The sequence below is a fragment of the Rhodococcus sp. 008 genome, from assembly GCF_001682295.1.
GTDB lineage: Bacteria > Actinomycetota > Actinomycetes > Mycobacteriales > Mycobacteriaceae > Rhodococcus_F > Rhodococcus_F qingshengii.
This window is the reverse complement of record NZ_CP012749.1, coordinates 57,672-115,342: the sequence shown is the minus strand read 5'-3', so window position 1 is coordinate 115,342 and position 57,671 is coordinate 57,672. Positions and strand designations below refer to the sequence as shown.

Annotated in this window: 45 protein-coding genes and 1 riboswitch (2 of these 46 cut by a window edge); of the genes, 26 read left to right on the top strand and 19 right to left on the bottom strand. The window is 61.1% G+C overall.

Annotated features, from left to right (window positions below; translation table 11 throughout):
- Nucleotides 1–736, bottom strand: partial view of a DEAD/DEAH box helicase gene (locus AOT96_RS00515; protein WP_065351176.1) — the 5' end (the start) only. Its footprint begins 2,447 nt before the window's first position; only the first 736 of its 3,183 coding nucleotides appear in the window; it begins with the start codon at nucleotides 734–736; the stop codon falls past the left edge of the window.
- A gap of 111 nt (nucleotides 737–847) precedes the next feature.
- On the opposite strand from AOT96_RS00515, the gene AOT96_RS00510 reads away from it, so the two are divergent.
- A complete protein-coding gene (locus tag AOT96_RS00510; protein WP_065351175.1) occupies nucleotides 848–1,966 on the top strand; it encodes an alpha/beta hydrolase in 1,119 nt (372 codons plus the stop codon).
- Nucleotides 1,967–2,018: 52 nt separating this feature from the next.
- Here the strand turns inward: AOT96_RS00510 and AOT96_RS00505 are convergent, their stop codons facing one another.
- Both AOT96_RS00505 and AOT96_RS00500 read right to left on the bottom strand, forming a co-directional pair.
- On the bottom strand, nucleotides 2,019–2,378 hold the full coding sequence (locus AOT96_RS00505) for an excalibur calcium-binding domain-containing protein (protein ID WP_003940648.1): 360 nt from the start codon (nucleotides 2,376–2,378) through the stop codon (nucleotides 2,019–2,021).
- A 172-nt stretch (nucleotides 2,379–2,550) separates the two neighbouring features.
- Complete coding sequence (locus AOT96_RS00500) at nucleotides 2,551–3,924, bottom strand: dicarboxylate/amino acid:cation symporter (RefSeq protein WP_003940669.1); 1,374 nt, start codon at nucleotides 3,922–3,924, stop codon at nucleotides 2,551–2,553.
- Nucleotides 3,925–4,263: 339 nt separating this feature from the next.
- On the opposite strand from AOT96_RS00500, the gene AOT96_RS00495 reads away from it, so the two are divergent.
- From AOT96_RS00495 to AOT96_RS00485, 3 genes are all read left to right on the top strand, one after another.
- On the top strand, nucleotides 4,264–5,169 hold the full coding sequence (locus tag AOT96_RS00495; protein ID WP_065351174.1) for a phosphodiesterase: 906 nt from the start codon (nucleotides 4,264–4,266) through the stop codon (nucleotides 5,167–5,169).
- A 78-nt stretch (nucleotides 5,170–5,247) separates the two neighbouring features.
- Nucleotides 5,248–5,361: riboswitch (SAM riboswitch) on the top strand.
- Nucleotides 5,344–6,690 (top strand): LLM class flavin-dependent oxidoreductase, encoded by a 1,347-nt coding sequence (locus AOT96_RS00490; RefSeq protein WP_156778923.1) that lies wholly within the window; start codon nucleotides 5,344–5,346, stop codon nucleotides 6,688–6,690. Its footprint overlaps the riboswitch before it by 18 nt.
- A gap of 20 nt (nucleotides 6,691–6,710) precedes the next feature.
- On the top strand, nucleotides 6,711–8,078 hold the full coding sequence (locus AOT96_RS00485; RefSeq protein WP_003940653.1) for an NtaA/DmoA family FMN-dependent monooxygenase: 1,368 nt from the start codon (nucleotides 6,711–6,713) through the stop codon (nucleotides 8,076–8,078).
- A 51-nt stretch (nucleotides 8,079–8,129) separates the two neighbouring features.
- Here the strand turns inward: AOT96_RS00485 and AOT96_RS00480 are convergent, their stop codons facing one another.
- A complete protein-coding gene (locus tag AOT96_RS00480; RefSeq protein ID WP_020970156.1) occupies nucleotides 8,130–9,623 on the bottom strand; it encodes a stealth family protein in 1,494 nt (497 codons plus the stop codon).
- 280 nt (nucleotides 9,624–9,903) lie between these two features.
- On the opposite strand from AOT96_RS00480, the gene AOT96_RS00475 reads away from it, so the two are divergent.
- A complete protein-coding gene (locus tag AOT96_RS00475) occupies nucleotides 9,904–10,137 on the top strand; it encodes a hypothetical protein (RefSeq protein ID WP_007729258.1) in 234 nt (77 codons plus the stop codon).
- Nucleotides 10,138–10,140: 3 nt separating this feature from the next.
- Here the strand turns inward: AOT96_RS00475 and AOT96_RS00470 are convergent, their stop codons facing one another.
- Entirely contained in the window at nucleotides 10,141–10,689 is a 549-nt protein-coding gene (locus tag AOT96_RS00470) for a nuclear transport factor 2 family protein (protein ID WP_231915211.1), read from the bottom strand.
- A gap of 111 nt (nucleotides 10,690–10,800) precedes the next feature.
- Between AOT96_RS00470 and AOT96_RS00465 the strand changes: the two genes are divergently transcribed.
- Complete coding sequence (locus AOT96_RS00465) at nucleotides 10,801–11,775, top strand: TauD/TfdA dioxygenase family protein (RefSeq protein WP_065352730.1); 975 nt, start codon at nucleotides 10,801–10,803, stop codon at nucleotides 11,773–11,775.
- An 873-nt stretch (nucleotides 11,776–12,648) separates the two neighbouring features.
- On the opposite strand, the gene AOT96_RS00460 is transcribed toward AOT96_RS00465, so the two are convergent.
- Entirely contained in the window at nucleotides 12,649–14,442 is a 1,794-nt protein-coding gene (locus AOT96_RS00460; protein ID WP_065351173.1) for an alanine racemase, read from the bottom strand.
- Nucleotides 14,443–14,602: 160 nt separating this feature from the next.
- Here AOT96_RS00460 and AOT96_RS00455 point away from each other — a divergent pair, with 160 nt between their 5' ends.
- Nucleotides 14,603–16,048 (top strand): amino acid permease, encoded by a 1,446-nt coding sequence (locus AOT96_RS00455; RefSeq protein ID WP_007729264.1) that lies wholly within the window; start codon nucleotides 14,603–14,605, stop codon nucleotides 16,046–16,048.
- Nucleotides 16,045–16,965, top strand: coding sequence for a universal stress protein (locus tag AOT96_RS00450; RefSeq protein ID WP_020908397.1), 921 nt, complete (start codon nucleotides 16,045–16,047; stop codon nucleotides 16,963–16,965). The genes AOT96_RS00455 and AOT96_RS00450 overlap by 4 nt, the downstream gene beginning before the upstream one ends.
- 42 nt (nucleotides 16,966–17,007) lie before the next feature.
- Here AOT96_RS00450 and AOT96_RS00445 read toward each other — a convergent pair whose 3' ends face one another.
- Entirely contained in the window at nucleotides 17,008–18,009 is a 1,002-nt protein-coding gene (locus tag AOT96_RS00445; protein WP_065351172.1) for an MBL fold metallo-hydrolase, read from the bottom strand.
- Nucleotides 18,010–18,306: 297 nt separating this feature from the next.
- Between AOT96_RS00445 and AOT96_RS00440 the strand changes: the two genes are divergently transcribed.
- From AOT96_RS00440 to AOT96_RS00415, 6 genes are all read left to right on the top strand, one after another.
- Complete coding sequence (locus tag AOT96_RS00440; RefSeq protein ID WP_058227726.1) at nucleotides 18,307–19,407, top strand: LLM class flavin-dependent oxidoreductase; 1,101 nt, start codon at nucleotides 18,307–18,309, stop codon at nucleotides 19,405–19,407.
- Nucleotides 19,408–19,516: 109 nt separating this feature from the next.
- A complete protein-coding gene (locus tag AOT96_RS00435) occupies nucleotides 19,517–21,640 on the top strand; it encodes a hypothetical protein (protein ID WP_231917371.1) in 2,124 nt (707 codons plus the stop codon).
- Entirely contained in the window at nucleotides 21,633–23,150 is a 1,518-nt protein-coding gene (locus AOT96_RS00430; protein WP_058037191.1) for an ATP-binding protein, read from the top strand. The genes AOT96_RS00435 and AOT96_RS00430 overlap by 8 nt, the downstream gene beginning before the upstream one ends.
- Nucleotides 23,147–26,071, top strand: coding sequence for a Z1 domain-containing protein (locus AOT96_RS00425; RefSeq protein ID WP_065351171.1), 2,925 nt, complete (start codon nucleotides 23,147–23,149; stop codon nucleotides 26,069–26,071). Before AOT96_RS00430 ends, AOT96_RS00425 begins: the two co-directional genes overlap by 4 nt.
- A 33-nt stretch (nucleotides 26,072–26,104) precedes the next feature.
- Nucleotides 26,105–26,959 (top strand): ParA family protein, encoded by an 855-nt coding sequence (locus AOT96_RS00420; RefSeq protein WP_058037193.1) that lies wholly within the window; start codon nucleotides 26,105–26,107, stop codon nucleotides 26,957–26,959.
- Nucleotides 26,956–27,447: a hypothetical protein gene (locus tag AOT96_RS00415; protein ID WP_058037194.1), complete on the top strand. Its 492-nt coding sequence runs from the start codon at nucleotides 26,956–26,958 to the stop codon at nucleotides 27,445–27,447. The genes AOT96_RS00420 and AOT96_RS00415 overlap by 4 nt, the downstream gene beginning before the upstream one ends.
- Nucleotides 27,448–27,515: 68 nt before the next feature.
- On the opposite strand, the gene brxL is transcribed toward AOT96_RS00415, so the two are convergent.
- From brxL to AOT96_RS00380, 7 genes are all read right to left on the bottom strand, one after another.
- A complete protein-coding gene (brxL, locus tag AOT96_RS00410) occupies nucleotides 27,516–29,573 on the bottom strand; it encodes a protease Lon-related BREX system protein BrxL (protein WP_065351170.1) in 2,058 nt (685 codons plus the stop codon).
- Nucleotides 29,570–31,909 carry a BREX-1 system phosphatase PglZ type B gene (gene pglZ, locus AOT96_RS00405; RefSeq protein WP_065351169.1) on the bottom strand — a complete coding sequence of 780 codons (2,340 nt, stop codon included), beginning with the start codon at nucleotides 31,907–31,909 and terminating at the stop codon, nucleotides 29,570–29,572. The genes brxL and pglZ overlap by 4 nt, the downstream gene beginning before the upstream one ends.
- On the bottom strand, nucleotides 31,906–35,112 hold the full coding sequence (locus AOT96_RS00400) for a hypothetical protein (protein WP_065351168.1): 3,207 nt from the start codon (nucleotides 35,110–35,112) through the stop codon (nucleotides 31,906–31,908). The genes pglZ and AOT96_RS00400 overlap by 4 nt, the downstream gene beginning before the upstream one ends.
- Nucleotides 35,112–38,561 (bottom strand): BREX system P-loop protein BrxC, encoded by a 3,450-nt coding sequence (gene brxC, locus AOT96_RS00395; protein WP_065351167.1) that lies wholly within the window; start codon nucleotides 38,559–38,561, stop codon nucleotides 35,112–35,114. The genes AOT96_RS00400 and brxC overlap by 1 nt, the downstream gene beginning before the upstream one ends.
- Entirely contained in the window at nucleotides 38,558–39,025 is a 468-nt protein-coding gene (locus tag AOT96_RS00390) for a BREX protein BrxB domain-containing protein (RefSeq protein ID WP_197523624.1), read from the bottom strand. Before AOT96_RS00390 ends, brxC begins: the two co-directional genes overlap by 4 nt.
- Before the next feature lie 89 nt (nucleotides 39,026–39,114).
- Nucleotides 39,115–39,870 carry a hypothetical protein gene (locus AOT96_RS00385; protein ID WP_065351165.1) on the bottom strand — a complete coding sequence of 252 codons (756 nt, stop codon included), beginning with the start codon at nucleotides 39,868–39,870 and terminating at the stop codon, nucleotides 39,115–39,117.
- Nucleotides 39,871–40,224: 354 nt separating this feature from the next.
- Entirely contained in the window at nucleotides 40,225–40,839 is a 615-nt protein-coding gene (locus AOT96_RS00380; RefSeq protein WP_065351164.1) for a T3SS (YopN, CesT) and YbjN peptide-binding chaperone 1, read from the bottom strand.
- A gap of 339 nt (nucleotides 40,840–41,178) precedes the next feature.
- On the opposite strand from AOT96_RS00380, the gene AOT96_RS00375 reads away from it, so the two are divergent.
- The 5 genes from AOT96_RS00375 (at nucleotide 41,179) to AOT96_RS00360 (ending at nucleotide 47,014) form a co-directional block, all read left to right on the top strand.
- Nucleotides 41,179–42,477 (top strand): plasmid pRiA4b ORF-3 family protein, encoded by a 1,299-nt coding sequence (locus tag AOT96_RS00375; protein WP_335739937.1) that lies wholly within the window; start codon nucleotides 41,179–41,181, stop codon nucleotides 42,475–42,477.
- A 388-nt stretch (nucleotides 42,478–42,865) separates the two neighbouring features.
- On the top strand, nucleotides 42,866–44,518 hold the full coding sequence (locus AOT96_RS00370) for a sodium:solute symporter family protein (protein ID WP_176741959.1): 1,653 nt from the start codon (nucleotides 42,866–42,868) through the stop codon (nucleotides 44,516–44,518).
- A 27-nt stretch (nucleotides 44,519–44,545) separates the two neighbouring features.
- A complete protein-coding gene (locus tag AOT96_RS35985) occupies nucleotides 44,546–44,677 on the top strand; it encodes a putative transporter small subunit (RefSeq protein WP_003941363.1) in 132 nt (43 codons plus the stop codon).
- 85 nt (nucleotides 44,678–44,762) lie between these two features.
- Complete coding sequence (locus AOT96_RS00365; RefSeq protein ID WP_003941330.1) at nucleotides 44,763–45,224, top strand: MarR family winged helix-turn-helix transcriptional regulator; 462 nt, start codon at nucleotides 44,763–44,765, stop codon at nucleotides 45,222–45,224.
- Nucleotides 45,221–47,014: an AMP-dependent synthetase/ligase gene (locus AOT96_RS00360; protein ID WP_065351161.1), complete on the top strand. Its 1,794-nt coding sequence runs from the start codon at nucleotides 45,221–45,223 to the stop codon at nucleotides 47,012–47,014. The genes AOT96_RS00365 and AOT96_RS00360 overlap by 4 nt, the downstream gene beginning before the upstream one ends.
- Here the strand turns inward: AOT96_RS00360 and AOT96_RS00355 are convergent.
- Nucleotides 47,011–47,391, bottom strand: coding sequence for a helix-turn-helix domain-containing protein (locus AOT96_RS00355; RefSeq protein WP_007726046.1), 381 nt, complete (start codon nucleotides 47,389–47,391; stop codon nucleotides 47,011–47,013). The two genes, AOT96_RS00360 and AOT96_RS00355, sit on opposite strands and share 4 nt — an antisense overlap.
- A gap of 204 nt (nucleotides 47,392–47,595) precedes the next feature.
- Here AOT96_RS00355 and AOT96_RS00350 point away from each other — a divergent pair, with 204 nt between their 5' ends.
- The 4 genes from AOT96_RS00350 to AOT96_RS00335 all read left to right on the top strand — a co-directional run bounded on the left by AOT96_RS00350 (nucleotide 47,596) and on the right by AOT96_RS00335 (nucleotide 51,373).
- On the top strand, nucleotides 47,596–48,900 hold the full coding sequence (locus tag AOT96_RS00350) for an IS256-like element ISRer3 family transposase (protein ID WP_042927240.1): 1,305 nt from the start codon (nucleotides 47,596–47,598) through the stop codon (nucleotides 48,898–48,900).
- 193 nt (nucleotides 48,901–49,093) lie between these two features.
- Nucleotides 49,094–49,339, top strand: a complete 246-nt coding sequence (locus AOT96_RS00345) for a hypothetical protein (protein ID WP_020908376.1) — start codon at nucleotides 49,094–49,096, stop codon at nucleotides 49,337–49,339.
- A 124-nt stretch (nucleotides 49,340–49,463) separates the two neighbouring features.
- Nucleotides 49,464–51,053: an FAD-dependent oxidoreductase gene (locus AOT96_RS00340; protein WP_065351160.1), complete on the top strand. Its 1,590-nt coding sequence runs from the start codon at nucleotides 49,464–49,466 to the stop codon at nucleotides 51,051–51,053.
- On the top strand, nucleotides 51,050–51,373 hold the full coding sequence (locus AOT96_RS00335; RefSeq protein WP_007726052.1) for a 4Fe-4S dicluster domain-containing protein: 324 nt from the start codon (nucleotides 51,050–51,052) through the stop codon (nucleotides 51,371–51,373). Before AOT96_RS00340 ends, AOT96_RS00335 begins: the two co-directional genes overlap by 4 nt.
- Here the strand turns inward: AOT96_RS00335 and AOT96_RS00330 are convergent.
- Nucleotides 51,363–52,418 carry a 2,3-butanediol dehydrogenase gene (locus tag AOT96_RS00330; RefSeq protein WP_003941279.1) on the bottom strand — a complete coding sequence of 352 codons (1,056 nt, stop codon included), beginning with the start codon at nucleotides 52,416–52,418 and terminating at the stop codon, nucleotides 51,363–51,365. The two genes, AOT96_RS00335 and AOT96_RS00330, sit on opposite strands and share 11 nt — an antisense overlap.
- A 164-nt stretch (nucleotides 52,419–52,582) precedes the next feature.
- Here AOT96_RS00330 and AOT96_RS00325 point away from each other — a divergent pair, with 164 nt between their 5' ends.
- Nucleotides 52,583–53,089: a DUF3558 family protein gene (locus AOT96_RS00325; protein ID WP_007726058.1), complete on the top strand. Its 507-nt coding sequence runs from the start codon at nucleotides 52,583–52,585 to the stop codon at nucleotides 53,087–53,089.
- Between the two features lie 41 nt (nucleotides 53,090–53,130).
- Complete coding sequence (locus AOT96_RS00320) at nucleotides 53,131–53,457, top strand: hypothetical protein (protein ID WP_007726060.1); 327 nt, start codon at nucleotides 53,131–53,133, stop codon at nucleotides 53,455–53,457.
- Nucleotide 53,458: 1 nt separating this feature from the next.
- Here the strand turns inward: AOT96_RS00320 and AOT96_RS00315 are convergent, their stop codons facing one another.
- The 3 genes from AOT96_RS00315 to AOT96_RS00305 form a co-directional block, all read right to left on the bottom strand.
- A complete protein-coding gene (locus AOT96_RS00315; RefSeq protein ID WP_003941317.1) occupies nucleotides 53,459–53,812 on the bottom strand; it encodes a UBP-type zinc finger domain-containing protein in 354 nt (117 codons plus the stop codon).
- Between the two features lie 69 nt (nucleotides 53,813–53,881).
- Nucleotides 53,882–55,318, bottom strand: coding sequence for an ATP-binding protein (locus AOT96_RS00310; RefSeq protein WP_003941311.1), 1,437 nt, complete (start codon nucleotides 55,316–55,318; stop codon nucleotides 53,882–53,884).
- A 9-nt stretch (nucleotides 55,319–55,327) separates the two neighbouring features.
- Nucleotides 55,328–57,004 (bottom strand): FAD-dependent oxidoreductase, encoded by a 1,677-nt coding sequence (locus tag AOT96_RS00305; protein ID WP_019749255.1) that lies wholly within the window; start codon nucleotides 57,002–57,004, stop codon nucleotides 55,328–55,330.
- Nucleotides 57,005–57,262: 258 nt separating this feature from the next.
- Between AOT96_RS00305 and AOT96_RS00300 the strand changes: the two genes are divergently transcribed.
- Nucleotides 57,263–57,671, top strand: the 5' portion of a protein-coding gene (locus tag AOT96_RS00300; RefSeq protein WP_065352728.1) for a DUF3558 domain-containing protein. 41 nt of this gene lie beyond the right edge of the window; only the first 409 of its 450 coding nucleotides appear in the window; the start codon lies at nucleotides 57,263–57,265; the stop codon falls past the right edge of the window.

Sequence of the window (57,671 nt, the reverse complement as noted above, 5' to 3'; positions counted from 1 at the left end):
AGATGCTGGCATCGTCGAGTAGGGAGATGTTGCCGAGGCCGGCCTTCGAGTGAACGAGTGAAACGCCGACGCTGATGGCCTCACGAAGAAGCGACCAGAGTTGCGGGCTCGCGAACCCGGCAAGATCGATTTCCGCTGCATTCTGATTTCGGTAGTAGTTGCCGGCGCTGTGGAGGAGATGTATGTCGCGTAGAACCCGGAGGTGATCTGCGGGGAACTGAAAAGTGCTTCCGAGTTTGTTCCAGGCGAGCCCGCCGGAGATCCACCCTCTCGCTCCTGGTTGTACGGGTTTGATCATGAGCCTTGTCGATGCGCCCTTGGTTCGGGTGGTGAATTGAATGCCAAGTCCACGTGTAGTGCGGCCGGCCGGGTCTGGTCGGAGCAACTCCTCGAGCGCGCTGTCCCATCCGAGGTGTTGTGGAGTCTTGTTCGCCTCGGCAACCGCTGCGAGCACCAACGCGACTACGTGCTTGCAGTTCATCCGCACGGGACACGTGCAGAGGCCACGCGTGAATGTGGCAGTACCGGCCACGCTGTGACTTATCGAGATTGTGCAGGCGTACGGCTCCCGCGCGGTCCCCGCCACGGCCCCGGTCAAGGTATCCGGGGTGCCGTTCCAACTGATGGACACGACCGCATTCTGCCGCAGGTAGGTAAGTCCGCGGTCGTAGGTTGTCGTGCCGACGACAGCGCGAACTCGGTCGAGGTCGAGGGCCTTGACTGAGTCCTGTTGCACGGGGCCAGCCTAGTGGCGGCGTCCGACAGATCTTGTCGTGGTCGTTTGTCCAAGAAAGTCCGAACTGCACGGTATGTTCACGGAAACATCTTTGACCGGTTTGGGAGTTTCATGAGGACTGAGCGGCGTGCGTGGATTCGATCTGCGCGCACAGGTGCGGTGTGTTTGGCCGTCTGTGCACTTTCTTTGCAATTGGGCGGACTGTCGACGGCAGCGCCGAGTTCCGGAAGCTCGGGAAGCTCGGGAAGTCTGGGCAGCGTCGAGGGAAGCGTGAGCTCGGGGTCGACGATCCCGGGACCACTTCAGGAGGATCCGGGCCCCAAACCGGACCTGCGCGACGACATCGTCGTCCCGGCCATCGTCGGCGAGAAGGTGACCGCACCACAGGCGGTCAGGCTGACGGTGGCGTCGCCTGCACTTCGACGCGAGGTCGGCGTCGAGATTTTGCTACCCGCTGACAATTCGGTTCCGCGCCCAGCGCTGTACATGCTCGAGGGTGTCGACGCCGGAGAGAAAAGCAGCGGATGGATGACGATCGGCGGCGCCCCGGCGTTCTTCGCCGACAAGAACGTCAACGTCGTGATGCTCAATGGCGGAATCGCGAGCCTGTACTCGGACTGGGAGAATCCGGATCCGCGGCTGGGACTGCACAAGTGGGAAACCTTCATCACCGAGGAGTTGCCACCGCTGATCGACGCGCGACTCGAGACCAACGGAATCAACGCGATTGCCGGCAATTCCATGGGCGCGATGGGTGCAATGATGCTCGCCCAACGCTTTCCGGACATGTATCGCGGCGTTGCCGTGTTCAGCGGCTGTTATTCCACGATGGATCCGCTCGGCCGAACTGCCGTCCAGGCCACGATATCGTCTCGAAGTGGAGATCCGGCCAACATCTGGGGTGTACCAGGGGGCCCGGAGTGGGAGGCACACGATTCGTTGATCAACGCAGAGAAGTTGCGTGGCAAGGAAATCTACGTGTCGACGGCAAACGGTCGTCCCGGGTCCGACGAGACGCTGCAGACTCCTGAACTGCTCGAGCGTCTGGTGATCGGCGGCGGCATCGAGGTTGCCGCCCACGCCTGCACCAAGATGTTCGACGCTCGGTTGCAGGAGCTGAAGATTCCGGCGCAGGTGGATTACGAGCCGAACGGCACGCACGCGTGGGCGTATTGGCGTGAACGACTGCCGAAGGCGTGGCCGACTCTGTCCCGGGCATTGGGCGTCTGACGGTTCGACAACAGTGCTCGGGTTGTGGATGCACCACAACCCGAGCGTTGGATCACTCGCAGGCGATGCCGTCGTTGTCCCGGTCGAGATGCGGGGCGTATCCGTTCTGGCCCCGGTACAACGGAGCTGCGCCGGCATTACGAACGGCTGTGCAGTTCTGGTAGTACCGCGCTGGTGCGGGAGTGTTCTGCGGCGCCGGCTGGTTCTGGGGCGCTTGCGGAGCGGGCGGCGCCGGCGGTGCGAAGACCGGGGGAAGGAACGGCTGGACTGCGTCGGCAGAGCCAGTCGGAATCATGCGTGCGATCTCGATCGGTAGGAAATCGAAAACCGTGGATGCCTGAGCGGCGGGTGCGGCAACCAGAGTGATTGCGGCGCAACCTGCGACGCTGAATGCCAGACGGCGGAGCTTCATGTGACCTCGTGTTCAACTGGGCAGCCCTTCCACTTCTGAGGGCTGTGCCGGCTGAGCATACTGGTCATAACGACCAAATGGTTTATTTCGGTAAGGGTGAAATCCGGGGTGAACAGCAGCGTCCCCGCACCGTATTGCTCAGGTGCGGGGACGCTGCTGTTGTCATCGAGGGTTACGCGTCGACAAGTTCCTCGGCGAAGGGATCACCGTTGCGGGGAGCGTCGAAGCGCTCCTTGTCGAGGATTCCCTCACGCTTTGCGACGATGACCGGAACCAGAGCCTGGCCGGTGACGTTGACTGCGGTGCGGCCCATGTCGACGATCGGTTCGACTGCGAGGAGCAGTCCGACGCCGGCAAGGGGAAGACCCAGGGTGGAGAGCGTGAGTGTGAGCATGACTGTCGCACCGGTGGTTCCCGCCGTTGCTGCCGAGCCGATGACCGAGACGACGACGATCAGCAGGTAGTCGGTGAAGGTCAGCGGAACGTCGTAGAAGCCGGCGACGAAGATTGCCGCGATCGCGGGATAGATTGCGGCGCAACCGTCCATCTTCGTGGTGGCACCGAGCGGAACGGCGAACGAGGCGTACTCACGCGGAACACCGAGGTTGCGTTCGGTGACGCGCTCGGTCAGCGGCAGGGTGCCGATCGACGAGCGCGAGACGAACCCGAGCTGAGTTGCGGGCCAGACACCGGAGAAGAAGCTTCGAACCGAGAGACCGTGTGCGGCAATCAGGATGGGGTAGACCACGAAGAAGACAATGGCCAGACCGATGTAGATGGCGGCGGTGAAGACGCCCAGCGAGCCGATTGCATCCCAGCCGTAGGTGGCGACAGCGTTGGCGATCAGCGCGGCGGTGCCGATCGGGGCGAGGCGGATGATCCACCACAGGACCTTCTGGACGATCGCGAGCAGCGAAGCGTTGAACTCGAGGAACGGCGCAGCCTTGGGACCGATCTTGAGTGCAGCAATGCCGATTGCGCCGGCGATGACGAGCAGCTGCAGGACGTTGAAGCTCAGCGATGTAGTCGCCACGCCTTCGGCGACGGAAGTCTTTGCACCCAACCCCAGGAAGTTGTTCGGAACCAGTCCGGTGATGAACGCCCACCACGAGCCGGAGCTCTTGGGTTCCTTCGCGGCTTCGGCGGCGACGTCGGTCCGTGAACCGGGATCGGTGATCAGGCCGACGATGATGCCGATGATCACAGCGATGAAAGCGGTGATCGCGAACCAGAGCAAGGTCTGCACGGCCAGGCGAGCTGCATTGGCGACCTGGCGCAGGTTGGCGATGGAGCTGACAATGGCGGTGAACACCAGCGGGATCACCGCAACGGTGAGCAGCTTGACGTAACTCGAACCGATGGTCTGCACGGTGCCGACCAACCAGTTGACGTTGCCGTCGGCTGCATCAGGCATTGCCCGGGCGACGAGACCGATGATGACGCCGAGTACGAGACCGGCGACGATCTGCGGTCCGAATGCCGTCGCCCAGGACGGAAAACGGGACGTGGACTTTTCCGGCACGCCGGTGGAGGTGGAGCTGGGCATGACTATGCCTTTCGAAAATCAAGGGAGCGAAACGCAGCGCGGCACCAGAGGCCGGGCAGATTCGAAGAAATGTTTCCTGGTACGCGTCAGGTCAGAGCGAGCGCGTACACATTGCGCTCGCCTGCAGGCGAAGGTCGACGTAACGCCGACTGGTCAGGAACAACACTGTCCACACACTACTCGCAGCTTCAACTACTCGATCCCGAGGGTCGCCGCGGGAGTTCGCTTCGTGTTCGTCGGGCGTGCCCCGATCAGTCACTGTTGGTCGGTTGACTAGTCTCGACGATCAGTAGGTGCCGCACCGGCGCCTAAGCGTCGGCAAGCGGAAGCGAGAGACCGATGAGCGTTCGGAATGCCGAGTACCCGCGTCCGAAGCATTTCCTGGTGCACCTCAGTGACACGCATCTGGTGGCTCAGGGGGAGTTGTACGACGCCGTGGATGCGTCGACGAGATTGCGGGAAGTGCTCAGCGGGATCGTGGCCTCGGGCGCACGCCCGGATGCACTGATATTCACCGGCGACCTGACCGACCAGGGACACCCCGACGCATACGCGGAATTGAAAGCCATCGTGGAACCCGTGGCGGACGAGATCGATGCGCAGGTCATCTGGGCGATGGGCAACCACGACGACCGCTCTACTTTCAGGTCTCTGCTGTTGGGCGAGGACGCCACCGATCATCCCGTCGACAACGTCTACGACCTTGACGGACTGCGGGTGATCACCCTGGATTCGTCGGTTCCCGGTCATCACTACGGTGAGATCTCGGATCGTCAATTGGATTGGCTACGCGCAGAATTGGCGGTGCCCGCGCCCGACGGAACAATTCTGGCGCTGCATCATCCGCCGGTTCCGTGCATTCAGGATCTCGCGGTTCTGGTGGAGTTGCGCGATCAGTCCCGGTTGGCAGACGTCTTGCGTGGCAGCGACGTCCGGGCGATTCTTGCTGGGCATCTGCACTATTCGACGACGGCGACGTTCGCCGGCATTCCGGTTTCCGTGGCGTCGTCGACGTGTTACACCCAGGACTTGAACGTGGAAGTCGGTGGTCAGCGTGGTCGTGACGGGGCTCAGGGGTGCAATCTGGTGCACGTGTACGACGAGACAATTGTTCATTCGGTCGTTCCACTCGGTGCGCACGTGACGGTCGGTGAGCCCGTCGACGCGGCCGAGGGTGCCCGGAGGCTCAGTGCTGCCGGCATTCGAATCCTCGAGAGCGAAAAGGCGGCACGCTCGATCATCTGAGGTCGCAGGCGGTTTCCGGCACCCACGCGCAGTTCCGGGTGATTGCCGGGCGGTCGCGTACTCACTACCGTCGAGGTAGGTGCAGAGCTCCAGCAACAAGGACCGGCTAGCTGGACGGCAACCCTTCATGCCGATGGGGTGCCCCGGAATCACACCTGGCGATACGCGCGGTGCGTGTCGCAAGCGGCAGTCGCCACGAGAACCGTCAGTCGGGTGCTGACGGTTTCTGCGGTCGGCACTGTGCGCTCCCGAGTAGTTCTCGAACAGGAGTATGCGCCGATGACCTCCACCCCTTCTTCTCATCTTGCTCCGTTGCATCTCGCCGTAGCGCTGGACGGTGCCGGTTGGCACCCAGCGGCCTGGCGAGAGCCGCACTCGCGCCCGATTGAGCTGTTCAGCGCGTCGTATTGGACTGACGTGGTGACGATCGCCGAGCGTGGTCTGCTCGATTTCGTCACCATCGAGGACAGTCTCTCGGTGCCGGCCAACCCACTCGAGCCTGTCGACGACGCGGTTGACCGGGTGCGCGCTCGGCTCGACGCACATCTCGTGGCCGCCCGACTGGCACCGATCACGAGCAACATCGGGTTGATCCCGACCATCACCACCATTCACACCGAACCGTTCCACGTGTCCAAAGCCGTTGCCACGCTGGACTACACCTCGCGCGGTCGCGCCGGGTGGCAGGTGAAGGTGTCGGCGTCGGAATCCGAGGCAGCACAGTTCGGGCGCCGCGACATCCCAGCGCTCACCGATGCCGACCGTCAGTCGATCGTTTCAGGCGTCCTCCCTGACTTCGTGCGCGCGCTGTTCGACGAAGCTGCGGAGGCAGCCGACGTCGTCCGGAGACTCTGGGACAGTTGGGAGGACGACGCCGAGATCCGTGATGTGGAGCAGCGCCGATTCATCGACCGGGACAAGCTGCACTACATCGACTTCGAGGGAAAGTACCTCTCGGTCCGTGGACCGTCGGTGACTCCGCGCCCGCCGCAGGGGCATCCCGTCGTCACCGCATTGGCACATCAGCGGGTCGCGTACGAGCTGGCGGCGCGGACGGCCGATCTGGTGTTCGTGACGCCGTTCGACGACGAGCAGGTCACGGCAATCCTGGGTGAAGTGCGAGCAGCCGAAGAACACGTGCAGCGCACCGGCGAACCGCTTCGGGTCTTCACCGACATCGTCGTATTCTTCGATGCTCCGGAAGAAACCGGAAAGGAACGGCTCGCTCGCCTCGACGCGCAGGCCGGCGCCGAATACCGTTCGGACGCGCTGACCTTCACCGGCACCGCGGCTGAGTTGGCAGATCTTCTGCTCCGGTGGCAGCAGTTGGGAATCGACGGCTTCCGGTTGCGGCCGGGCGTCGTCGTGGACGACCTCGACGCGATCGCAGGTGAGCTGGTGCCTGAATTGCAGCGACGCAACGTATTCCGCACCGAATATCCGCAGACGAATCTTCGCGGACTCCTTGGTCTACCCATCGACGTTCCCAACCGCTACGCCGCCGGCACTCCGGCCGCCTGACAGACGAGGAATAGATTCTCATGAGTTCTCAGAAGCGTAAGCAGGTCATCCTGGGTGCCTACCTCGGCGGCGTCAACCATCACACTGCATGGTGGGATCCGCAGGCGGGCAGCCAGATCGAGTTCGATTCTTTCGAGCACACCGCTCGAACCGCCGAGCGTGGGAAATTCGACTTCTTCTTCCTCGCCGAAGGCCTCGCCCTTCGTGAGCGTGCGGGACAGATTTTCGACCAAGACATCATCGGTAGGCCGGACACCTTCACGGTCCTTGCATCGTTGGCGGCAGTAACCGAACACCTCGGATTGGCCGGCACCATCAACGCCACGTTCAACGAGCCTTACGAGCTGGCAAGACAATTCGCGACGCTCGATCAGTTGTCCGGAGGACGTGCCGCCTGGAACGTCGTCACCTCGTTCGACGCATTCACCGGCCAGAACTTTCGTCGCGGCGGATACCTGGATCGTGCGCAACGATACGAGCGTGCGGAGGAGACCGTAGCGCTGGTGCGTCAACTCTGGGATTCGTGGCGAAGCGACGACATCGTGGCCGACAAGGCATCAGGGCGCTTTCTCGCGCGACCGGATGCCGGTGAATTCGCTTTTCATGGATCGCATTTCGATGTGAACGGCCGATTCACAGTGCCGCGTAGCCCGCAAGGGCGCCCGGTTATTCTGCAGGCCGGGGTGTCGCCGCAGGGGCGCGATTTTGCTGCCGGCAATGCCGACGCGATCTTCTCACCGTACGGTCAGTTGCCCGAGGCGGCCGATTTCTATCGCGATATCAAAGCACGTGCCGTTGCGGCCGGACGTGACCCGGGTGACATCAAGATCCTGCCGTCGGCGAGTTTTGTTCTCGGCACCTCGGAGGCAGATGCGATCGAGAAGTACCGAGAGATTCGCGACCAGCAGGTCACCGGCCAGACCGCTTTGGTTCTGCTCGAACAGATCTGGAATCTCGATCTGTCGAAGTACGACCCCGAAGGACCACTACCCGATATCGCTCCGGATCCCGAGGCTCCGCCGATCATCCAGGGCCGCGCCTTCATTCACCAGGATCGTTTCGCGACCGTCGCAAAACTGCGCGCGGTAGCGGAGAGCAAGAAGTTGAATCTGCGCGAAGTGGTGATCGATCAGTTCGAGCGTGGACCGATCGTCGGTACACCGCAGCAGGTTGCCGAGAAAATAGATTCGTTTGTCAGCAACGACGGTTCGGATGGGTTCATCCTCGGGTCGCACCTTGTGCCGACCGGCCTCGACGAGTTCGTCGACGACGTGGTGCCGCTGCTGCAGGATCGAGGTGTTCTCCGCAGTGACTACGAAGGAACGACGTTGCGTGACAATCTCGGTCTGCCCATTCCGGTGCAACGGGAGCATGTGACAGCACGCTGATCGACCGAAGTAGCAAGGGCCCAGCCGAAATCGGCTGGGCCCTTGTTTCGTCTAGGCTTCCCAGGGCGCCGGGATGGGGTAGTAGCTCTCCAGGAACTCCGTGATCTTGCGTGTCCGAAGTTCCAGATCGATCTCTGGAGCGCTGCCGTCGTTGAGGCAGAAGAAGTCCATGGAGCGCTTGGCGAGCAGTGAGTCCATGTCGCGCAAACCGGCCTTGACCGTCGTGTCGACGTATTTGACGGCGGCGGACTTCTGCACCACCGACCGTCCACTCATGAGCGTGTAGTAGTGGTACAGCGAATTGGTCACCGAGATATTGGAACTCGCGCGGAAGGTGCTTGCTGCAGTGGCCGCGAAGTCTTCGGCGAACTCGCGTTCCATCTCGGCCATCACGCTCTTGCGTAGTGGCGTCGCTGCGTGCTCCAGATGTCTGGTGGTCATCAGACCGAAGCGGTCCTGCAGCAGACGGCGGTTGACGCGGGCCGCATTCTCGAACCCGCTGCGGTCGTTGTCGTTGTGTCCCAATCCGATTCTGGTGTCGGCCTCGATGAACATGCTGATCCCACCGGGGGAGAAGAACATGTCAGGGCCGACGGGGCGACCGAAGAACATGTCGTCATTGGAGTAGAGGAAATGCTCTGCCAGACCCGGAATATGGTGCAGCTGGCACTCGACAGCTTGAGAATTGTGGGTGGGTAACACACTTGGATCGGCGAAGAACTTTTCGCTGGGCATGAACGTGACTCGCGGATCGTCGGCAAGCCAGTCCGGACGATCGGAATCGGTTGCGACGAAGATCCGCCGGATCCACGGCGCGTACATGTGGATAGATCTAAGTGCGTATTTGAGCTCGTCGATCTGACGGAAGCGCGCTTCTGATTCGTCGCCCTCGCCGACGATGTAGTTCTGCATGCGCTTGGCGCGCTGAGCCTGAAACTCTTTGGAAGAACCGTCGACCCAGGAAAAGACAAGATCGATATCGAAGCTGATATCGGAGGCATGATCGGCGAACATGTTCTCGATGGTCGGCCAGATCCGGCCGAATCGCTCGACGGTTCCTCGGACAGCTTCTTCGGGGAGGACGGTTCGTCGTGTCAGTGAGTTCTCGACGGGTAGGACGATTTCTTCGTCGGAAATCGACCACAATTCGATCTGAACGCCGATGTTCGCGCCGTAGTTCATACCGCTTGCGACGTGAACCCTCGGACGGAACAAGCGGAAGATCCGTGACTTGTTGGTTTTCGACAGGGCACCGTCCGCGACAAGGAGCGCTGGACTCTTCTTCGCGTCGACGGTTTTGGAATAGAAGGGTGCGTTTGCGCATCCCTCGACAAGTGCCTGCCGCAGGTTCTTGCGTTCCGTCCAGCTGACCGCGATGACCGGGCGCTCGTCGTTTCCGCGGACGAGTAGATACTCGATTCCTGCGGCGTCGAGAATGTCGCGGATGAAGAGGAGATCTTCGACCATCGCTTCGAGCGGCGTGGTGGTCGTGATCGCGAGGGCAAAACGATTCTTGAATCGGACGGTCTCGGGTAGCTCGCCCATCCGTGCGCGTGACGCGGCCGACGCCGGCTCCACAGGATTGGGGCTGTCCTGCTCCGGAGGTACGAAGTAGATGTCGTGCGGAGCGGGAGATTCTGTAATGGGATGCCTTCCGATTCTGATCCAGCTGTGTATCTGTCGCCCCCGACGCTGCGAGAGCGTGGTGGCGACGAGCTCAGTCTATGCCGTCGGCGCCGAAAGTCGGACATGAGTGACGGGGATGGGTAGCGCGGGGCGAGTCGGGTACCCCGAGGACCGAAGCGAGAGTGAAGGAGGAGAACCGATGCGTGTGAAAGCGATGGTCGGAACAGGCGCGATGGCGGTTGCGCTGGCCGCCGGCCCAGTTGCGACAGCGTCTGCGGAGCGAACCGAGGCAGCGGGGTCGGAGGGTTCACCGGAGATGCTGACCTGCGAGGTTGTCTTCGATGCACTCGAAGACATGAGCCCGGAATGGACGGAAGAGGGGATCGATCAGGTCGAAGACTGGTGTGAGGCGATCACCGGCGAAGAAGACTGACCGTCAGCCGCGCGAGATCACTCGTCGCGACAGTCGCCACCGCCCGTCTTCGAGTTCGAACTCGTCCGCGTAGCTCCCGACGCCGCTGAGTTCGGGCGACGTGGCTGTGTCGACGTAGAACGTCCACACCGCATCCGCGCGGGCTGTCGTTTCCGAGGTCACGTCCACGGCGATCGCCGTGGTGACGTGGCGTGTGAATGTGCCCGGGCCTTGTATGCCGGCGGCTCGACGCTCGACTACTCCAGCAGCAATCTCTTCGCGGCCACGTCGTACCTGTGCGGGGATACCGCGATCGGGGTTGGCCGGCATGTTCCATTCGGCCTCGCGGGTGAACTGCTCCACGTAATCCTCGACCGAGCCGGTATCGGCAAGATGCGCGATGCGAGCGAGCGTTGAACGAATCTGTTCGGCAGGGCCCTCGGGTTGCATGCTGTCCTCCGTAGACGTGGGTGCGGCAGATCGCACGCTACAGCTCATGACGACAACGACGACGGCCTCGTCCCAGTGAGCGGCAGTATTCTCCGGCGAGGGAGCGGTGAACTTTGAGATCACCTCGAGTTCAACCGTATTCGAGCCCGCAGCGTAAATGATTGAGTGTTCACAGTAGGCGGCGCCATGACGACTGCCGCGCCCGTAGGCTTGACCGACTCACAGGAGATCGCCATGTCCGTCACCGAACTCGAACGTGTCACCCAGACCCCGGAGCAGATCTACGCTGCCGGCGGAATCACCGTCCACAAAGTAGGCGAGCTGATCGGCGCCCGCATCGACGGCGTCCATCTCTCCGGGGACTTGTCCGAAGAGACCGCTTACGCGATCAACTATGCGCTGGCAGCGCACAAGGTTGTGTTCTTCCGTGGGCAGCATCATCTCGACGACACGTCGCAGTACGAATTCGCCGGAACCCTCGGCACCCAGACCACCCCGCATCCGACGGTGAAGTCCAGGGGCGACAAGCTGTTGGTGCTCGACCGAGCCGCCAACAGTTGGCACACGGACGTGACGTTTGTCGACCGCATCCCGAAAGCCTCGATTCTGCGAGCGACGACCATTCCCGAGTACGGCGGAGCGACCACGTGGGCGTCGACCACCGCCGCGTACGACCAACTGCCGTCTTCACTCAAGGTCTTGGTCGAGAATTTGCGGGCCGTTCACACCAATGCCTACGACTATGCCGAGGTTGTCGATCAGGCGAACCCGGTAGACGCGCAGCGCCAGGCCTACTACGCCGAATTCACCCGTGAGATCTACGAGACCGAACACCCGGTGGTGCGTATCCATCCGGCGACGGGGGAGAAGACCCTCCTGCTCGGTCACTTCTTCAAGGAGTTCGTCGGGCTCAAGCCGTCGGAGTCGGTCGCTCTTTACCAGATCCTGCAGGCACGAATCATCAAGTTGGAAAACACTGTTCGATGGGACTGGTCGGCCGGCGACCTGGCGATCTGGGACAACCAGGCGACTCAGCATTACGGTATCGCCGACTACGGGACTCAGGCGCGCAGTGTGCACCGAGTGACATTGGCCGGCGACGTCCCCGTCGACGTCCACGGCGAGCAGAGTCGAATCCTCCAGGGTGACGCCGCGGAGTATTCGATCATCGCGGACATCGATCGGCTTCCCGGCTTCGCCGCGAACTGATCAGTCGTGCTGCGGGTGATCCGGCGGGAACATCTGTCCCCATGAGTGACTGCACGCTCGGCACGTCCATTCCGGGTGTCCGGTCCCACGACGCAGCCAGTTACGGCGAGCCACGGTAGGTGATCGAACGGATGGACCGGCATCCCCGGTGCACACTGAGCGGTTCTGTGTGCACCGCAGAGTGGGCACGACGGATTCTTCGCCAGCATGTAGTCGATGAAGTTGGTGTGCCCGGACGTGGCCATCCTTCCGGTGCACTTGCGGCACAGGACGGCTGGGTAGTCGTCACCAGGTTCAGCCTGCCTGAAGATCCGTGATGCGGAATGAAAGTGAAGGCGATCGCTGCTGTTGAACTTTCGCAACGGCATCGGTGAGCTGCAACCTGTGCAGTTGCCCCGCTCGTTCATCAACGTTCGGGCGTGGGCAGCTGTGGACGTCGGATCCAGCGTGTCGATGTCGCCGAAGTAGTGCGCATAGTGTGACTGGCCGGCCGTGAGAATCCGGTCGGCCAGTGCGTCGTCGACCGGCCCAGGATCCGTGGGAAACGTGATGGACCATCGTTGTTCGAGTTCTGGAACGGTGGGCAAACCGTGGAGTTCGTACGGGCGTTCATCGACTTCCATCGGCGACGTGCCGTCGAAGGGCGCAGCCACGGTCTCGATGCAGAGCAGCGTGCGAGGAGTGGTGTCGAGAACCGTGACCAGCAGGTCACCGATGGCCATCTTTCCGTGCATGATCCAGGGATCGACACGGGCTCGGGGTTCGAGAAACGCGACCACGGCATCGATCCATGGCGTGCCGAGTGCGATGAATACGTGCTGACCGGAGCTCCGCGTGATCATCGGACGATTCTCGCAAGGGCTGCCGACAGCGTCAGGCTTTGACCACCTTGCGCCCGAGCAGCGATGCAACCAGTCCGTCGACGAAGGTCGCTTGCCGTCCGAGGGGATCGGAATCCGCTGCCGCGACGCTGCCGATCGAAATCGATCTCGTCAGGCCGGTCTCGCTGATGAATTCGGCGGCGAGGTGGGCCTCTCGGAACGTGAGGCCGCCCAGATGTGTCGTGTCGTCGACTCCGAGAACACGTCCGTCGATGATGTCCATGTCGAAATGGACGTGGACGCCGTTCACACCCTGGCCCGCCGCGGCGAGAACGCGAGGCATCAAGGCCGCCATGCCATGGCGATCGATCTCGTCGATCGTCACCAGCAATACCCCGTACTCGTCGAGTGCGCGCTTGTGATCGACCGTGGCGTTCTTGACGCCCACCAAGACGGTGTTCTCCAAACTGGGGCCGTGCAGATCCGCCGCCGACGACAGCAATTGTTCGATGTCACCGTGTGAAGCGAAAATGATTGCACCCAAATCGGTTCCAGGTTCGGTGGCGATCGGAATTCTGGTGTTCTGCCAGGCTTCGGCAGTGAGCCACAGCGGCAGCGTTGTGAGATCCGCAGCGGCATTCTCGGCTTGAATGCAGTCGAAACCGATTCCGGACATGTCCTCACGTAGACCGTGATCGAGGAGATGGCTTGCCAGGCCGGTAGTTTCGAGGTCGATCAATTCGACGGTCGCATTGGCATCGATCGGTTCGGTGCCCAGAACGTATCGCTTTTCGACGTAGGGCGATGTCATTGCCATCAAGAGCGCGCCGTAGTCGATCGTGAAGTCGACCGTGCCACCCAGTCGGTATTCGTCACCTGTTTCTCCGGCGTCGACGAGGAGGTGATCGCTGCTGGCGCTGATCACTTTCAGGCGCGGATCTATCGGGGTCAAGCCTTCCGGCGAGATGTCTTCGCGGCCGATGGACAAGATCAGGCGTCGGCTCGGCTTGTCCTCGTTGTCGAAGACAGGGCGTCGGCCGAATGCGTCTTCCCCTGAGACTCCATACGGCCGCGACGGCTTGATCTTGGCCTCGATGATGTCCGCGGTGAGAGTGAAGGCGTCGTTGTTCAGCAGTTCGTACAGTCCTGGGGGAGTCGGTGATTCGGCCAGAACGATGCTGGCACCCAAACGCAGATGGTTGATCCCCTCGGGCATCGTTCCGGTCTCGAGGAGTGGCAGAGAGAACGTATTGCCGCCGGAAACGATCGGCAGTTCGATCGAGAACCGCTTCGTGATTTCGTCGGCAATGTAGACCAGATTCGACAGGTTGTCGACGGTTGGCTGGATGCCGCCGACGCACGCGAGATTCGCGCCGATTCCGATCAGTCTGATGCCCTCGATGGGAAGGATTTCGGCGACTACATCCAACGCCTCCGCCGGCAGGATCCCTTCGCGGAGATCTCCGAGGTCGATCATCAGCACGATGTCGTGGATTACTCCTCGCGCCCGTGCTGCTCTGCCCAGAGCAACAATCGTCGTCAACTCCGAGTTGAGGCTGATGTCCGCGTAGCGGATCGTGTCGTCGATCTCGTTCAACGACGGTGCGCGGATCAGCATCAGGGGAACGGTGATGCCGTCGCGGCGGATGCGGGCCAGGTTGTCCAGGCGGGAGTCGGCGATCTGTGCGACGCCGCCGCGGACCATTGCTCGCGCCACTTTGGGGGAGCCACATGTAGATTTGCTGACGCCCGCCACCGCAATACCCTTGGCATTGGACGCTTCGACGAGGACGCGCGCATTCTGTTCGATACGACGCAGGTCGACGGTGATGGTCGGTCCGGTCATGATCTCCCCGTTTTCTCCGAAGGCGGTTCACGATCCGGGCATTCCAGACCGGACGGTTGGCGTGAGCTGGGCAACTTTGCTCCAACTGTTGTGTCGCAGGACACTTACGTGCAGTATGAGGATACAACAGTTTCCTACCAGGCACTCTAGAGGAGCGTCGATGGCTACTCTCGTCAAACACGTACTTCGGCGCAAGCCGGCTTTGCAGATAGACCAGGAGACCGGCGCAGATACCAACGGCGGTGAGCTGACCCGCAGTATCGGTTTGGCGCAGTTGTCCATGTTCGGCATCGGCGCCACGATCGGCACCGGTATTTTCTTCGTCCTCTCGCAGGCGGTCCCGGTTGCCGGTCCGGCAGTGATCATCTCCTTCGTTGTTGCCGGTGTCGTCGCGGGACTCACAGCGATTTGTTACGCGGAGTTGGCCGGAGCTGTCCCGGCGTCGGGCTCGTCGTATTCCTACGCTTACGCGACGCTCGGAGAGCTTCCGGCCATGGCCGTCGGCGCGTGTCTGCTTCTCGAGTACGGAGTCTCGGCCGCGGCGGTGTCCGTCGGATGGTCGCAATACTTGAACCAGTTACTGGGCAACCTCTTCGGGTTCCAGATTCCCGACGCGTTGTCACAAGCGCCGGAGCAGGGCGGCATCATCAATCTGCCCGCAGTGATCCTGGTGTGCCTGTGCGGTGTTCTGCTCATTCGCGGCGCCAGTGAATCGGCCAAGGCCAACGCCATCATGGTCTCGATCAAACTCGCAATTCTGCTGCTCTTCATCGTGGTCGGCATCGCCGGATGGAACAGCAATCACTTCGCCGACTTCGCACCGTTCGGATTCAGTGGCGTCATGTCCGCCGCCGGAATCATCTTCTTCTCGTACATCGGCCTCGACGCCGTGTCCACCGCCGGCGAAGAAGTGAAGAACCCACGTCGCAATCTCCCTCTTGCGATCCTCATTGCACTCGTGTCCGTCACCGCGATCTACATCGCCGTTGTCGCCGTCGCGATCGGTGCACAGGATTCCGCATCGTTCGAAGGTCAGGAAGCCGGACTGTCCGCGATTCTCGAACAGGTGACCGGATCTACCTGGCCGGGAACGCTTCTGGCCGCCGGTGCGGTGATCTCGATCTGCAGCGTCACGCTCGTGGTCATCTACGGTCAGACCCGTATTTTGTTCGCGATGTCACGCGACGGCATGATTCCGTCGATTTTCCACAAGGTGAACCCGCGGACTCTGACGCCGGTGCCCAACACCATCATCGTTTGCGTCGTCATCAGCATTCTGGCCGGTTTCATTCCCATCAACTTCCTCGCCGAAATGACCAGCATCGGAACCCTGGTGGCCTTCCTCGTGGTTTCGGTCGGGGTCATCATCCTGCGGCGCAGTGACCCGGACCTGCCGCGCAGCTTCAAAGTTCCCGGCTATCCGGTGACGCCGATCCTCTCGATCCTGGGCTGCCTGTGGATCATCAAGGACCTCCGAACCGTCACGATCTACGTGTTCCTCGTCTGGGTGACCGTCGCGATCATCTGGTACTTCGCCTACGGTATGAAGCACTCGCGCCTCGGTGCGAAGAACCGCGCCGAATTGGGATCGGAGTCCGAGTCATGACGCTGCTCGCGGGATACGCACCCGACGGTGACAGTTCCGGAACCGTCCATCTTGCAACGCTGTTGGCGCGCTCGTCCGGTGAACCGCTGGTGATCTGCGCGGTGATTCCCTCGCCGCCACCGCCCGGAATGGCGCGTGTCGACGCCGAATACCACCAGCAGTTGCGAGCCGAAGCCGAAGCGGCGCTGGCGAAAGCGCGGGCAGACATGCCCTCCGACGTCGACGTGACCTATGTCGTGCATGAGGCTCAGTCGACGTCGAGCGGCTTGCTCGATCTCGTTCACGAGCACGAAGCCAAGATGATCGTCCTGGATTCGTCCACAGCCGGGGTGTTCGGTCACGTCGCTCTCGGCAGTGTCACCTCACGCTTGCTGCACAGCTCCGACGTTCCGGTCGCGCTGGCGCCGAGGGGATTTCGAACCAAACCCGGTGAGGTGGTCCGCCGCGTCACTGCCGCATACTCGGGCACACCCGATCAAGACGATCTGGTGCTCGCCGCCGCGACCGTGGCTGCGCGTGTCGATGCCGGACTCAGATTGGCGGCGTTTGCAGTTCGTGCGAACGCGCAGTACACGACCACGCTCGGGACCGAGGGGGATTCGCCGGTCATCTCCGAGTGGGCCGAGGTGGTCGAGCGCGAGACCAACGCTGCCTTCGAGAGAGTGCGTGCACTGCCCGAAATTCCCGACGTCATGGAATCGGTTATCAGCCATGGTCGTAACTGGGCCGAGGCGCTCGAGGGCGTCGAGTGGGACCGAGGTGACGTTCTGACAGTCGGCTCGAGCAAGGCAGGTCCACTGGCCCGGGTCTTCCTCGGCAGTCGGGCGGCGAAGATCGTGCGGTACTCACCGGTTCCGGTGGTAGTGGTGCCGCGATCGGCGTCGACCCGAATAGTCGATCAGGCCGAAGCGGAATAGAGATCAGGGCCGACAAGCGGAGTGCTTGTCGACCCTGATCTTTCAGATCGAGCGGGAGAAGAGCGCGGGCTCGGAGCCGGGAACCTGAGAGACCTGCTCTCGGGCAACCAGATGGCGAAGGTGAGCTGCGCCCTCGGAGAGCGCCATCGTCTTTCCCATCGGGGAGATCTCGGCCCACGGCTTGTACCACTTCATCTTTGCCGCGACGTCCCACACGGTGAGCTTGTCGTCGGCGAACTCCTGGAGCAGGTGATCGAGTCGTTCCTGGTGGTGCTCGATCAGCTCGCCGGCGCGACCTCCGACGTCGTCGATCGGAATGCCGTGAGCGCCGAGACCGCGGGTGATGTTCATGTTCTGCACTCGTGCGAGCGAGTTGAGGAAATCGGCGAGGGCGTCACGTTCGTCGAGTGGGTACACGAAGTTGCCGACGTGTGGTGTCGTCTTCTGCAGGACGTGGTCGCCGGTGAACATGACGTCGGCGTCGTCGAGGTAGAAGCAGACGTGGCCAGGCGTGTGGCCGGGGGTGTAGACAACGCGGAGGCCGCGGCCGGTGAGTGCGATGATCTCGTCGTCAGCGAGAAGGCGGTCGGGAGCGGACTCGGGGCCCACGGGAGACTCGCCCGCGGCCGTCAATTTGAATGCATCACGGTCGGCTTTCGGCGCTCCAGCGCGTTCCATGTTCTCGAGCTGATATGCCATCCACTCGTCGTTACGCGCAGTCGACATCTGATCGAACAGGTAGTGGTCGTCCTCATGCATGGCGATCCAGGCGCCGGACGCCTCGCGGACCCGTCCGCACAGTCCGGTGTGGTCCGGATGGAAGTGCGTGACCACAACGCCCTCGATGTCGGTCACCGAATGTCCGATCTCGGCGAGCCCCGCGTTGAGGCCCTGCCAGCCGTTGTCGTCACCCCAACCAGCGTCGACCAAGATCAGTCCGCCGGGGGATTCCATGGCGTAGACGAGCGTGTGCCCGAGCGGGTTGTCCGTGATCGGGACAGGAATCTGGAATATGCCATCACCGATGGCTGCCGCACCATTCATAACAAGTACCTCTTAACGAGTAAGGGAACGCACTCTTAGTACTTCATGTTTACCGTGCGCTTGATTGGTCGGTGACACAGGTCCTGCCTGGCGGGAGTTCGGCATGTTTTCGGTCGACTTCGGATCGGTGAGAGTTTTATCGACTGAATGGTCTCATTGAGTCGAAAGATCCTGCTGAATAGCGTGTTTCGCGAATTCGTTGCGTTGGGCGCGTCCTCGGATCGCGGATCCGTCGAGCAGTCGCGCACTAGCCTCCGAGGGACAGGCGTGCTGTGTGGTTATCGAGAAAGACGGGTCATGCGTTTTCAGGTTCTGGACATCATTTTCAACCCACCCCATCCAGTGACCGGCGAGGAAGTTGCCCCGTCCGATCGGCTCAACCGCGTCGTCGAACTGGCGGTTCTCGCCGAAGAACTGGGTATCGATTCGTTCTCGGTGGGTGAGCGCCACGCCGGGCCGGTTCTTTCGTCGGCGCCAACCGTCGTTTTGGGGGCGATTGCGCAGGCCACGGACAGAATCCTGCTCTCGACGGGTGTCACGGTCCTGTCGCTACTCGATCCGATCCGAGTCGCCGAAGATTTCGGAACCATCGATCAGCTGAGCCGGGGACGCCTCGAGATCGTGATCGGCAAGGGCAACGAGGTTCTTCAATACCCGCTCCTCGGTCTGGACATCGCCAAGCAGTACGAGTACCTCACCGAGAACTACGAACTCCTCAAACTGCTGATCAGCGAGGAAAACGTCAAGTGGGTGGGAACGCACCGGCCTTCGCTCGAGGACGCGACGACGTTACCGCGTCCTTTCGACGGCCCGTTCCGTATCTGGCACGGATCGGCTACCTCGTTCGAGGCCGTCGAACTCGCGGCGAAGTGGGGCGACCCCATCGTCACCGCCAACGCCTTCCAGCCTCGTGAGAACTACAAAGTGTTGATCGACCACTACCGCGAGCAGTACCTGGCGTACGGGCACGACCCGTCCAAGGCGTACGTCGGATCGGGTTCGGGCGGATTGTTCCTCGCCGACACGACCGAACAGGCGATCGAAGAGTTCCGTCCGATCTACGAGGGCGCCGTTGCGCAGGCTGACAAGCGTAAGCACGACCCCAAAGCGGTCGGAAAGTCCACGAGTTTCCGGACCATCGAGGAGGCCGTCGACCGTGGGCCGGCGTTGGTCGGGTCCTCGGAGCGAGTCGCCGAGAAGATCCTTGATTACCACCAGAGCTATGGCCACGATTTCCAATCGGTGTCGGTCAATCACGTGCTCGACTTCGAGCAGCAGAAGGACACTTTGCGCCGCTTTGCGGAGGAGGTCATCCCGCTGGTGAAGGCCGAACTGTCGACGACGCTGTGGACCTCGGCCGACAAAGATCGGGCGAAGGGTTTCACCGCCGTCGACTGAGCGGAGAAGTCTGACTGTCGGGTAAGCAGGTCCGGCGCTGCGACCGCTCACAAGCTGCAGTAACTTGTTACCGACATCGTGGTCGGTTTTGACCGCAATGAAGGTATCCGTGAGTGGGAGTAGTGCGTTGACGTTGGGTGTGAACTCGCTTCCCGCGAACGAGCTGAGTCAGACGCTGTGGGTCGATCTGTTTCCTTGGCTGGACGACTACGTATCCGATCGCGCTGCGCTGCTCGAGCCGCTGGCACCGTCGCCTGATTGGTGGTTCAGCGAAGCGCCGTCGTTCACTGTTCTCGAGGTCGATCTCGAGAAGGTTCTCTCCGAGCTGGCGTCGCTCTACATCGCTCACCACGCGGCAGCGGTATTACGAGAGAGCTTTCCGCTCCTCAGCGAAAACCTTCCGCTGGAGGTGTTGAGTCTCGATACTCGCGCGGTGACGGCACTGTCTCGGCTCACCACCGACAAAGCAATCGGCGGACTGCTGATGCACACGACCGCCGAGATCTTCGGCGTGCGCGGAACTAGCGAACAGACGGTGCACGACATAGTGCTCAACCTGTTGGTCTGTGCGGTCATGACGACTCCGCTCGCCCGCGTCGAGACCGCTGAGGAAGCAGTCGCCCCACCCGCGATCACGGCGCTGCTCGACGATCTCGCTCAGCTCGCAATGTGGCGACGGGTCCGAGGCCAGGACAGCAGACCACTTGTCACCGTCGAGATCGACGACGAATCTCCAGCCTCGATTCAGGAAGTTGCTGCCCGGATTTCGGCTCTGACGCCGAACGACCTGCCCGACGCCGACCGTACCGACGCGATTGACGAAATCGACAATCTCTTCTCCCAGTTGGACGAGAGGGAGTCGTTGGTCTTGCGTGAGCGGATCGTGGCGCGAGTGCCGCAGCGTAGGGGAGCGATCGGAGCCAAGCTCGGAGTGGGCTCGGGGCGAGTCGGGCAGATCGAGGCCGACGTGAAAGCCAAACTCAACGCGGCGTGCGGATTCGGGACAGCCGTGGGGAACCTGCTTGCCAGCCTGCGCGTCGAGATTCAGCCGGTAGCTTCGCTCGATCGCCTCCTCGACGTGCATCCGAGCATCGCGGCGGAGGTGCCTGGTTACGGAGTTCCGCTGTGGTTGGTTCTGGACCGTCTCGACGACTACTTCGAGGTGACTGACGGTTGGGCAGCCGCTCCGGGCGTCGCGGCGGCCAAGAAACGCACTCAGACCTTGCTGGAAGACTTTGAGTCCCCCAACGGTGTAGTTGCACTCGACGACGTCGCCGAAGTTGTGTCGATGTCGCGCGGCGAACTGGAGAAGTGGCTTGCGTGGTGCGGGGTCGTCGTAGTGGCGGATTCTGCGCTGACGCGTGCGCGTCGGATCTCCGATCTGGCAGTCGGCGCGCTCGAAGCCGTCGGATCGCCGAAGTCCGTCGTCGAGCTAGTGGAGTTGCTGAAGTCCGATCGCAGTGACCGGTCGATCGAGCGCGCGCTCGAGGCCGACGATCGCGTGGCGCTCGACGGCGCAGTCTGGCGGCTGCACGCCTGGGGAAGCGCGGATTCCGTTGGGGAGGAATCGGTTTCTTCGGGAGAGGCTGAAGAAGCCAGTGAGTTCAACATTGGTGGTGACGGGATAGTCCGGCGCAAGCGGACACGCAACACTGCGAAGACGCCAGAGTTGACTCGCCGCCTGTACCGGTCAGGTAGTACGTGGCGGTATCGACTGACCGTGACCTCTGATCATCTGCGGGGCTCCGGGTTTGCTGTACCCGCCGGTGTCGCGGTCGCTGCCGGCTGTGCGCGCGGCGCGAACATCGAGTTGGAGAGTCACCTCGGCGTTCAAGCAGTTCGATGGACCGGAGCGCAGCCGACGTTCGGCACTATCCGCCGATTCCTGCGTGAACTCTCCGCGGTGGAGGGCGAAGACGTGTTGCTCGAGCTGTGGCAAGACGGAACCTTCCGCGTGGTCCGACCGGCGATCGTTCACTCTGACATCGACCCACTACGTCAGGCACTCGCAGAGGTTGGCAATCGCGAGCCATTGCGAACTGCCGAGAGACATGTGGTGCGGATTCTCGCCGAAGCCGTGTGTCTGGACGGCGAAGACCGTCCACGAAAGATACTGCGCGCGTACGAAGATCGTGGTGAAGACGTGGTTCTGGACTTCCTGGAGGCGGCATGGAGGCGCGGCGAAGCATCCGAAATCGACGAGGTAGAGGGTAAGGATGCATCCCATGACTGACGTCGCGGACACCCGCATAGTGGGCACCAAGATCCTTGCTGCGGACGAGTCCCTCGCCGGCGCCATCGGCTTGCACCACACCATCGCGACAGCGCTCGCCGATCTGATCGACAACAGCCTCGACGCCGAGGCCTCCCACGTGCTGATCAGGTTCGTTCAGGACGGCACACGGATCGTGTCGATGATGGTGATCGACAACGGCTCCGGCATGGACAGTGGCACCATTGATTCCGCGATGACCTACGGCCGCCGACGCGACTATGCCGCCGGGGACCTGGGTCATTTCGGTGTAGGGATGAAGGCGGCGTCGTTGAGTCAGGCTCGGTTGCTCCGAGTGTGGTCTCGAAAGTCCGGGCACCCGACGCAGGGCCGCGAGATCGACTCGGCCTCAGTGCAGGGGCGTCAGTCAGTTTCGGTGATCGAGGACCGGCAAGCCGAAGAATTCTTCGACGCAGTCACGCCCCGCTTTCCCTTCGACACCGGAACTGTTGTCGAATGGCGCGGCATCACAACATTTCTCATGTCCGCGCACGCGGACGAGCAGACCAGCTGGCTCGAACAGACCATCAACGACGTGCGCAGTCACCTCGGCGTCGTATTTCACCGTCTCATCGAATCCGGCCGGATCGCTCTGACTGTGGATGTCTTCGACGTCGAAGCGGGACGCGCCGGCGCGCTGCGCACAGTCAGTGCCATCGACCCGTTCCGGTATCCGCGCACCGGCGACCCCAACTACCCTCGGACACTTACCGTGTCGATCGCCGGTGCCACAGTAACCGCCGAAGCTCACCTGTGGCCCGCCCGGAGCAATGCACCGGAATTTCGCATCCACGGCGCTCCTGGTCGTGACCAGCAGGGGCTCTACTTCTATCGGCACGATCGACTCCTGCAGATCGGCGGCTGGAACGCGATAGTGCGGGGCCGACCGGACTACGGATTGGCACGAATTGGTGTCGACCTGAACGAATCTCTGCTGCAGCACATCACCATCAATCCCGAGAAATCGGGGGTGACGCTCGACGCCACTGCGTCGGCTGCCGTCGACGGGGCCGTCTTCACCGACGGCGACGGTGGATTCCGCTCGTATCTAACCGACGCCGAGCGCGTGGTGCGCGCGGCTCGTAGTTCTGCACCTCGGCCGATCAGCGTCATCGAACCGGCATCCGGCTTTCCGGAAGACGTGCTCGATTCCTTCAGCGATGCCTTCGAATTCAGCGTTGGCGATGATCCGGTCGCCGTGAGTTGGCGAGCCTTGGCGCGCGATCAGTTCTTCGAAGTCGACCTCAAAACTCGAACTCTGTGGATCAATGCGCGTTTTCGGCGTGATCTGCTCGGACGTCGCAGTCTCGACCCGGCTGATGCTCCGGTGCTCAAGACTCTTGTCTTCCTGCTGGTGAGTGAGATGTTCGAAGGAACCAGAATCGGCGCTCGTCAGAGGGAAAAGATGCAGGCGTGGCAGGAAGTGTTGATTTCCGCAGTGGTAGCGCACCGGGAGCAGGTAGTGCAGTGAGTGATGAAGTATTCCGTGCGGTTGCACGTGAACTCGGTGACGGGTTTCCGCCCGAGAACGTGCTGTACCCGGTCAACGCGCGCCTGCGAGCGAGCTATCCGGACGGCCTGACCATCGCGGACATCATCGATGTGTTCCTCGACGACAGTGCGGTCGGTGTACGAACGGCGCTCACCTCGCGTCTGCGGCAGTGGGATGCGGAAAGTGTTGAGACATGGGTAGGTTCGACTACCCCGCAGAGCCCGGAACGGCGAGCTCGGATCTACGACCTGTTGGGACTGCCGGTAGACGCGCACGCCGAGATGGATGCGCGCTTTCCTCGCGAAGGTGGGCCCGTTGTCATTGCTGCTCAGCAGCCGTGGGACCCCTGGTACACCTCCGAGCGCCGGCGCGAGCACGACTTCTATTGGCGCGCTTACAAGCGAGTTTTAGCCGACAAGAACTGGGACGAAGCGACAATCGGAAAGCTGGACATCGCAACGACCGAGGTTGTGCATCGACTCGCCGACCCAACCAGGCCGGAGCCGTATCAGTCCAAAGGTTTGGTGGTCGGCTACGTCCAGAGCGGGAAGACGGCGAATTTCAGTGGCGTGGTGGCCAAGGCGATCGACGCTGGATACCGCTTGGTCATCGTTCTGACCGGCACGATCGAGATTCTCCGGAGCCAGACTCAGCGACGCCTCGACATGGAATTGGTCGGTCGTCAAAACATCAGTGCCGGCGTGGACGACGACTACGCCAACGACGAGGACTGGCGGCACGGGAACTTTCTCGAACACGAAATCGATCCGAACAAGACGAATGAAATCCCGGCTATCCGTCGGCTCACCACCTCGACCTTTGACTACAAGAGTCTGCTCGCGGGCTTGAGCGCACTGCACTTCGAAACCGTGGATCACTCTCTTCCACTCAATGATCCGAAGAATCTGTACCCGAGCAATATTCGTATCGCGGTCGTGAAGAAGAACGTCTCCAGCCTCAAGAAGCTGGTGGCCGATGTGAAGAAAGTCCCGACCGAGCTCGATCAGATCCCTGCCCTGATCATCGACGACGAAGCCGATCAGGCATCGGTGAACACGATCGATCCGAAGAAGATGAAAACCGAGCAGATCGAGCGGACGGCGATCAACGGTCAGATTGCTGAGATCCTCGGTCTACTCGAGCGTGCCCAGTACATCGGTTACACCGCAACACCTTTTGCCAATGTGTTTGTCGATCCGGAAGACAGCGTCAACGTCTTTCCTTCGGACTTCATCGTCAGTCTCGAGCGGCCCGGCCCGTACATGGGTGGTGCGGACTTCCACGATCTCGACGATCTCGAGGACGACGACAAGACTCCGGCTAATTCGAACCAGAAAGCGTACGTACGGGATCTCCGGGCCGAGTGCGACGAGGATCGTTCTGCCGAACAATTGCGAGCTCTCGACTCGTTTGTCCTGACCGGGGCGATCAAGCTTTTCCGGGAATCGAAGGGCGCCAAGCCGTATCGGCACCACACGATGTTGGTGCACGAATCGGTGAAGCAGGCCGAGCACGACGCTGTGGCCAATGATTTCAAGGCCTTGTGGAAGTCGGCCGGATACAGCCAGGCTAAGAGTCTCTCGAGGCTGGAAAAGCTCTGGGCCGGGGACTTTGCTGTGGTGAGTGCTGTGCGTGGTAGCGAGTTGGCTAATCCCAGCTCGTTCGGTGAGCTGGAGGAGTTCATCGGCGCCGCCTACGACAAGATTTCCGAGGGAACCAGCCCCGTCATCGTGGTCAACGGGGCGGCCGAGAAGGACTACAAACAGGATTCCCTCGACTTCCAGGAACGGGGAGTATGGAAGATCCTTGTCGGCGGAACAAAGCTGAGTCGCGGCTTCACAGTCGAGGGCCTGACCATCACTTATTACACGCGTCGCACGGGCCAAGCTGACACGTTGATGCAGATGGGACGCTGGTTCGGATTCCGCCCCGGGTACCGAGACTTGGTGCGCCTGTTCATCGGCCGCACGGTTGGCGGACCCGCCGGCGCGGACTACGACATGTACAAGGCGTTCGAGGCGATCGTTCGGGACGAGCAGGAGTTCCGGAACGAGCTCACCAGGTTCAGCGGCGTGAACGAGAAGGGCGAACCGTGGGTCACTCCACGCGATGTGCCGCCGATGGTGTTTCAGCAGCTGCCGTGGCTCAGGCCAACGGCTCGAAACAAGATGTTCAACGCCGATCTGGTTTATCGAGGCATGGGTGGTGAAAGTTTCAGCTTCACGATGCAGCCCCCGCGAGGCGACGGTTCGATCAACGGTCGGCACTTCGACGCGGTTGCACCATTATTGAAGTCGTTGGACGAAACAGGGTCCTTCAATTTCGTTGACAAGGATGATGTTTCGCGATCGTTCACTGCGCGATACGGCATTGTCCCTGCCCATGTGGTGTTGGAGGCCGTCGACCAGTTCGAGTGGGCGAACGGGTGGGATTTCGGTCCCCACCGCGAAGCGCTTTCGACCGCAATCGAATCCGGATTGCTCGAAGACTTCGCAGTTCTGCTGCCGTATCCAAAGACCCGGGAGCCGATCGAGATCAAGGGTTGGCACGAGAAACTTCCGATCGTCAATCGCAAGCGTCAGGAACGCGAGTACCGAACAGGTTTCACCGGTACGGCAGTTCGTGAGCGCGATGCGATCGAGCACATTGCGGGCAGCCCGAAGAAGAACGGCGGACCGCTTGCGGGTGCTCTTCATCGGAAGACTCGCGGTGCATTGATTCTGGTATTGGCGAACGATCCGGCTCCTCGTCAGTTGAAACGGGCACAGGCTGGTCCCGTGGACTCGCGCGATTTTGCGACGTTGTTCTCGTACGCGCTTCCGCACGCGGCGGAGCCGTTGGGGCGAATCGGTTTTCGGGTGAAGCAGTCAGGTACAGGGGCGATCGTCGATGCGAACTAGGTGTGTTGTGGTGGGAGACAGGAATGGGTTCTGATGGCTAAGACGATTGCGACGATCAACCTCAAGGGCGGCGTCGGTAAGACGACGATCACCGCGGGGTTGGCCGAATTCATGTCGCTCGAATTCGGTCAGCGCGTGCTGCTGATCGACCTCGATGCGCAGATCAATCTGACGACGATGATGATCAGTGAGGATCACTGGCTCGAACTCAACAAGCAAGGGCTGACCAGCGCAACCATTTTCCGTGACGCTGTCGATGGCACGTCGAACTTCGATCTCGAATCTTCGATTCAGCGCGGAGTCTCGCCGGTCAAGCGAGTGACGGGTGTGGATCTGCTTCCCTCATCTCTCGATTTGATCGAGCTGCAGGAGGAGATCAGCGCCCTTCGGGTTGCTGATCGGAACTCCACCAAGCCGGTTGAATTGTTGAGGGATGCCGTCGCCCCGGTGATGCCGTACTACGACTACGTTCTGATCGATTGCCCGCCGAATCTCGGGCCGATCACACTCAACGGATTGGCCATGGCTGACGGCTACGTGATCCCCACGATCCCGGATGTGCTCTCCACGTACGGCATTCCGCAGATCCAGACGCACATCGCGAAGTTCGGCAAAGAACTCGGCCGTGAACTCTTCGAACTCGGGTTGGTGATCACCAAGTACAAGTCCAACTCGGCGGTGCACCGCACGACTGTGCGAAATCTTCGACGCGATCCCAACGTCCCTCACGTATTGCCGGAGTATCTCGCGGAGTCGAATCAGATTGCCGCGTCGGCGGAGTTTCACCCGTACAGCACTTTGAAGGTGAAGTACGGCAATGCAGGTCAGTTCGATCAGATGCGTGCAATTACGCAGAACATTCTCACGGAAGCGCAGGCGAAGCTATGAGTGCGGGTATCGATGAGGCGCGTCGTCGCGTGCAGGTGCAGGAGACCGGTGCCGCGCTCCTGAAGTTGGGAGCGACCAACGCCTCAGCATCGGTGTTGCTGGCCAAGCTGGTTCAGGTCGTCGCGGAGGAAGCTGCCCGTACCCCGCGGTTCGCGAAGGCAATCGAAAACGCTTTTGCAGTTCCGTCCGATGGAGCAGTCGCTGTGGTAGCTGCCCCAGTGCCGGCGCCGCGCCGTCGTGCTGCGGCTCCGAGGGTGAAGCGGGAGCCCGGTGCTTTCGATCCGTTCGAGGTCTTCAAAGCCGATGGGGAAGAGGTTCTGTTGGAGCGTCTTTCGGCCCTCGATGCCGACGGGATCAAGGACATCATCGCGGAGCAGGAGATCGACACGCACAAGGAGACCGGCCGTAAACGGAAGGTCGATGTGCTGGCGGTCTGGACCGTCGAGCGGGTGAAGGCACTGACTTCGAAGGGGAGTGCCTTCCGGTAGGGAGTCCGCCCGTCTACCGCTACTTTGCACCTTCGGTGAGCCGACGTCGTGTCCGAAATGGCCTTGTGCTACTCGTCGAGCGCTTTGAGGAGTGCATCTTGGGCGTCGCTGTAGAAGAGGAACGAGACCTTCGTCGCGACCTCATCGCTGACGTCGAGCAACTGCCTGCGTGCGGACACCGGTAGTAGCAGGGTCGTGGCACCTTTCTCCATCGCGTGCTCGGCGAGAGCAGCTGCGTTGAGCACGGTCTCCACACCGCCGCCGAGCGAAAGGTTCCCAACCGCGATCAGTCCGCCGCGAACAGAGCGCTGGAGCATTGATGAAGCAAGTGCAAGAAGAATCGGTAGGCCGAGTCCGGCCCCAGTCTTTGCGGCATCAAGAGCGCGAACCTGCGCGGTCAGGTTGTGCTCCCGAGGATCACGGTCTCCCACGAGGACACGCGCTTGAGCAACAAGGTTCTGCTCAGCAACTTTGAAGCTCTCACGAAGAGGTGCTGGTGCAGCCTGGTTGAGAAGGCCCCGGGCGCCAGCGCCCGGGGTATCGGCGGCTTCGATCCTGTAGAGACCAGGACCAACTGCACCGCCGTCCTCGGCGATTGCCCACACCTGCCCCGGCGGCAAGGGGTCAAGTCCGATGGAATCGGGGCTGGCGAGCTCCGGTGTCGAGACGAACTGCTCGATGCCCTCACCAATCCGGTAGCCGAACTGTGTGTTGCGGAACTCGGCTGCGCCGATGCGACGCTGCTGCTCCTTCACTCGGCGGCGGCACTCCAGCGCGATCCGAACAGCCCACTCCAGGTCCTCGTCGGAGATCGACGCCTCAGCGTCCGGGTAGAGCAGTTTCAAGAGGCCATCGACAGTCTTGTTCACTGCGGACAGGTCACGACCGGAAAGGGCATCGGAGTAGTTGACCCGGCCCTGGATCGACGCGAGGCGTGACTGTGCTCGTAGGTAAGACCAGCACTCTGACAGGAAGTCGCTGACGAGACCAAAGTGGTGAGTGAAGTACGTAGGGTCCAGCTTGGGAACATCCCAGCCGGGCAGGTAGGCATGGATGCGGTCCATGAATGCGGTGTCGTCGCGCATCTCGGGTGGCAGCGGCGACAACAGGTGACCAATCCGCTGCTGGTGCGCGACGTCGACATCGAAGTTCCCGACGAGCACGATCGAGCCATCTGCGCGGATGGACTCACGGCCACGCGAGAACTCACCGGACTCCATGTAACCCTTCATGATGTTGACGCCGTCCTTCTGATCGAAGGAGACGCCGGAGACCTCATCGAAGCAGACGACGTCGTACTGCGCCACGAGTCCGCGCTGCCCTGTCGCGTTGTTGACGAACATGCGCGCAACGGTGGCCTTGCCGCCCGAGATCAAGTGAGCGTATGGAGAGACCTGCTGATAGAGGTGCGACTTACCGGTACCGCGCGGTCCAAGCTCGACCATGTTGAAGTTTCGTTGCACAAACGGAACCATGCGCAGCAGCAAGACGTCCTGCTCACGCACCGACAGTTGCTCAGGCTCGAAACCCACAGAACGGAGCAAAAGGTGCTTCCACTGTTCGGTGGTGAACCGGACGCGACCTTCGGCCAGTCGCTCAAGTGAGTCGCGAGTCGATAGCTGGATGGGTCGAAGGGATCCGATCGCGAAGGGCTTGCCGTTGCTCTCGTCCGCGATGACTGCGTCATAGTGAAGGTCGACTTCTGCGTAGAAGCCGCCCGTCAGCATGCGCTCGTGATCGCGCACGACAGCATCGTCGATACGAACGTCTTTGATTCCCAGGCTCGGCAACTCCGCTAGGTACACGTTCGACTTGGCGTCCAGACGCGCCTTGACGAGGTCGATGATCTTGACCGTCGTGCGTTCGCGGGCGCGGGATTTGAAGAGCTCTTCTTCGCCAGCGCGAACCGTTCGATCTGAGAGCAATCGACGGACGACTTGGAGGCCTTCCTCGATCTCCTCAGGATCGGTGGTGGCGCAGTACCTGCCGATGAGGAACTCGCCGACGTAGGTCGGCACGGGATATGCGCCCTTGAACTGCTGTGCGAGATCCTTGCGTACTACATAGCCCTCGAATGCCGACGCTGCGAGTTCGTCAATCGCATCGAGCGTGATTGTGTCGGTCATGCGGTATCCCCTACCGTCGTCTGGCGTTGCGCGATGACGATGCCGTCCGCCGAGAGGAGGACGATGTAGGCCGTTGTTCCTGCTGCGGATTCCTCTTCGTCGACGAGCACCTTGATTTCGCCGGGTTCCGACGGCGATTTCGGGCCACCGACCGTAGTCGAGGGATCGGCGGGTGCGAGACGGACTTCTGCGGTGACGTCCGCCTCGGCGGGCTCGAAGTCAATGCGACAGCGTTGGCCGGTCCAGCGGATGCCCTCGATCTGAGCGGGCCTAGAAGGGCCCGCGCTGGCAGAGATCTCTATGACAGGGATGACGCATTCCTGGGGGCTCAAGCCGCCGTGCTCGTAGATCGTTCCTGCCTCGAAGGCCGCAGCACCCGGGGCGCTGACCATCTCGACCGAGCTGTCCCACGTCCAAGGCACGATCGGGAAGTCGGGTCGCGCTGCGCCTGCCTTGAGTCGTGCAACCCGCGGCTTGCGCGCGGCGTCGCCTTCGGTTACCGCGAGAGGGAGGCTCACCTTCATCGCGGCAGACGCGGGCATGACAAAGCCGTGGTCGGTCACAACCACGACGCGCCGCCAACCAGCTGCAAGGAGTCCCTGGATGCGTTCCGCCACGAGGTCGAGCTGTTTGTCGAGCATGTCTGCAAGGTCATGGCCGTGACTATGTCCAAGCGCGTCGATCGTGTTGGTCTGCGTCCACCCGACCTTGTTGACGTCGCCAGTCTCGGTCGCCTTCCAGTCGAGGTACTGCACCCCTGCCTTTGACAAAGCCGAGCGGAAAACTTGGCCCTTCACCGAGCGACCTTCGGTATCAGCCGCGTCGAACGCCTGGCCAGCACCGAAATTGGCTGCAATGGGCGCAACAGCAGGCTGCCCGGTCGGTGTAACCGTGGGGAACGCCGCGAGCCGCGGCGAGACTGAAACCTCGAACGATGTCAGGCGTTTGGCAAGTCGCTGTGCGAGGTCGAAGCGCAGCGCGTCAACGAACACCACGCATGTACCGGCGGGGACGTCGAGCCCGGTCTCGCCCTGGTATCTAGCCACCGCTGCCGTCTGGAAGGTGCGCGCTGTCGCCTCGACCCACGGGTCGTAGATTCCCTTGAGCGCTCTGCACACGGCGTCGCGATCCGACGCTGTCGTCGTCGCGGCGATGGCGCGCAACGCCAGGTCATCGACCTTGTAGCCCTCGGCCGCGTACCAAACTGCCTGCGCCTTTACGTCACCGACGCGCGCAGGCGTCATCGACAACTCCGTCAACTCAGCGAGGTAGCCTGTCGCCCGGGCCAACGGCGCCTGCCCAAGCTCGCCCCAGACACTCTCTTCTCGCCGCAGATGGGCGGCAGCGAGTTCCCTGACTGCTGAGCGGATCTGGCCGAGGTCGTTCTGCCCGTCCAGGTCTGCGAGTGCTGTGCGAAGTTGATCCTCTTCCTCCTGGTTCCACGATGGCCACGAGTCGGGGTGCGGGTCGGTGCCGCCAAAGAGGTCGCCGTCCGGACGAGCCTTGTCCAGGACAGCCGGAAGTCTCGGATAACGACGCGGATTGTCGGCGAAACGAGCCCACGCGTCACGCCAGGCACCCTCACGAGCACCCAGGCGCGCAGCAGCGGTGAGCTGACCGTCCTTCGCCGGATCGAATCCGTAGGTCGAATGACATGCCTCAGCGAAGGCCGCCCAGCGAGCACCCTCAAGTGCCTGCTTCGTGCCTTCGGGGTCGTCGAGCCACTCCAGGAGGGCCCGAACGCTGTCCGTCATCACAAGCGAGTGCAGGCGCGACGCATCGAGACGTCCCATGCGGCGCAGTTCTTCGACGTCCTCTGTGAGGAGGCGGTCAAGCACATTCGTCAGCGCAGACTTGGTCTTGGTGTCGCCTGCGATGTCGAGGCCGGCGCCGTTCTTCGAGCCTAGGAATGAATGCGGCGTCCACGCGGCTTGGCCATGCGCAGAAGGCCACCAGTTCGACCGAAGTGCCACCTCGGCAAGAGGTGATACGGCGGAGTCAAGGGCAGTGACGTCGGACAATGAGCTTCGGCCGTGACCGGGAAGGTAGATCACCCACGGGCTTCGGGGGTCGCGCTCGGCCAGATGTGATGGAAGTTCAACTGAGTCGGATGCAGATAGAACGGCTCGAATCCAGATCGCGGGTCCCTGCGCCTTGGCAGAGTCGTATTCGCCGAGTACGAGGATTGGCACAGCTTCTTGCAGGAGGCCGATCACCCGCTCCCACGTGCGGTCCGGGTCGGGCCAGAAGACGGCTGCCGGCGGGGCACTGGCATCCGCGTTGTACTTCGCGGCTTCGCGCAGTGCGTGTGCGACAACAGCTCGAACGATGCTCACGGCTTCACCTCACCTTGCCGCCGTGCCTCTCGGCGCTCCTCCAAGCTCGGATGGAGATCATTCAGTCGTTCGGTGTTATCCGGGTTAGTTCCCCGGTCTTTGGCCCATTTGATCTTCGAATCGAGCTTGACCCGCAGTACCCCTGCTTTGACAAAGGGACGAATATTGAGGCGTACCCCGTCGTCAAGATCTGGGTACCAACCGATCGACTGCTCATGGAGCTTCTTCCATCGAACAAAAACGTCGTACGGCGGTGCACCGTCAAGAATCAGCTTGAGCTTCTCCTGTAGGGCCTCCGCCGCGGCAAGTCGCGCATCTGCTCCTGCACGACCGGCATTGGCCTCATGCTTCTGCCGCTCGATCCATGCGCCCAATGATGTGAAGGTCAGCTTCTCAAGTGTCTGATGATCCAACCGGTGATAGTTGACAATTACCGAGAATCCGTCTGCCTTACGGCCATCCCAGATGTGCCACAGGAACGGACGATTGCCGAATACCTTGACGTGTTGCGCGAAGAACGTGTCCCGGAGCCAGTCCTCAAGGCGTCCGTTCTTCCCGCCTGCTTCGGTGACCAGACTTCGTTCGAGTGTGCTTGACCATTGGCCCCCATAAGCCGCAGCAAGCAACTCGCGCAGCCGCGTGGCGAGGTCTGGTTCACCAGGTAGCGCCTGGAGCGAAGCGATGCCGTCATTGTCTGCGAATTCGTCGAGGTTGTCTGGTTGCTGACCAGGCCAGCGGTAACCAAGCAATCGCGCCGCAGCGACTTGAAGTGGCTCGCTCGATTCAGAAACGACGCCATCGAAGAGCCACTGCGTCGCGTCCAGAGACCTGGGGGTAGGTAGCCCGTCAGGAAACATCTGATCTGCGATAGCCGTCCAGCGTGCCACATCGAAAGGCACCTTCAGCAACGTGTTGTTCATGACTTTCACTGATCGGTCGATCGCTCGAACCGCCATCGCGAATTCGCCCGAAGTGCAAAATGCCCAGATTGCTGGAAGCAGGCTCGGATCCTTGGGAATGATTGGTGCTGCGTTCGAGTCCCAGGCATCCCCTTGGTACAGAGAGCACCACAGTGAGCCGGTGAGGCTCACCATCACACCGAGGCTTCCCCATACTTGGATATTGCGAAGGTACGCACCAGGCTCCCTGCTCAAGGCTCCACGGCCTTGTTCCCATAGCAAGATCTGCTCGCGGCCCCCGTACTCCTGATGTGCCGACACAGTGCTCTGCTGAAAGACCCAGCGATCGCCGAGGGTTGCTACCTCCCAGAATTTTCTCCCGTAGCGTCCGTAGTCGCCACTCCCTAGCCCGTAGTAGGAATTTGCGAACTTCGCCAAGGTTGCACCCACCTCGTTTCGCCCTACACCGATTCGAGAGTCTGGCCGACCCAACTGCTCTTCGGTCGAAGTCTCATGGATCGCAACCTCTAGTAGTTGAAGCTGTTGAGCTTCGAAGTCCACCGCCTTAGATGTGTCGATCATGGGGAAAGTGGCACGAGGCGATGGGCGCTCCGGATCGAGCGAAAGCAGTGCGACGCCGAAGTCAAACATGGTCGTACTGAATGCCCGCGGTCCTAGAAGAGCCACGCTGACCCATCGGTTAGAGCGCAGCAGCGTGCGCCTCAATTCGGTGTACGTCGGCGCAGTTAGGAGCTTGTCGGGGATAACTGCTGCGACTGTTCCGGATTGCCCGACAAGCCGCCGGCACCGATTGAGCATTGCTCCTGCAAGATCACCTGAGTATGTAGCGTGATGCTCCAGCACGAACTGATAAAGCTCATCACTCATCTTCTGACGCGAAAGATAGGGAACGTTAGTTGCGACAAGCGTGTAGGACCGTCCCAAGAGAACAGCCGCGTGTGCGACGTCATCCGCGGCGTTGCCAAGGACTGCTCCGCCAACATTTTCTCTGTTTAAAGCACTTCTCAGCAGCGCACGTACTTGTTCCCAGTCCGTTCCGATGCTCAGGTCTCTGCCGAACAGTACGTCATCGAAGTCGGTGGTCCGCGGCTCGATCAGCGATCCTAGAGAGTCAGCACTGCGGAAGAGTGAATGAAGTCGAACCATCACCTTCCTGAGCTCATCGTCCTCACCGGCTAATACTTCCCACTCACTACGGACGCTACGAACGGGAACGCCTGAGCAAGCGATCTGCGGCGCCGGAAGGTCCCGAAACCCGCCTTGCTTCCAAGCTTCAAGGGCAACATTGAAGGTGGCGATCTGGGTGCAGCGGGGATCTAGTTCGAGCCCGTGCAGGTTCTCTCGCAGCACAGCATCCTGTGCCTCCGCCACGGAGAGTCCCTCCTCTTCAGCCCTCATTCGCCAAAGCATCCCAAACATGGCAACAAGAAAGTGACCGGAACCACAGCACGGGTCCATGACCGCTACTTGCGCCGCGCTCTCTGGCCACTCCCCGAATCCCCCAGCGGCCGGGGTGCCATCGTCGAGACGACGCAGGTTCGTCCATGAGTCGGCAAGTGGAGAACTAGGGTGGCGCAAGGCCCACCATGCACCGAGGGAGTTCTCCAGTAGGAAGCGGACCATATAGTTCTCGGTGAACAATTGGGTTACCGGTGACAAGTCCGCGCCACCGATCTTCACGCCGGATTCGTTGACGCGCTTCTTTTCTGCGGTCTGCCAGAACTGGTAAACCCAGCCGAGCGCGTCCTCTGTGACGAAGACCTCTGCAGAAAGGCTCTGGAGGATCTTCTCCAGTTCGAGGCGGTGCTCGGTAGCGAAGCGCACCTGCACAGCTGGGTCGTCCAGGCGGAACACGCCCGGAAGGATCTCGGAGGCAAACCGCGCCGCGACTGACCAGCCATCGGGTTCGCCCAGGTCATCTGCGAGGTCTGTGCAGTCATCAAGGGTGAGGGGTGTGTCGCGGAACTCTGGGTGGCGCAGGAGACCATTTACTTCGAGGAACCGGGCGAAGAGCAGCCGGTGCCACTGCTCGTAGGCGACTTCACGCACCAGGTTGGTGAGGTCGGCCCCGCTGGGTGAGGTGTCGTCTCCGAGCTGTCTCGCCTTCTCTCTCAGAGCAAGGCGAAGGGAGTTGTCGTCATCGTTCAGATAGGAAGGACGACTTGGCTCAGCCACCGCGAGCGCACGAAGGGCATCGGCTGCGGCCTGTTCAGCTGCGGTCCGGGCTTGTTGGATGGCGCCGTCGAGGTGACGACGCTGGTCGGCGTTGAGAACAGCACTCATCAGCCCTTCACCACCACTGTCTCGTGTTCGGAGAGTGCCTGGGTCAGCTTCGCCCGAAGTTCCGCAAGATACGTCTCAACGTCATCGGCGTTGTTGAGCGTGGCTGTGAGCAGCGTGACGGTTCCTGCCTTCGGCGTAGTCAGTCGGACGGCGGCCTCCAGTGCTCTCGCGGCCCGGGCAGGTACTGCATCCAGGACCGCGCTCCACGACGAAAGAGGCTGCTGCTGGACTGCCTTCAGGACTGCCTTCGCATTGCCCAATTCAGGCTTCCCTTCCTGGGCGAGACTGTGATCGATGAGGAGCTGATGCTGCTTATCAGAGTCCAGTGCGATCCAAGCGGAGTGATTCTGCAAGCCAATTACCGCCGTTCCTCGGGCTTGCTCGACGGCCCCTGCAACCTCGCTCACCGCTTCGCGGACGGCGCTTGCGAGATCTTTCAGGATCGGACTGATCTGGTCCGTGTCTGCGAGCAGCTCGCGCGTCTGCTCAAACGCTTCCAACCGTGTTCGGATTTCGGTGGCACCATCGAGGTTCGCAGCGGCACTCGACAGCGCACAAGCCGTCGCGAGTGCTTCGAGTCTGGAAGGACGCCGTTTTTCGAGCGAGTCGAGACGATCCGCGAAGTCAATCAGCTCGTCCTTCGCTGCCAGGAGGGCATGAACACGGTCATTGCCAGACGCGCTCTCGACCTGCTTGATGCTGGCGGGAAGTGCGACGTCAGGAAGGGGCGCGGAACCGCCTATCGAACCAGCTCTTTGCGCGAGCCCACTGACTGCTTGCTCCGCTCCGGGGACCAGCGACTCGTTGTCCGCAGTAACGCCGAGCTTGTCCAGCAGGCTCCGAGCGCGGAGCTTCTCTGCAGCCTTCAAGACCGTGGACTCGCGCCTCAAATGCACGGCGCCGAGACGGGTCTGAGAGAGAATCTGGCTTGTCGAAGCGTCAGAGCCGTTGATCGTGGCTCGGACGAGTCCGTTGTCGAGCAGCACACCGATCGTTCCCATGAGGGCGTCACGCGGCCACCCGAACGGAGCAGACAGAATCTCCTTCTCCACTGCGCTCGCTGGAGTGCCAGCACCCCCGATCCGGCCAAGGATCTCCTTGATCACGGGATGTTGCTCGGGTCCAGCGTCGTACCCCACAGCCTTGAGCGCATCCGCGCCGGAGCCCTTTTTGATCCGGTCGATCACCTGGTTCCAGCGAGCGTCATCGGCCACGTCGAACTTGTAGAAGAGGCGCGTGACTGCCGACTGAGCGCCATTCTCGATGCGGTCTCGCAACGCAGTCCCTGTCGGTGAAGAACCTCCACCGAGCTGAACATCCGCCTTGGTCAAGATTTCTCGGATGTGGTCGCTGACCTGACCTTGGGCACGCGACAGTCGGGAATCCATCGCGCGCCTTGCTTGTTTGCCCTCATCGTCCTGCGGGATTCCCTGCTGATCGAGGGTTCGCTGTGCAGCCATCTGGTTGCGCAGCGCCGCGGCTAACGCTTGGGTCTGAACCCGTGGGAGGTGAACGAGCACGACGGGCGAATCAGAGCCGAGCCCCCGTGCCAGATCCTCGAATTGCTTGGCTGTCGTGCCGTCGTCCCATTCCGAGCGAAGCCACACCGGGATCCTGTCGGACACGATCGGTGGGGCACTGTCGGTGTGCAGGACGAGTTTCCGCGTAACCTTTGCCTTTCCTTGTAGGACGGAGGCCGGCAACGCCTTCTCGATTTCTCCGCGCAACCTGGTGTCGCGTTCCGTACTGATCTCGCTGTCGGTGAGCTGAGCGGAGTGCCTACGGAAGGCCTCGTCCCACGTCCGACCAGACGCTGTCTGGAGTCGGTACTCGCCGCCGTCCTGCTGGAGGATGCCCTCATCAGCCAGAGCAGCTAGAACCTCAGGAACCTTCTGGCGAAGGGCGGTGCCGTCGTTGGCTAGATCCTCGACGAGCAGGTCAACCAGATGGTCAACCGTGGCGCGGACACCAATGTCACCAGGAGGAGTGGTCGGCAGCAGACTGACCAGGTGAATCAGTCCGAGGATGCGGCCTCGTAGCGGCTCCTTCTTACCCTGCTCGTGAATCAGCCGCTGGGTCTCCTTGAGTAGCAGTCCTGCGCCATTGAGGTCCTCATGTTTCGCCAAGTACAGGTAGTCGGCACCGACGACCGTTCCGACGGGCTTTGAGGCAACCAGTCGGTTGGCATCATGCACGATGCGAAGCTGTGACCGCAGTTGTCCGGCTCGGCCCGCGTCGGCTTGGCGCAAAACACTCTCCCAGAACCGTCGGCGGCTGGGAAGCAACGGATAGTCCTCGGGCAGATCATTGTCGTCTTGAGCCGTGTGCTGAATCTTGCTTCCGACGAGCTGGCGAGAGATCTGGCCGGCGACATCCGCAAGTGCCTTCTCCAACATTGAGCGCTCGGCGGGTTCCTTGTTGAGAAGAACAAGGCGGACGACAGCATCGACGTCTTGGTTTTTCAACACGACCTTGACCGTGAAGCGGTCTTGAATTCTCTGCAACGTCGTATCGGCAGTCAGTTCCTGCTGTCCAGTGGCGACAAATAGTACGCGCCCGTCGAGATCCCGCGACACAGACTCAACGAGTTTCTGAACCTCCATCGCCCGTCCACCGTCACCATCGATGTACTGCTGAACCTCATCGAGGATGATAAGCGTGGGAGGGATCACCCCTCCACCAACGTGTTGGAGTACCTTGCGGAGGAGCGCGATTGTCTCGTCTGCAGACAAAGTCCACACGCCAGATGGGAACTGGCTGCGCAAAGCCGTCCGAACGTCGGCTCCGTTGGCAGCGAAACTGGGATCGACCGCAAGGATGGCGTCCGCAAGTCGGGTGCTGAGGTGGTACTCGCTGAGTTCCTCGATGAAATCCGCACCCTTCGCCTCGATGTGAGCGCGTACGGCGTCCAGATCGCCCTTGCTTGCCAGCCAGAGCGCGACCTGGGCTGGCCCAACGCGGGTGGGAAGACCAGCCGCACCAAGCACAATGGCAAGAAAGACCGCATTGAGTGTGTCACCGCTCCGATCGAGCCCACCAGCGGCCGACCATGGGGCGACGCCGTCTCGCTTGCCGACAGTTGAGAGTTCGACGAGCTGGTCCTTGATGCCCTGCGGCAGGTTGACCAGCCCGCGGGCAGATGCGCCGGTCGGAAGGGCGGTGTCAGCCCACAGATGCTGAAGTACCCGCACCAGGTGCGACTTGCCGCTTCCGTAGAAGCCGGACACCCAGACCGCCGGCTGAATCGTGCTGCTTCGGTGGCGGATGTAGGAGTCGAGAATGCGCTCAAGTCCGTGTTCGTACTCGCCTTCGCACACGAAGCTCGTGAGTTCGTATTCCAGAACTTTCCACTGGTTCGAGCCGTCCGGTCGGTCGACGTTCGTCACACCGTCATTCGGGATCTCGAAGTTCAGCGGACGACGGGTGAAGAGCTCGTTATTGATGGTCACGCGATGTCCTTCTGCGGGTCGATAACGCGAGAGCGATAGTTGAAGCCATCCCGAGCATCCAGTAGACGGAAAGAATGGGTTTCGGGATCATGAAGGCCTGGGAACAGGACGAGGAGCCGACCGCTCACTTCGTCGTCGATTGCTTTGATCACGCTCGATGCACGAAGGAAGGGGAAAATTGACCCGATCCCTACGAGTGCCACCACGTTGTCTGCCGGTGCGGCGGACAGTTGCTCACGGATCTTCGTCACGAGTTCTGTCTCGAACTTGTCGATGATCGAGGGAGTAAAGTCGCTGGGCTCCTCAAAAAATGCCTCCGCATACCGGTGTGAAGCGAGCCAGTGGCCGAGCTCATCGGTGATATCGATGAGTGTCCAGCCATGACCTCCTTTACCTGTTGCCAACTCCAGTTGTGGGAGGGCGGCGCGCATGGTGCGCTCCATGTCCGGCGGGTAGACGAGCATCCATACGCGTTCCCCGCCGGAGAGTCCCGAGCGCCACGGAAGGCTCAACTCCCCGACATAGGCATCTACGAGGTCCGATACGCGACTCATCAGCGGGTCCCGTCGATGATCGGGAAGCTGACATCGACCACGTTGCCTGCGACAAGGAGGTCGATGAGTCCCTGAGTATGGGCAGTGCGTAGAGCGTCGACGGCGGCTCCGCCCGGAAGGTCCAGCAGGGCTGCCCAGGGAGTGTCCAGAACACCGACGCCTCGGTTGCCCGCCAAGTGCCCGAGGTAGGCAGCGTAGGCGACAGCGACTGGGAACGATTCGACGGTCTGGCGGACCTTCTTTGTTCGTCCGGCGAGATGACCTGTCTGGGTCCAACAAGCGCCCGTGTTCCGCCCCGTCTTGCCGAGGGTTGACTCGGAGAGGTGCGCGCCGTAGACGGCAGTCACGGCTTTCGTGAGGTCGTTGGAGGTGACGATCGCCCCCGGTGGCGCATGCTGGACCGCTGGGAACGAGGCGCGGAGGATGCCGTCCCTCGTGAAGGCCAAGATGCCGGCCATGAGGGTTTGCGCTGCGGCATCAACGTCCCAGAGTTGTCGCAGCGCGGCGAATTCCCGCCGCGAGGGGTCAAGGAAATAGAGTTCACGCAGGTGGCGAAACGAGCGTTGGCGGCCCGCCTGTGTCGGTCGGCCGAGCGCGTTGTCGTCGACGACTGCCTCGCGGTATCGCTCCCTGGGTGCGTCTGCAGGCACTGCTCGAAGCAACTCGATGAGGTGTGCGATGGCGATCGTGTGGCTCGCTGTAGTGCGCAGCGACCCCAGGGCAAAGTTTCCCTCGGGTGCATTCGAAACGGTCATCAAACGGCCAACTCCCACATGTTATCGAACATCCCAGTATGTCCGGAACTCAGCGGAAGGCTGAGCGCTGTGCCAACGGTAGTACAAGGTCTTGTGCCCCAGTGGCCGAAGGTCGTCGCAGTCGCAGGTCCTGGCGATTTGCCCAGCCGATTTTGATTCGAGAGTTAACCTGACCAACTGACCATCCGTTGTGCCCGCGGTTTTGTCACCGGTGTCCTACGGATAATGTGAGGGGGATCACCGCCCGCGGGGATCCCTGTGGAGATTGATTCCGTTCCACAGCTGTCTGATCCCTGATGCGGCAACAAAATGAGCAAATAGCGTTTGGTGCTCAGCTGATCCCGATGTTCAAACTCAGCGCGTTGACGCGACAGAATGTGCCGGGACTGTTGCGATGCCGAGGTTGCCGTCGACGGCGTCTGCTTCATCGCCGCACGCGCAGTCACAGTCTCCGCCGCAACCGCCGGGATTGCAGTCTCCGGCGTAGCTGTCGTCATCGGCGTCGCAGTCGAGGTCTCCGCCGAAGGATTCAGCAAAATCGTCGTCGAGTTCGTGAGTGAAGTCGTGAACCTCGTCGATCAGGTTCAGCAGATGTTGTGGAGCGAAGGGGTCCGCGTCGAGCATCGTGGAGACCAGCAGGTGGTCACCGCTGAAGGCGAAACGGAGGCGCGGCCATTCCTGCGCGAGTTCGATGAGTCGAGTCGCAGCGTGCGAGGGATTGCCGAGGCCGGTAAGGACCGAGGACCAGACGTTGATCTGGGGTCCGTCGTCGGCGACGGTCACGTAGACGACAAATCCGTGAACCGGTACGACGATGTCGCCGTCGTCATCGGTGGCAGGCTCACTGCCCAGCAGTTCGGCGAGGGTCTGGACGCACAGGTGAACCAACTCGTCGCGCTCGTCCGTCACCAAGGCAATTGCGCCGTTGATGTGGAGGGGCTGGTCGGCGGTCGTGTCTTGGTCGCTCATGGATCCTCATGTTCTGTGCCAGTCCGAGCAGGCGCTGGGCACTGTTTTCGTGCGGTAGCTGTCAGGTCTACGGTAATCGGCGCACACTATTGTCCGCGCAGTGGATGATCAAAGATGCCTGGGTAGGTCCGTGTTGATCTGGACTTGACAGCCGACCAGCGACGAGATGCGAGCCCCGACAAATCGGGCAACCTTGTGGCAGTGAGTATCTCAGCTGTCGGTAGGTAGATCTAGCCTCCATACATGACGGGTCAGCGAGTTCGGCGAGCTTCACATCTGCGTTTGGTACCTGCATATCAAGCGACGCAAAGCCAGATGAAGGTCCTTACGCCGAGGCAGATGCGGAATCAGCGTCGACGGCCGGAGGTGGCGAACTTTGTCATGCGGATCGAACTCGATTGCATCACGCCGCCTATTTGGAGACGGTTTTCGGTTCCGTCGAATATCGAACTGGACCAGCTTCATTCGATTGTGCAGGCGGTGATGGGATGGGGAGATCAACACGCTCATCAGTGGGTGAGTGTCCATCATTCAACGGACAATGGCCCAGATCGGTATATCGCGCCAGAGGTGATCGAGCGCGACGGATACCAGGAAGACGAGTTTGGTGAGGACGAAGTCCGGATCGACGAGGCAGTTACCGCGGTAGGGGAGTACGTCCGTTATGAGTACAACGCCCGCGTAAGGTGGAGCCACACGTTGGTTCTCGAGCAGATTGTCGAAGACCAGTCGATTTCTGAGCCATCCTGTCTTGACGGCGCGAGAGCGTGCCCGCCGGAGGATTCTGGCGGTCCGATCGGGTATCGCGAGTTCCTGAACGGGCAGGCGAGTAACGGACTGTTCGATCCCGAACGTTTTGTTCCCGCAGAGTCCGATGCAGCAGTCACCATTGCAGTGGCACTGCATAAGTCACCACCTGTGGGAAGCTCGTTGTTCGAGAAGTTCTTGCGCCGCCTGTCGGTTCATTCCGCACCGAAACTGTTTGCCGCAGTTGCCAAATCGGAGCTTCGTGGCGGATACGACAACTACTTCGAGGTGATGCGTGAAGGAGCAACCCGTCAACTGCTATGGCTGCTGAACTCCGCGCGAGGTGGTGGGATTGTTTTGACGGCGTTCGGGTCACTGCCTCCCGACCTTGTTGCGTCTGCCCGAGACGAACTCGATTGGGACAGTGAGTGGATCGGTGTCACGGCAGGGAGCGGCTCGCAATTAGCAGTACTCGTTGAAGTCGCAAAGACACTGAGATTTGTCCGGAAACTCCGAGGCACATTGCTTCTGACTCGTCTCGGCGCGTCAGTGCTTGCATATGAAGGCGAGCTGTGGCGTCACATCGTGACGGCCATGCCGTTGGGAAAGGGTGAGTTGGCGCAGGAAGCCGGCCGAATTCTGTTCCTTACGTTGGCTGCCGGCTTGTCGGAGTCCGAACGTAGTGAAGTCATGATCGAAGGCCTCACGGCATTGGGTTGGTCGACAACAGACGGAACACGACTCGGAGATGACGATTGGACGTGGATGGTGCGAGACACTCTCGTGTACCTGCGAATGATCGGGGCGATTGTCTCCAATCCGCTGGACGAGCATGTTTCCGCCGATCCCGAGTGGGGCCGACGGTTTGCCAGGATGGTGCTGTCGAAGTAGCTGAGCGCTCGAATCGAGCATCGATTTCAATCGATGCGGAGTTGTTATATGCGCTGGAAGCGCACGATTTTTTTGCTGCGGAATCATGAATATTTTCGGGTGGGAAAATATTGGAGTTTTTGTTCGAAATTGCCATCATGCTATGGTCGATTCTCAGTTGTTGAATTGCGTGGTCGAGCCAAAAGCTTGCGCAGAAGATTTATTTTGTGGAGGTTGGGTTTCCGAAAAGACGAAGTGCGTGTTGCTAGTCAATTGAATATGTGACCGGTGTTGGTATGGCGGTCGCTCCTAGGGCGTGCAGAAACGAAGCGCAAAGCTCCTGAACAGGGGTTTTGTGTTTCGTTCTGCCGATTATGTGCGAAGGATGTGGCATGTGACGGGGTCCGACATGGTCCAGTTCAGTACCTTGGTAATTGTTTCACTGCTTGTTGCTTTTTATGGTGGAACTTTTCTGATTTCTCTTCGTATTGGTAAGAAGCAGGAAAATGCCGACGGTTTTATGACCGCCGGAAACAAGTTAGGATTTGGTGTTTCGGCCGCGAGTATGACGGCCACCTGGATTTGGGCGTCGTCGATGTACGCATCTGCCACTTCTGGCTACACCTACGGAATCTCCGGCCCCATTCACTACGGTTTGTGGGGCGCGTTGATGATTCTCTTCATTTATCCGTTTGGCCAGCGAATTCGCAAAGTAGCGCCGAAAGCCCACACGCTGGCCGAGGTCATGTACGCGCGGCACGGACGCTCGAGTCAGCTGATGCTCGCGGGTTCCAATATCGTCGGTAGTCTCATCAGTTTGATGTCGAACTTCCTCGCTGGTGGTCTGCTGATCGCGTTGCTTTCGCCGTTCAACTTCATTCAGGGTGTGTTCATCGTCGCGTTGGGCGTTTTGCTGTACACGCTGTGGTCGGGCTTCCGCGCTTCGGTGTTGACCGACTTCGTTCAGCTGATCGGAATGCTCGGTGCGGTAGCGGTTTTGGTGCCGTTTATCTTCTTTGCGGCGGGGTTCCCGGCAGCCTTCGAATCCGGCGCAGGCAACCTCACCGCTGAGCAGGGCAACTTCTTCTCGAGCGTTGCCTTCTTCGAACAGGGGGCGCCGTACATCGCGGCAGTTCTTGCCTACGCAATCGGCAACCAGACCATTGCCCAACGTCTGTTCGCGGTCCGCGAAGACCTGATCAAGCCCACCTTCATCACCGCAACCGTGGGATACGGCGCAACGGTCATCGGCGTCGGAATGCTGGGTGTTCTCGCTCTATACCTCGGAATCGAGCCGATGGATGGTGACGTCAACAACCTGATTCCGCAGATGGCCGCGTCGTACCTGCCCGGAATTTTGCTGGCTGTCTTCTTTGTCATGATCATCGGCGCGCTGTCATCGACGGCGGACTCGGACCTTGCTGCGCTCTCGTCCATCGTGATGACCGACGTTTACGGCCAAGCCGTCGCAGGCAAGGCTAATGCGAACCCTCGACGGATGCTGCTTATCGGCCGAGTAACGATGATTGTTGCCACGGCGGCGGCTATCTCCTTGGCAAGTCTGCAATTGAGCATTCTGGATCTGTTGGTGTTCGTCGGCGCGCTGTGGGGCGCTTTGGTGTTCCCGGTTATTGCGAGCTTCTACTGGGGCAAGGTCACCAACAAAGCCTTCACTGTGTCGGTGCTGGTGGCTCTTGCTGCCTTCTTGCCCGTCCGATTCAGTTGGGTGCCGATGGATGGGATGTTCGGGATACTCTCCGACATCGTTGCCGTTGTCGGTATCGGAGTGGTGCTGGGGCTCATGACATTTGGATTCTTCGGTCTGAAGATTGCGCAGATCGTCGGTGGCCTGGCGATCGTGCTGTCCGCGCCGTTCGCGATCGGCTTCCTGCACGACTACCCAACGCTCAGCGGATCTTTGGTGGCCTATGCCGTCAGTACCGTCGTGTGCTTTGCGATGTCCGTCAATCAGCGTGAGACGTTCGATTTCGAACTCATCAAGCAGCGGACGGGAGACTTCGACGAGGAGGAGTTTCCTGCTGTCGGAGCGTCCGGAAAGTAACCGTCGAGACAAGTGGAAGGAATACGAATGAGTACAGCTCTACTGACCATTTATGTTCTGATCTGGCCGGCGTTGGTCTTGGTCGTGCTGGGAGTCATCAGCAAGGGATTCTTCAAGGATTGGGCAACTGCTCGCCGAAACGGTGAGGATCTGGTCTAACTTTTCACGCCGCCACCGACGGACTTCTTGTCGGTGGCGGCGGTCATATTGCAATCGGGACTAGGGGCAGCGTTATAGTTGCCCAGTGCAACACGACGGAGCAATGGCGCTCACCGGTCCACCAGCCGTTCATGACGAGCTGGTGCACCTGACGCGGCAGCTGATGACGGGGGATCGGCATTCCGATGATCACCCGTCGATCGCGCAGCATTCCTTCCTCTCCTTCATCGGCCGAAACGACGGCTGCAAGGCCACGGAGATCTCCGAAGTCTTCGGCGTCAACCGCTCGACCATCTCGCGCCAAGTTCGCGGCTGCATCGAGGCAGGCTGGGTGTATGCCGATCCGGGATCCGTTCGTCAGGGCAATCCATTGCACCTCACGGAGGCTGGCCGCAAATACCTCGACGCCGCCGACGCGCGTCGGCTCGACCAAGTCGCCGGCAGGCTGCACGATTGGACCGAGTCCGAGGTCGCAGACTTCGCCCGCGCACTCCACCGCTTCAGAATCAGCATCGAATCGCAGACCAACGGAGATGACACCCTGTGAGTGAGTACAGCGCCAAAGCCCAGTTCACCATCTCCGACAACGAGTCCGTGGTGCACACCGTCTTCACGCACGCCGAGCGCACACCAGATTTGACGGTGTTCTCCCGCCCCAAGGGCGAGGGTTGGGTAGATGTGACGGCAAAAGAGTTCGCCGAGCAGGTCACCGGCGTCGCAAACGGTCTCATCGCCGCTGGCGTGCAGGCAGGCGACCGCGTCGCACTCCTCTCCGCGACCCGATACGAGTGGACGCTCTTCGACTTCGCCATCTGGGCTGCCGGCGCGGCTACCGTCCCGATCTACGATTCGTCGTCTCAGGGCCAGGTCAGCTGGATCCTCGAAGACTCCGAGGCCGTCATCGCGATCGTCGAAACCGGCGCGCACGAGCAGCTGTTGCAGGACGCGCCAAGCTCTCTCAAGGCCGTCATGCAGATCGACGACGGAGCAGTCGAAAAGCTGACCGCACAGGGTGCCGACGTTGACGACACCGAGCTGAAGAAGCGACTCGCGGGCATCAAGGCCGACGATCTTGCGTCACTCGTCTACACCTCCGGCACGACAGGCCGTCCCAAGGGATGCATCCTCACGCACCGCAACTTCCTGTCCGAGGTGCGCGGGATTCTCACGGCATCGATCGGCAAGGTGGCGGTTCCGGGAAACCGAGTCCTGACCTTCCTGCCGCTGGCTCACGTGCTGGCTCGCGCGGTTTCCCTCGCGACGTTCGAAGCTGGCGCTTCGCAGGCACACTGGTCCGACTTCGCCACCATTACAACTCAATTCGAGCGCTACAAGCCCAACACCATCCTCGGTGTTCCGCGTGTCTTCGAAAAAGTTCGTGACGGCGCAGCACGCAAGGCGGAGTCCGGTGGAAAGATTCCGGGCGCGATCTTCGCTTTCGCAGAAGTCACTGCAAAGGAATATAGCCAAGCCCTCGACAAGGGCGGTCCCTCGCTGATCTTGAAGGCGAAGCACGCAGTGGCAGACAAGCTCGTGTACTCGAAGCTTCGTGAGGCTCTCGGGGGCGAGTGCTGGTTCGCGATCTCCGGCGGCGGCGCCCTCACTCCTGAACTGGGGCACTTCTTCCGTGGGCTCGGAGTTCCGATCTACGAAGGCTATGGCCTCACCGAAACCACAGCAGCGCACTGCGTCAACGTCCCGGGTGCTCAGAAGATCGGAACCGTCGGACAGCCGATGGGCGGCAACGGGGTTCGCATCGCCGAGGATGGCGAGATCGAACTCAACGGTGGAGTCGTCTTCAAGGGATACTGGAAGAACAACAAGGCCACCGAAGAGACATTCGTCAACGGCTGGATGCGAACCGGTGATCTCGGTGAACTCGACAGCGAAGGTTACCTTTCCATCACCGGACGCAAGAAGGATCTTCTGGTGACGGCGGGCGGCAAGAACGTCTCGCCCGGCCCGATGGAAGACCGTATCCGTTCGCATTCCATCGTCTCGCAGGCAGTCGTCGTCGGCGACGGGAAGACCTACATCACGGCGCTGTTGACCGTCGACCCCGAGGTGTTCGAGAAGTGGAAGGCCGAGAACGGCAAGCCTTCTGGTGCCACCGTCGCCGAACTACGTGACGACAAGGACCTTCGAGCGGAGCTGCAGAAGGCCGTCGACGACGCCAATGCCGCTGTCTCACATGCAGAGTCGATCAAGAAGTTCGTCATTCTCGATCGCGATCTGACTGAGGAAGACGGTGAGATGACAGCGACGCTCAAGATCAAGCGCAATGTCGTCGTCGATCGGTTCTCGAAAGAGATCGAAGGAATGTACGCGAAGAGCTAGGCGCGTTTGGGGAACTGCTCGCGGTAAGCCATCACGTCGTCGAGGCGGAACCTGCGGTGGGTGCCGCGTAGTTCGATCGGGAGTTTCCCGGCGTCGGCGAGTTTGCGCACATACGTGTCCGAAACGCCGAGGATCTCTGCTGCCTGCGAGGTGGTGAGGAGCTCTGCGACTGGCCCGAGGGCGACGCTGTCCCCGGCAGCGAGGTAGGTCAGGAGCTGCACGACGGCGTCGCCGACCGACGGTGGAATCTCGATCCGGACGCCGTCGAACACCAGCGTGGTCGTGTCCGTCGAGGTTGCGGCTCTCTGGGTCAGGGCCGTTTTGATTCGCTCGGCAGCATCGCCGTCGACTGCGGAAACGATGTGGTCGATGCTCACGCGGTATATCTCCGATCGAAGGCAGTGTTTCGCAAGCATAGACAGCGACAGTGTCCGTCGGCACGCTGGCTGAGCAATGATCAGAACCTGTGGATGGTTCTCGGCGAGGCGGCGTGAGTGGGCGCACCTTCCCGGGAATGATCTGAAATTCCATCAGCTCTGATCAGGACCGGCGTTGGCGCGCTGGTTCGGGAAGGTACGCCCATGCTCACGGTAGTTCAGGATCAGCAATCCTCCAACGACGACAGCGGTGTTGGTCGGTCGTTGCTTGACGAGATCGTTCGCGACGGTGCCCGGCAGATGCTCGCGGCGGCGTTGGCCGCCGAAGTCGCCGCATACATCGAGCAGTTCGCCGAGCATCTCGATGAGCACGGCCGGCGGCTGGTGGTCCGCAACGGCTATCACCACGAGCGTGACGTGCTCACCGCGGCGGGGGCGGTGACGGTGACCGCACCGCGGGTCAACGACCGCCGTGTCGACGCCGAGACCGGTGAACGGCAACGGTTTTCCTCGGCGATCCTGCCGGCGTGGTCACGCAAGTCCCCGCAGATGACCGAGGTGTTGCCGCTGCTGTACCTGCACGGGCTGTCCAGCGGCGACTTCGGTGCGGCGTTGGAGCAGTTCCTCGGCACTGGTGCCGGGCTGTCGGCCTCGACGATCACCCGGCTGACCGCGCAATGGCAGGACGAGGCGAAGGCCTTCGCCGACCGGGATCTCTCGGGCACCGATTTCGTGTACCTATGGGTCGACGGCATCCATCTCAAGGTCCGCCTGGAGCAGGAGAAGCTGTGCTTGCTCGTGATGATCGGCGTCCGCGCCGACGGCCGCAAGGAGCTCGTCGCGCTCACCGATGGGTTCCGGGAGTCCACAGAGTCGTGGGCTGATCTGCTGCGCTCATGCCGACGCCGCGGGATGACCGCCCCGGTGCTGGCCGTCGGTGATGGGGCGCTGGGGTTCTGGAAGGCACTGCGGGAGGTGTTTCCGGATACCCGTGAACAGCGCTGCTGGTTTCACAAGCAGGCCAATGTGCTTGCTGCGCTGCCCAAGTCGGCTCATCCAGGTGCGACCGCGGCGATGCGGGAAATCTACAACGCCGAGGACATCGACAAGGCCCAGGTCGCGATCAAGGCCTTCGAGGTAGATTACGGCGCGAAGTACCCCAAGGCGGTCGCCAAGATCGTCGACGACGCCGACGTGCTCCTGGAGTTCTACCGGTACCCGGCCGAGCACTGGATCCACTTGCGCACTACGAATCCGATCGAATCGACGTTTGCGACCGTGCGGTTGCGAACCAAGGTCACCAAGGGCCCTGGGTCACGCGCAGCGGGGATTGCCATGGCCTACAAGCTGATCGACGCCGCACAAGCCCGCTGGCGGGCGGTCAACGCCCCCCATCTGGTCGCGCTGGTCCGTGCCGGCGCGGTGTTCCACAAAGGCAAGCTGCTCGAACGACCCATCGACATCTCACCCGCTGAGCCCGACGAATCAAGCGAAACGGAGGTCGCCTGAAACACCCTCATCCACAGGTCTTGACAATATCTCCGCTGGCTAGCGCCGTGTGCGTTGCATTACATGAGTGCCGTGAGTGGAAAACTATAAACCCACGTAGATCGGAATTCGAAGGTTTTGGCGCCCAAAGATATTCGACTCGACGCATATGTAACTCACCAAATTTGGTGTACCCGCAAGTAACATCCTGAGCGTGGCTAGACGATCGGTAACGGTGAGATTCGACGTAGAGGAACTGAGGGCCCTAGAGACCCTCCAAGAGCTCACGGGCGCGGACATTTCCAGCGTCATTCGTGAAGCTGTGATCGAGCATGCTCGTCGATGTGTTGCACAGGGAAAGCCCCGCGACATCGCCGAGCGACGCAAATCGCTGACCTTGCAGGAAGCCTTCGCCAAGTACTCCGCGTTGTGCACCGACGAGGAGCGGGAAGCGTCGTAGCGCTCTGTCGATGCAACGGTGAGCGGTTGAGTTCACAGTGATTCTGACTGTGGCGCTGGGTAGTTCGTCCGAGGAATATTACGGCAACAGAAGTGTTGCGTAGACCTCTGACAGGAGCTGGCCAGTGACGGACGTCCTCGAACTCTCCACCGATGTATTGGTGATCGGTGGTGGCCCCGCCGGCGCGTGGGCAGCGTTGCGCGCGGCCAAAGCCGGTGCAGACGTCGTCCTGGTCGACAAGGGCTACTGCGGAACGAGCGGCGCAACGGCCCCCTCCGGAACGGGTGTTTGGTACGTCGAACCGGATACGACTGCCCGTGAGCGGGCAAAGGCCGGTCGTGAGGCGCTCGGCGGATATCTTGCCGACCACCATTGGATGGACCGCGTCCTCGAGCAGACCTACTCCAACATGGATCTCCTCGCGGTGGAGGGCAGATATCCGTTCCCCGTCGACTCCAGCACGGGCAAGCAGATCCGCACCGGCTTGCAGGGGCCTGAGTACATGCGACGGATGCGCACCTGGATTCGTCGAACCGGTGTGCGGATCCTCGATCATTCGCCGGCGCTGGAGTTGTTGGTGGACGACGCCGGGCGAGTTCGCGGAGCGGCGGGCTACCAACGCCACGAGCAACAGGATTACCGAGTCTCGGCAGGCGCGGTAGTGGTCGCCAGCGGAGGTTGTGCGTTTCTGTCCGGTGCGTTGGGTACCAACGTCGATACCGGTGACGGTGCATTGATGGCAGCCGAAGTCGGAGCGGAGTTCTCTGGGATGGAGTTCTCCAACGCGTACGGAATCGCAGCGGCCGGATCGACGATCACCAAGACGGCTTACTACGCGTACGCGACGTTCTTTCACGCAGACGGAAGCGTGCTCGAAGGTGCCGGTTCGGCGAAGGGGAGGTCCGTCATCGCCAGCACGTTGCGGAACGAGCCGGTCTTCGCGCAGATCGATCGGGCCGACGCTGATGTACAGCGTCGAATGAGGCTGGGGCAACCCAACTTCTTCCTGCAATTCGATCGCCGCGGAATCGATCCCTTCACCGACAAATTCGAGGTCGGCATGCTCGCTGAAGGCACGGTGCGCGGCACTGGGGGAATCAACGTCGTCGATGACGATTGCGCGTCATCCGTTCCAGGACTGTTTGCCGCCGGGGACGCCGCGACCCGAGAGCGAATCTGCGGAGGGTTTACCGGCGGGGGAAGTCATAACGCCGCGTGGGCGATGTCTTCTGGTTCGTGGGCGGGAACCGGTGCTGCGCGCTATGCGCTGTCGGTCGGACGTGGGTCTACCAGTGGTCTTCGCGGAGCCGGAACCGTCGGATTGCGTAATCCGGTACGAACCGGGTTTGCTGCCGACGATGTGGTGAAAGCTGCTCAGGCGCAGCTGATTCCCTTCGACAAGAACTACCTCCGCAGCGGTGATCGAGTATCCGCAGCGCTCGGTGAGCTCGAATCGCTGTGGGGTGCAGTGAGTGCGGATCTGGGCGCGGATCCAGCAGGTCGGATGGCGGCGCGGCAGGCTGCCGCGATCACGGCCGTCGGTCGCTGGATGTACCACTCGACGTTGGCGCGGACCGAGACTCGGGGAATGAGCAAGCGTGACGATTATCCCGAACTCGATGGAACGCAACATCATCACGTTCTCACCGGAGGTTTGGATTCGGTGTGGACCCGAACGTCGGAACCTGTCGGGTCTGCATTGGTGGCGTCATGATCGAGCTGGTGTCCGCGCCTGACTGCATCGGCTGCGACAAGTGCGTAGACGTTTGTCCTACAGATGTTTTCGACCGGACGCCCTCGGGCGTCCCGGTGATTGCGCGCCAATCGGATTGCCAGACCTGCTTCATGTGTGAGGCATATTGTCCGACGGATGCGCTGTATGTGCATCCGCAATCCACACCATTGGAAACGGCCGATGTGATCGAGGACGATCACATCGGCCGCTACCGAGAGAAGATCGGATGGGGCAAGGGGCGGGCACCAGGGTCGCTGACCGCGGTGGGTCCCGAGGTGCCCCGTCCGGTCACGACCTGACGAGAATCTTGACCGCAGTGTCGTTGTGCTCGATCAGAGTGGTGAATCCTTCGGAGATCAATTCTTCGAGCTGAATACGACCGGTGATGAATGGCGCCAGATCGACGACACCGTCCTGGACCATCTTGATGACCGCTTCATGGTCGCGTACGTACGCGATGGTTCCGCGTAGGTCGATTTCCTTGAGGACCAGCTTCTGCATGTCGATAGTCGCGGGTTTGCCCCAAATCGACACGTTGACAACAACTCCAGCAGGCCTGACCGTGTCGAGCATGGTGTCGAGGACCGCGTTGACGCCTGCGCATTCGAAGCCGATGTCTGCGCCGATGCCTCCGCTGAGTTCGAGGACGCGCGCTTTGACGTCTTCGGTGGTGGGATCGATGACGTAGTCGGCGACTCCACTGGAGAGGGCCTTGGCTTTGCGGGCTTCGCTGAGTTCGGTGACGATCGTCGTGACACCCAGACCCTTGAGGACTGCCGCAACGAGGAGTCCAATCGGTCCGGCTCCGCCCACGATGGCGACGTTGCCGCTTTCGGCTCCACTGCGTACGACGGCGTGATGGGCGACGCTCAACGGTTCGATGAGAGCTGCCTCGTCGAGCGGGATGTTGCCGATCTTGTGGATCCAGCGACGGTCGACGACGACCTTCTCGCTGAGCCCGCCACCTCCGCCAGCCAAGCCGATGAACCCCATCTTCGTACACAGGTGGTAGTTGCCCGCCTTGCACGGGGCGCACTCGTTGCAGACGAAGTACGGCTCGACGACAACATTTTCGCCGACCTCGACGTCCGTGACACCTTCGCCGACCTCTTCGACGGTGCCGGAGAACTCGTGGCCCATCGTGACCGGCGCATTCTCGTGTGAGAGAGGATGCGGGTGTCCGGGTGCGGAGATGAAGATCGGTCCCTCGAGGTACTCGTGGAGATCGGTGCCGCAGATTCCGCACCATGCGACCTTCAGCTTGACTGTTCCTGGCCGCAATTCGGGCTCAGGGATCTCTTCGATCCGGATGTCTTTCTGCCCGTGGAACCGTGCTGCCTTCATTGATCCGCACCTCACTTCGTTGTGAATCCCCTGGTAGATCGACGTTAGGCCGATTATCGGCGTGGGTGAAGGGTTGCAACGGAATGCAATGGGGTGGAACCGATCGGTGCTGGGGAGCGTCCAATACTGTGAGCGGGTCGCGAACGAGGGGGAGTGCTGTGGGAGTGAGGGTTGCAGTGGTCCTGGTCGCGGCCGCGCTGTTGGTTGGGGGTTGTTCCTCGACGGTCGAGGGCGAGGCTTTCCCTGTCGATGTGATTGGGATGTTTGATCCGTGTGAGGTTCTCGGCAATGAGGAATTGGAGAGAGTCGGAGTTGACCCGGCAACAAAAGAGGTTGACATAGTCAACACCCATATCGATGGGTTCAATATATGCAAATGGGAAGGATCTTGGTTCTTCCTCCGTCTGACTTCCACAACACACTCGCTTGCGGACGTCGAAGCAAATCCGGTGATGCGCGATCTACATCGAATTCAACTTGCCGGCCGAGAGGTCCTGATGTTCCAGGAACACAATGACAAGGCGGACACCGCGTGCAATATCGCCTTCGCGACTGCTCAGTCCACGGCGATGATTCGAGTGGGTGCGAAAGTCGGTGACCAGCGCCCCGAAACTTCGTGTGAACTGGTTGAGCGGGTAGGTCTGACCGTGTTACCGCTGCTTCCCGAATAACGCTCGGAAGAGATTCGACTCGTAGTGAATTGGAGTATGTGATGTCCGGTTTGTATCTGGAGAAGAGGGTCGCAGAGGATCTGGCGAAGGCGTGTGATGATCTAATTTCGCTGTTCAGGTCACTGTCGGACGATGCGAACTATCTCGGGCAAGTGGGAGGCTTCGGCACTCTCGGATCCGCCCGGGCACTGCAGGTTAAGTTCGAGGAAAAGGCGGTTGGCGGCCCGGATGCGCTCGTCGATGTGTTGGCGAGTCATATCGCGGTCGTGGAGGCAATGCAGGCTCAGTTTCAAGCCTGCATCGACAACGCATTGGATCAGGAGTCGTCGAACGTCTCGACTTTGAGGTCGATCGACCAACCGAACTGAGTCAGTGGATGTGTTGCTGCCAATCGGCTGGGACACGACCCTTAGGTCCCGGCGTCGGCTGATCTACGGGATGTGAAGTGGGCGCCGCCAATTCAGGTCCGTCGTACGCCTCGTTGGTTTCGAAGCTCCAGAACCAATCCTCACCGGGTTCGTAGCTCTGCATGAACGGATGCTTTGTCGAGGCCGCATGCTTGCTTGCGTGCTGTGACGGTGAGGAGTCGCAACACCCCACGTGACCGCATTGCGCGCATCGACGCAGGTGCACCCACCAACCGCCGCTCGCATCGCATTCAACGCATCCCGCGCCACTGGGCGGCACGCTCGGATCGATCCCCGCTGGAAGTCCGTCGGTCATGGTCCACCCTCTCGCTGACTGAAGTCGGTCATTTCATCGTGCGCTTTGCCTACCGGCCGTGCAAGGTGGCTAGTCGTCGCGCGTATCCCGCGGTGGGCCCGCGATGGGCAGCAAAACTCTGAACCGGGTGTTACCGGGCTCCGACGTGACCCGCAGCTCACCACGATGCTTGCCGACCACAATTCGCCACGAAATATCAAGGCCGAGACCGGTTCCCTCACCGACAGGCTTAGTCGTGAAGAAGGGTTCGAAGATCCTGTCGATGACGTCATCGGGAATCCCGGCGCCGGTGTCGCAGATCTCGATGCACACGCGGTCACCGTCGCGGCTTGTCCGAACGGTGAGTGTTCCCGATCCGTCCATGGCAGACACCGCATTGTCGATCAGGTTGGTCCACACCTGATTGAGTTCGGCGGCGTAGGCGTCGATCGGAGGCAACGCAAGGTCGTACTCCTTGACGACTTCGATTCCGCTTCCGATCTTTTGCCCCAACATGATCAACGTGCTGTCGAGCAATTCGTGGACATCGATGGTCTGGAAGGGAGCGCGGTCCATCTGAGAATACTGTTTCGCCGCACCGACGAGCGTCGAGATTCTCGTTGTGGAGTCGGCGATCTCGTTCATCAGTAGTTCGGATTCGATGGTGTAATTCAGCCAGCGAATTGCGCCCTCGAGTACGGACTCGTCAACGGCTGCAGCAACATTCTCGAGCCAAGCGGTGTCGAGACCAGCTTGCACGAAGGTCGGAGCCAGATCCCAACCTTCTCGAATCGAATGATCCTCGAACCATTCACCCAACGAATCCTCTCGATCCGAGGCTTCGAGGGGAGTGAGCGTCGGCGCCTTGGCGACAACCTCTGCAACTTCCTCTTGAAGCCGCATGAGCGTCACGAGGGCATCGCGGTCGTAGGTGCCCGATGCAACCATTCCCAGTTTGTGACGCATACCTGCGACACGCTCGCGCAAAGAGGCTGTCGCTCGAACCGCCGCGGCTGCAGGGTTATTGAGCTCGTGAGTCAATCCGGCCGACAGTGATCCGAGTGCAAGGAGTCGCTCTCGCTGATCGATGATCTGCTGAGTGTTCTTCTTGCCGAAGAAAACACCTTCGAGCAGATGAACCGCCATCGGAAACCACTCGCGCATCGCGTTGCCGAATTTGTCGGCGTCCAGGACGAAAAACGTCGAAGGAGTCGTCACTCGCATCGACCCCGCGTAGACCTGCGGTACACGATCGCCGAGATACGCCGTCCAGCCTCCCGAGTAGACGCCGCGCTGGGTGGTCCTGTTGATCTCGATGTCTTCGCCGCCCGACAGCTTGGACAGCACCACCTCGCCCTCGATGAGGACGTAGAAGCAGGTGGCAGGCTCACCTTCGAGGTAGACCTGACCTCGATCGATCTCGGTGATATGGCCTGCCTGGCAGAGTGATTCGAGCTGATCGTCGGTGAGCTTCTCGAACAGGAACAGGGTGCGGAGCAAGTCTGGGCTGCATTCAGGAATGGACATCGAATCTCCCTATTGTTGAGCAAGATAGCGGTGGACGAACATCACGGCCATCGCGCCCTCTCCGACGGCCGACGCGACGCGCTTGGCCGATTCGGCGTGTACGTCCCCGGCGACAAACACTCCGGGGACACTGGTTTCGAGATGATGTGGTGCGCGGTCGAGCGGCCACCCGTCCGGTGTGACGCCTTCGGACGGAAGGTCCGGGCCGGCAAGAACGAAGCCATTTCCGTCGCGGACCACCACGTCTCCGAGCCAGTCGGTCAGGGGAGCGGCACCGATGAAGATGAACAACCACTGAGCATCGACAGTGTCTTCTTCTCCGGTGGCTCTGTTACGCAGTGTAATTCGTTCGAGGTGATCGTCACCCTCAGCGCCGACTACCTCCGTGCACGTGCGCACGGTGATCTTCGGATTCTTTTCGATCTGCTGAATCAGGTAGTAGGACATCGAGGCTTCGAGCGAGTTGCCGCGAATGAGAATGGTGACGGACCTAGCTCCGCGGGAGAGATAGACCGCAGCTTGCCCTGCCGAATTGGCGCCGCCGACTATGTACACATCCTGCTCGCTGCACCGAGCGGCTTCGGTGACGGCCGATCCGTAGTAGACCCCTCGGCCGGTGTATGTATCGAGTCCCGGCGCCGAAAGCTGGCGATAGGAAACACCGGTCGCCAAGATGACCGAATGGGCGTCGACCGACGAACCGTCGTCGAAACGCACTGTGCGGGCCGAGCCGTTGATTTCCAAACCGGTGACGTCTCGCGCGGTGATGACCTCGGCGCCGAACTTGGTTGCCTGGCGCCTCGCCCGATCGGCCAACTGTGCGCCGGACACTCCGTCGGGGAAGCCGAGGTAGTTCTCGATTCGTGAACTCTGGCCGGCCTGACCGCCAGTCGCCCGCCGTTCGATGAGAACCGTCCGAAGTCCCTCCGAAGCGCCGTACAGAGCAGCGCCCAGACCCGCAGGGCCGCCGCCGATGACAACGAGATCGTAAAAGTCTTCGGAGAGGGTGGTACTCAACCCGAGTTTGTCGGCGAGTTCGGCGTCAGTGGGCTCGACAAGGACATCCCCATTGGATGCGATGACGACGGGAAGCCGCAGTTCGTCGGTACCGGCAGCCGAGAGCAGTCGTTGGCCTTCCGGCTCGTCTGACATGTACCAGCGATAGGCAAGTTGGTTGCGTGCCAAGAACTCTCGGACGTCGGATGATCGCTCGGACCAACGATGGCCGATCACCTTGGTTTCCTCGGCGGGGTGATGACTCGAACTTGCCCAGGCATCGAGCAGCGCATCGATGACGGGGTACAGCTTCTCTTCCGGCGGATCCCAAGGCTTGAGGAGGTAGTGGTCGAGGTCGACGACGTTGATGGCGTCGATCGCAGCATCGGTGTCGGCGTACGCGGTGAGGAGAACGCGACGAGCTACGGGATACAGGTCCATTGCCTGTTCGAGGAACTCGATTCCACTCAAACCGGGCATGCGGTAATCGGCGACGATCACAGCGACTGCATCGCCGCGAAGTTTCATTTCACGCAAGGTTTCGAGAGCCTGGTCGCCGGACTCCGCACGAATGATTCGGTACTTCTCTCCGTACCGTTTGCGAAGGTCTCGAACGACGGCACGCGAAACACCAGGATCGTCGTCGACGCTGAGGATCGCTGGTTTGGCCGGGGCTTTCGGTGCGCTCACTCGGTGCCTTCCCGAAGTCGTAGTCAACCTCTCCAGTATGCGACTGCTGAGCTGAGCGTCAATCGCTGAAGATGCGCTCTGAGTGAACCGGCGAACCTGAACTGGGAATTTCTTGATTGCGGGAACCGATCGAGCCTCCGGTGCATCCAATACAGTGGGTCCACATCAACAGGGGGTGTCATGCGGGGGTCGGTGGGGGTTGGGCGACTGCTCATGGCTGGGGTGTTGGTGTGGGCTGCGGCAGGATGCAGCTCAGTCGTGGAGGGGGCGGCTGAGCCTGCATCCGGCCAAGAGAGTTTGTTCGATCCGTGCAAGGACATTCCGGACTCGGTTCTGGAAGAAGTGGGGCTTGATCCGGCTACCGAGGAAGTTGATATCGCGGGAGTTGAGCAGCCTGGATGGAGAATTTGCTCATGGACGGGAACGTGGTTCTTCGTGTCAGTTCTCTCCAACCGATACACCCAGATTGAAGTGACCCGAAACCCGGAATATGCGGAGTTTGTTGAAATGACTATTGGCGATCGCGCGGGTATCCGGTTCCAGCGAGGAAGCGATGCAGCAGCCGATGGGTGCTACGTGGCTTTTGCGGCAACGCAGGGTTCGGTGTGGGTAAATGTCGAAGCAAAGGCCGGGGTCACGCACCAAGAGTCGGCGTGTGAATTGGTTG

What these genes read in the sequence shown, in the direction of transcription:
- AOT96_RS00510 (WP_065351175.1), top strand. Translation starts at nt 848, where the DNA reads ATGAGGACTGAGCGGCGTGCGTGGATTCGATCTGCGCGCACAGGTGCG.
- AOT96_RS00440 (WP_058227726.1), top strand. Translation starts at nt 18,307, where the DNA reads ATGCGTTTTCAGGTTCTGGACATCATTTTCAACCCACCCCATCCAGTG.
- AOT96_RS00400 (WP_065351168.1), bottom strand. Translation starts at nt 35,112, where the DNA reads ATGAGTGCTGTTCTCAACGCCGACCAGCGTCGTCACCTCGACGGCGCC.
- AOT96_RS35985 (WP_003941363.1), top strand. Translation starts at nt 44,546, where the DNA reads ATGAGTACAGCTCTACTGACCATTTATGTTCTGATCTGGCCGGCGTTG.
- AOT96_RS00450 (WP_020908397.1), top strand. Translation starts at nt 16,045, where the DNA reads ATGACGCTGCTCGCGGGATACGCACCCGACGGTGACAGTTCCGGAACC.
- AOT96_RS00455 (WP_007729264.1), top strand. Translation starts at nt 14,603, where the DNA reads ATGGCTACTCTCGTCAAACACGTACTTCGGCGCAAGCCGGCTTTGCAG.
- AOT96_RS00385 (WP_065351165.1), bottom strand. Translation starts at nt 39,870, where the DNA reads ATGACCGTTTCGAATGCACCCGAGGGAAACTTTGCCCTGGGGTCGCTG.
- AOT96_RS00415 (WP_058037194.1), top strand. Translation starts at nt 26,956, where the DNA reads ATGAGTGCGGGTATCGATGAGGCGCGTCGTCGCGTGCAGGTGCAGGAG.
- AOT96_RS00330 (WP_003941279.1), bottom strand. Translation starts at nt 52,418, where the DNA reads ATGAAGGCAGCACGGTTCCACGGGCAGAAAGACATCCGGATCGAAGAG.
- AOT96_RS00335 (WP_007726052.1), top strand. Translation starts at nt 51,050, where the DNA reads ATGATCGAGCTGGTGTCCGCGCCTGACTGCATCGGCTGCGACAAGTGC.
- AOT96_RS00465 (WP_065352730.1), top strand. Translation starts at nt 10,801, where the DNA reads ATGTCCGTCACCGAACTCGAACGTGTCACCCAGACCCCGGAGCAGATC.
- AOT96_RS00380 (WP_065351164.1), bottom strand. Translation starts at nt 40,839, where the DNA reads ATGAGCGACCAAGACACGACCGCCGACCAGCCCCTCCACATCAACGGC.
- AOT96_RS00320 (WP_007726060.1), top strand. Translation starts at nt 53,131, where the DNA reads ATGTCCGGTTTGTATCTGGAGAAGAGGGTCGCAGAGGATCTGGCGAAG.
- AOT96_RS00315 (WP_003941317.1), bottom strand. Translation starts at nt 53,812, where the DNA reads ATGACCGACGGACTTCCAGCGGGGATCGATCCGAGCGTGCCGCCCAGT.
- AOT96_RS00485 (WP_003940653.1), top strand. Translation starts at nt 6,711, where the DNA reads ATGAGTTCTCAGAAGCGTAAGCAGGTCATCCTGGGTGCCTACCTCGGC.
- AOT96_RS00375 (WP_335739937.1), top strand. Translation starts at nt 41,179, where the DNA reads ATGCGGAATCAGCGTCGACGGCCGGAGGTGGCGAACTTTGTCATGCGG.
- AOT96_RS00505 (WP_003940648.1), bottom strand. Translation starts at nt 2,378, where the DNA reads ATGAAGCTCCGCCGTCTGGCATTCAGCGTCGCAGGTTGCGCCGCAATC.
- AOT96_RS00420 (WP_058037193.1), top strand. Translation starts at nt 26,105, where the DNA reads ATGGCTAAGACGATTGCGACGATCAACCTCAAGGGCGGCGTCGGTAAG.
- AOT96_RS00460 (WP_065351173.1), bottom strand. Translation starts at nt 14,442, where the DNA reads ATGACCGGACCGACCATCACCGTCGACCTGCGTCGTATCGAACAGAAT.
- AOT96_RS00480 (WP_020970156.1), bottom strand. Translation starts at nt 9,623, where the DNA reads ATGGGCGAGCTACCCGAGACCGTCCGATTCAAGAATCGTTTTGCCCTC.
- AOT96_RS00430 (WP_058037191.1), top strand. Translation starts at nt 21,633, where the DNA reads ATGACTGACGTCGCGGACACCCGCATAGTGGGCACCAAGATCCTTGCT.
- AOT96_RS00310 (WP_003941311.1), bottom strand. Translation starts at nt 55,318, where the DNA reads ATGTCCATTCCTGAATGCAGCCCAGACTTGCTCCGCACCCTGTTCCTG.
- brxL (WP_065351170.1), bottom strand. Translation starts at nt 29,573, where the DNA reads ATGACCGACACAATCACGCTCGATGCGATTGACGAACTCGCAGCGTCG.
- AOT96_RS00350 (WP_042927240.1), top strand. Translation starts at nt 47,596, where the DNA reads ATGCTCACGGTAGTTCAGGATCAGCAATCCTCCAACGACGACAGCGGT.
- AOT96_RS00390 (WP_197523624.1), bottom strand. Translation starts at nt 39,025, where the DNA reads ATGCTCGTCTACCCGCCGGACATGGAGCGCACCATGCGCGCCGCCCTC.
- AOT96_RS00370 (WP_176741959.1), top strand. Translation starts at nt 42,866, where the DNA reads ATGGTCCAGTTCAGTACCTTGGTAATTGTTTCACTGCTTGTTGCTTTT.
- AOT96_RS00495 (WP_065351174.1), top strand. Translation starts at nt 4,264, where the DNA reads ATGAGCGTTCGGAATGCCGAGTACCCGCGTCCGAAGCATTTCCTGGTG.
- AOT96_RS00445 (WP_065351172.1), bottom strand. Translation starts at nt 18,009, where the DNA reads ATGAATGGTGCGGCAGCCATCGGTGATGGCATATTCCAGATTCCTGTC.
- AOT96_RS00500 (WP_003940669.1), bottom strand. Translation starts at nt 3,924, where the DNA reads ATGCCCAGCTCCACCTCCACCGGCGTGCCGGAAAAGTCCACGTCCCGT.
- AOT96_RS00475 (WP_007729258.1), top strand. Translation starts at nt 9,904, where the DNA reads ATGCGTGTGAAAGCGATGGTCGGAACAGGCGCGATGGCGGTTGCGCTG.